The 53,006-nt window shown below is 51.0% G+C and carries 45 protein-coding genes and 1 tRNA gene (1 of these 46 only partly in view); 33 read left to right on the top strand and 13 right to left on the bottom strand.

The features are described 5' to 3' along the window. The 17 genes from AC07OI_RS28905 to AC07OI_RS28825 form a co-directional block, all read left to right on the top strand. Nucleotides 1–75, top strand: a 75-nt coding sequence (locus tag AC07OI_RS28905) for an EF-Tu C-terminal domain-related protein (protein ID WP_201785588.1), incomplete at its 5' end; no start/stop codon positions are given. Nucleotides 76–143: 68 nt separating this feature from the next. Further along, a tRNA-Trp gene (locus AC07OI_RS28900) sits at nucleotides 144–219 on the top strand. Between the two features lie 36 nt (nucleotides 220–255). Next, nucleotides 256–639: a preprotein translocase subunit SecE gene (gene secE, locus AC07OI_RS28895; RefSeq protein WP_423011571.1), complete on the top strand. Its 384-nt coding sequence runs from the start codon at nucleotides 256–258 to the stop codon at nucleotides 637–639. Beyond that, nucleotides 639–1,232 carry a transcription termination/antitermination protein NusG gene (nusG, locus tag AC07OI_RS28890; RefSeq protein ID WP_492705146.1) on the top strand — a complete coding sequence of 198 codons (594 nt, stop codon included), beginning with the start codon at nucleotides 639–641 and terminating at the stop codon, nucleotides 1,230–1,232. Before secE ends, nusG begins: the two co-directional genes overlap by 1 nt. 156 nt (nucleotides 1,233–1,388) lie before the next feature. Further along, nucleotides 1,389–1,820, top strand: coding sequence for a 50S ribosomal protein L11 (gene rplK, locus AC07OI_RS28885; RefSeq protein WP_186956792.1), 432 nt, complete (start codon nucleotides 1,389–1,391; stop codon nucleotides 1,818–1,820). Next, nucleotides 1,820–2,515 carry a 50S ribosomal protein L1 gene (gene rplA, locus AC07OI_RS28880; protein WP_110258377.1) on the top strand — a complete coding sequence of 232 codons (696 nt, stop codon included), beginning with the start codon at nucleotides 1,820–1,822 and terminating at the stop codon, nucleotides 2,513–2,515. Before rplK ends, rplA begins: the two co-directional genes overlap by 1 nt. A gap of 296 nt (nucleotides 2,516–2,811) precedes the next feature. Next, nucleotides 2,812–3,348 (top strand): 50S ribosomal protein L10, encoded by a 537-nt coding sequence (gene rplJ / locus AC07OI_RS28875; protein ID WP_162039459.1) that lies wholly within the window; start codon nucleotides 2,812–2,814, stop codon nucleotides 3,346–3,348. A 52-nt stretch (nucleotides 3,349–3,400) separates the two neighbouring features. Further along, complete coding sequence (gene rplL / locus AC07OI_RS28870) at nucleotides 3,401–3,769, top strand: 50S ribosomal protein L7/L12 (RefSeq protein ID WP_423050760.1); 369 nt, start codon at nucleotides 3,401–3,403, stop codon at nucleotides 3,767–3,769. A 222-nt stretch (nucleotides 3,770–3,991) separates the two neighbouring features. Beyond that, nucleotides 3,992–8,098 carry a DNA-directed RNA polymerase subunit beta gene (gene rpoB / locus AC07OI_RS28865; protein ID WP_492705149.1) on the top strand — a complete coding sequence of 1,369 codons (4,107 nt, stop codon included), beginning with the start codon at nucleotides 3,992–3,994 and terminating at the stop codon, nucleotides 8,096–8,098. Between the two features lie 271 nt (nucleotides 8,099–8,369). Then, nucleotides 8,370–12,602 (top strand): DNA-directed RNA polymerase subunit beta', encoded by a 4,233-nt coding sequence (gene rpoC / locus AC07OI_RS28860; protein WP_492705151.1) that lies wholly within the window; start codon nucleotides 8,370–8,372, stop codon nucleotides 12,600–12,602. A gap of 146 nt (nucleotides 12,603–12,748) precedes the next feature. Beyond that, nucleotides 12,749–13,558 carry a biotin--[acetyl-CoA-carboxylase] ligase gene (locus AC07OI_RS28855; RefSeq protein WP_495259547.1) on the top strand — a complete coding sequence of 270 codons (810 nt, stop codon included), beginning with the start codon at nucleotides 12,749–12,751 and terminating at the stop codon, nucleotides 13,556–13,558. Nucleotides 13,559–13,576: 18 nt separating this feature from the next. Beyond that, nucleotides 13,577–14,365 (top strand): type III pantothenate kinase, encoded by a 789-nt coding sequence (locus AC07OI_RS28850; RefSeq protein WP_495259546.1) that lies wholly within the window; start codon nucleotides 13,577–13,579, stop codon nucleotides 14,363–14,365. Nucleotides 14,366–14,382: 17 nt separating this feature from the next. Continuing rightward, nucleotides 14,383–15,063: an SPOR domain-containing protein gene (locus AC07OI_RS28845; RefSeq protein ID WP_492705157.1), complete on the top strand. Its 681-nt coding sequence runs from the start codon at nucleotides 14,383–14,385 to the stop codon at nucleotides 15,061–15,063. Nucleotides 15,064–15,503: 440 nt separating this feature from the next. After that, nucleotides 15,504–16,268 carry an IclR family transcriptional regulator gene (locus tag AC07OI_RS28840; protein WP_495259545.1) on the top strand — a complete coding sequence of 255 codons (765 nt, stop codon included), beginning with the start codon at nucleotides 15,504–15,506 and terminating at the stop codon, nucleotides 16,266–16,268. Between the two features lie 14 nt (nucleotides 16,269–16,282). Next, a complete protein-coding gene (hutG, locus tag AC07OI_RS28835; RefSeq protein WP_495259544.1) occupies nucleotides 16,283–17,098 on the top strand; it encodes an N-formylglutamate deformylase in 816 nt (271 codons plus the stop codon). Further along, nucleotides 17,095–18,456: a formimidoylglutamate deiminase gene (locus tag AC07OI_RS28830; RefSeq protein ID WP_495259543.1), complete on the top strand. Its 1,362-nt coding sequence runs from the start codon at nucleotides 17,095–17,097 to the stop codon at nucleotides 18,454–18,456. Before hutG ends, AC07OI_RS28830 begins: the two co-directional genes overlap by 4 nt. A gap of 46 nt (nucleotides 18,457–18,502) precedes the next feature. Then, nucleotides 18,503–19,003 carry a DUF2059 domain-containing protein gene (locus AC07OI_RS28825; RefSeq protein WP_495259542.1) on the top strand — a complete coding sequence of 167 codons (501 nt, stop codon included), beginning with the start codon at nucleotides 18,503–18,505 and terminating at the stop codon, nucleotides 19,001–19,003. Between the two features lie 54 nt (nucleotides 19,004–19,057). Here AC07OI_RS28825 and AC07OI_RS28820 read toward each other — a convergent pair whose 3' ends face one another. After that, nucleotides 19,058–20,110, bottom strand: a complete 1,053-nt coding sequence (locus tag AC07OI_RS28820) for a 3-deoxy-7-phosphoheptulonate synthase (protein ID WP_495259541.1) — start codon at nucleotides 20,108–20,110, stop codon at nucleotides 19,058–19,060. Between the two features lie 373 nt (nucleotides 20,111–20,483). Between AC07OI_RS28820 and AC07OI_RS28815 the strand changes: the two genes are divergently transcribed. The 3 genes from AC07OI_RS28815 to AC07OI_RS28805 all read left to right on the top strand — a co-directional run bounded on the left by AC07OI_RS28815 (nucleotide 20,484) and on the right by AC07OI_RS28805 (nucleotide 22,852). Further along, nucleotides 20,484–21,245: a phytanoyl-CoA dioxygenase family protein gene (locus AC07OI_RS28815; RefSeq protein WP_492705167.1), complete on the top strand. Its 762-nt coding sequence runs from the start codon at nucleotides 20,484–20,486 to the stop codon at nucleotides 21,243–21,245. A gap of 68 nt (nucleotides 21,246–21,313) precedes the next feature. Beyond that, nucleotides 21,314–21,853: a TlpA family protein disulfide reductase gene (locus tag AC07OI_RS28810; protein ID WP_495259540.1), complete on the top strand. Its 540-nt coding sequence runs from the start codon at nucleotides 21,314–21,316 to the stop codon at nucleotides 21,851–21,853. A 222-nt stretch (nucleotides 21,854–22,075) separates the two neighbouring features. Continuing rightward, on the top strand, nucleotides 22,076–22,852 hold the full coding sequence (locus AC07OI_RS28805) for a substrate-binding periplasmic protein (protein WP_492705171.1): 777 nt from the start codon (nucleotides 22,076–22,078) through the stop codon (nucleotides 22,850–22,852). Between the two features lie 19 nt (nucleotides 22,853–22,871). Here AC07OI_RS28805 and lysA read toward each other — a convergent pair whose 3' ends face one another. Continuing rightward, complete coding sequence (lysA, locus tag AC07OI_RS28800) at nucleotides 22,872–24,116, bottom strand: diaminopimelate decarboxylase (RefSeq protein WP_492705173.1); 1,245 nt, start codon at nucleotides 24,114–24,116, stop codon at nucleotides 22,872–22,874. Nucleotides 24,117–24,250: 134 nt separating this feature from the next. Here lysA and AC07OI_RS28795 point away from each other — a divergent pair, with 134 nt between their 5' ends. The 3 genes from AC07OI_RS28795 (at nucleotide 24,251) to AC07OI_RS28785 (ending at nucleotide 26,134) form a co-directional block, all read left to right on the top strand. Next, nucleotides 24,251–24,709, top strand: a complete 459-nt coding sequence (locus AC07OI_RS28795; RefSeq protein ID WP_492705175.1) for an Lrp/AsnC family transcriptional regulator — start codon at nucleotides 24,251–24,253, stop codon at nucleotides 24,707–24,709. A 10-nt stretch (nucleotides 24,710–24,719) separates the two neighbouring features. Then, a complete protein-coding gene (locus tag AC07OI_RS28790; RefSeq protein ID WP_495259539.1) occupies nucleotides 24,720–25,511 on the top strand; it encodes a transporter family protein in 792 nt (263 codons plus the stop codon). A gap of 101 nt (nucleotides 25,512–25,612) precedes the next feature. Beyond that, nucleotides 25,613–26,134 carry a TlpA family protein disulfide reductase gene (locus AC07OI_RS28785; RefSeq protein WP_492705179.1) on the top strand — a complete coding sequence of 174 codons (522 nt, stop codon included), beginning with the start codon at nucleotides 25,613–25,615 and terminating at the stop codon, nucleotides 26,132–26,134. On the opposite strand, the gene AC07OI_RS28780 is transcribed toward AC07OI_RS28785, so the two are convergent. Further along, entirely contained in the window at nucleotides 26,135–26,665 is a 531-nt protein-coding gene (locus AC07OI_RS28780; protein ID WP_495259538.1) for an NADPH-dependent FMN reductase, read from the bottom strand. It abuts the gene before it with no gap. Between the two features lie 184 nt (nucleotides 26,666–26,849). Here AC07OI_RS28780 and AC07OI_RS28775 point away from each other — a divergent pair, with 184 nt between their 5' ends. The 7 genes from AC07OI_RS28775 to ampC all read left to right on the top strand — a co-directional run bounded on the left by AC07OI_RS28775 (nucleotide 26,850) and on the right by ampC (nucleotide 35,638). After that, nucleotides 26,850–27,581 (top strand): flagellar brake protein, encoded by a 732-nt coding sequence (locus AC07OI_RS28775; protein ID WP_492705183.1) that lies wholly within the window; start codon nucleotides 26,850–26,852, stop codon nucleotides 27,579–27,581. 122 nt (nucleotides 27,582–27,703) lie between these two features. Next, on the top strand, nucleotides 27,704–28,558 hold the full coding sequence (locus tag AC07OI_RS28770; RefSeq protein ID WP_495259537.1) for a helix-turn-helix transcriptional regulator: 855 nt from the start codon (nucleotides 27,704–27,706) through the stop codon (nucleotides 28,556–28,558). A gap of 72 nt (nucleotides 28,559–28,630) precedes the next feature. Then, a complete protein-coding gene (locus AC07OI_RS28765) occupies nucleotides 28,631–29,809 on the top strand; it encodes an ABC transporter permease subunit (protein WP_495259536.1) in 1,179 nt (392 codons plus the stop codon). 90 nt (nucleotides 29,810–29,899) lie between these two features. After that, a complete protein-coding gene (locus AC07OI_RS28760; protein ID WP_495259535.1) occupies nucleotides 29,900–30,295 on the top strand; it encodes a BlaI/MecI/CopY family transcriptional regulator in 396 nt (131 codons plus the stop codon). Further along, the gene (locus tag AC07OI_RS28755; RefSeq protein ID WP_495259534.1) at nucleotides 30,292–32,121 is read left to right on the top strand and encodes a M56 family metallopeptidase; all 1,830 of its coding nucleotides are present in this window, start codon (nucleotides 30,292–30,294) and stop codon (nucleotides 32,119–32,121) included. The genes AC07OI_RS28760 and AC07OI_RS28755 overlap by 4 nt, the downstream gene beginning before the upstream one ends. 102 nt (nucleotides 32,122–32,223) lie before the next feature. Further along, nucleotides 32,224–34,407 (top strand): TonB-dependent receptor plug domain-containing protein, encoded by a 2,184-nt coding sequence (locus AC07OI_RS28750; RefSeq protein WP_495259533.1) that lies wholly within the window; start codon nucleotides 32,224–32,226, stop codon nucleotides 34,405–34,407. A 70-nt stretch (nucleotides 34,408–34,477) separates the two neighbouring features. After that, on the top strand, nucleotides 34,478–35,638 hold the full coding sequence (gene ampC / locus AC07OI_RS28745) for a class C beta-lactamase (protein WP_495259532.1): 1,161 nt from the start codon (nucleotides 34,478–34,480) through the stop codon (nucleotides 35,636–35,638). A gap of 745 nt (nucleotides 35,639–36,383) precedes the next feature. Here ampC and AC07OI_RS28740 read toward each other — a convergent pair. Further along, on the bottom strand, nucleotides 36,384–36,530 hold the full coding sequence (locus AC07OI_RS28740) for a hypothetical protein (protein ID WP_495259531.1): 147 nt from the start codon (nucleotides 36,528–36,530) through the stop codon (nucleotides 36,384–36,386). A gap of 22 nt (nucleotides 36,531–36,552) precedes the next feature. On the opposite strand from AC07OI_RS28740, the gene AC07OI_RS28735 reads away from it, so the two are divergent. Next, on the top strand, nucleotides 36,553–37,248 hold the full coding sequence (locus AC07OI_RS28735) for a DUF3334 family protein (protein ID WP_495259530.1): 696 nt from the start codon (nucleotides 36,553–36,555) through the stop codon (nucleotides 37,246–37,248). Between the two features lie 93 nt (nucleotides 37,249–37,341). Here AC07OI_RS28735 and AC07OI_RS28730 read toward each other — a convergent pair whose 3' ends face one another. The 6 genes from AC07OI_RS28730 to AC07OI_RS28705 form a co-directional block, all read right to left on the bottom strand. Next, nucleotides 37,342–38,466 (bottom strand): beta-ketoacyl-ACP synthase III, encoded by a 1,125-nt coding sequence (locus AC07OI_RS28730; RefSeq protein ID WP_495259529.1) that lies wholly within the window; start codon nucleotides 38,464–38,466, stop codon nucleotides 37,342–37,344. A 170-nt stretch (nucleotides 38,467–38,636) separates the two neighbouring features. Next, the gene (gene fghA, locus AC07OI_RS28725; protein WP_495259528.1) at nucleotides 38,637–39,533 is read right to left on the bottom strand and encodes an S-formylglutathione hydrolase; all 897 of its coding nucleotides are present in this window, start codon (nucleotides 39,531–39,533) and stop codon (nucleotides 38,637–38,639) included. Then, nucleotides 39,533–40,639, bottom strand: a complete 1,107-nt coding sequence (locus AC07OI_RS28720) for an S-(hydroxymethyl)glutathione dehydrogenase/class III alcohol dehydrogenase (protein WP_495259527.1) — start codon at nucleotides 40,637–40,639, stop codon at nucleotides 39,533–39,535. Before AC07OI_RS28720 ends, fghA begins: the two co-directional genes overlap by 1 nt. A gap of 72 nt (nucleotides 40,640–40,711) precedes the next feature. Beyond that, nucleotides 40,712–41,341, bottom strand: coding sequence for a YitT family protein (locus AC07OI_RS28715; protein ID WP_495259526.1), 630 nt, complete (start codon nucleotides 41,339–41,341; stop codon nucleotides 40,712–40,714). 218 nt (nucleotides 41,342–41,559) lie between these two features. After that, a complete protein-coding gene (locus AC07OI_RS28710; RefSeq protein ID WP_495259525.1) occupies nucleotides 41,560–42,540 on the bottom strand; it encodes a tetratricopeptide repeat protein in 981 nt (326 codons plus the stop codon). Nucleotides 42,541–42,651: 111 nt separating this feature from the next. Beyond that, a complete protein-coding gene (locus tag AC07OI_RS28705; protein ID WP_492705209.1) occupies nucleotides 42,652–44,679 on the bottom strand; it encodes a site-specific recombinase in 2,028 nt (675 codons plus the stop codon). Nucleotides 44,680–44,904: 225 nt separating this feature from the next. On the opposite strand from AC07OI_RS28705, the gene AC07OI_RS28700 reads away from it, so the two are divergent. Further along, complete coding sequence (locus tag AC07OI_RS28700; RefSeq protein ID WP_495259524.1) at nucleotides 44,905–46,206, top strand: hemolysin family protein; 1,302 nt, start codon at nucleotides 44,905–44,907, stop codon at nucleotides 46,204–46,206. A gap of 132 nt (nucleotides 46,207–46,338) precedes the next feature. Next, entirely contained in the window at nucleotides 46,339–49,974 is a 3,636-nt protein-coding gene (locus AC07OI_RS28695; RefSeq protein WP_495259523.1) for a sensor domain-containing phosphodiesterase, read from the top strand. 226 nt (nucleotides 49,975–50,200) lie between these two features. On the opposite strand, the gene AC07OI_RS28690 is transcribed toward AC07OI_RS28695, so the two are convergent. From AC07OI_RS28690 to AC07OI_RS28680, 3 genes are all read right to left on the bottom strand, one after another. After that, complete coding sequence (locus tag AC07OI_RS28690; protein ID WP_495259522.1) at nucleotides 50,201–51,310, bottom strand: 6-phosphofructokinase; 1,110 nt, start codon at nucleotides 51,308–51,310, stop codon at nucleotides 50,201–50,203. A gap of 36 nt (nucleotides 51,311–51,346) precedes the next feature. Further along, a complete protein-coding gene (locus tag AC07OI_RS28685; protein WP_495259521.1) occupies nucleotides 51,347–52,288 on the bottom strand; it encodes a DUF4214 domain-containing protein in 942 nt (313 codons plus the stop codon). Between the two features lie 152 nt (nucleotides 52,289–52,440). Further along, nucleotides 52,441–53,006, bottom strand: the 3' portion of a protein-coding gene (locus tag AC07OI_RS28680; RefSeq protein ID WP_495259520.1) for an MBL fold metallo-hydrolase. The gene runs 307 nt beyond the window's last position; 566 of the gene's 873 nt are visible here — the last part of the coding sequence; its start codon lies beyond the right edge, outside the window; the stop codon is at nucleotides 52,441–52,443.

Raw genomic sequence — 53,006 nt, 5'->3', positions numbered from 1 at the left:
GAAGGCTTGCGCTTCGCTATCCGTGAAGGTGGTCGTACAGTCGGTGCTGGCGTTGTTGCTAAAATCATCGAGTAATAAATAAGTAGTAAAATGCATGCATTACCTGACCTGTGCAGGTAATGCATGTATTAATGTCAAGATGTAGGGGTGTAGCTCAATTGGCAGAGCGTCGGTCTCCAAAACCGAAGGTCGCGGGTTCGATTCCCTCCGCCCCTGCCACCATCAAGGCCACAGGCCACCGAAAGTAAATAAAGTATGTCTAATCATCCCGTTCAAACAGTTAGTACATCCAATGACAAGTACAAAGTCATTCTGGCGGTAGTGGCTGCAATTGCCGGTGTTGCTGCTTTTTATATTCTCGCTGGACAGGCAACGTGGATACGTGCCATCGCTTTGGTAGTTGGTTTGTTAGTTGCTGTTGGATTTGTTGCAACTTCTGAAATGGGTCGCGACTTTGTCAGCTTTGCAAAAGAAGCTGTGCGCGAAACTAAGAAAGTTGTATGGCCAACCCGCAAAGAAGCGGGTCAGATCACTGCCGTCGTATTCGGTTTTGTTCTGGTGATGGCGATTTTCCTGTGGGGCACCGATCAGTTGATCGGATTTGTGTTGTATGACGTAATCCTTGGATGGAAAAAATAATGAGCGAGAACATTCAGGAAAACGAAGAAGGTACAGCGCCAACGGTGTCTGTACCTAAAAGTGCTAAAAGATGGTACGCCGTGCATGCTTATTCCGGTATGGAAAAGAGCGTGCAACGTGCGTTGGTGGAGCGTATAGAACGCGCAGAGATGCAAGATAAATTCGGTCAGATTCTGGTTCCGACTGAAGAAGTGATAGAGCCAAAGAATGGCAAGAAAGTCGTCACTGAGCGTCGTTTGTTCCCCAGCTATGTATTCGTAGAAATGGAAATGACTGACGATACCTGGCATCTGGTAAAAAACACCAGCAAGGTAACCGGTTTTATCGGTGGTAAATCAAACAAGCCTTCTCCGATACCACAACACGAAGTCGACAAGATCTTGCAGCAGATGCAAGAAGGCGTTGAAAAGCCAAGGCCAAAAGTCTTGTACGAAGTAGGCGAAGTAGTCCGCATCAAGGATGGTCCTTTCACTGACTTTAACGGCAATGTTGAAGAAGTCAATTATGAAAAATCCAAAGTGCGCGTGACAGTCACTATTTTTGGCCGTGCTACACCAGTAGAGCTGGAATTCTCTCAGGTCGAAAAGGTTTAACAGGATTCACGTTTGATCAGTACGTAACAAAGCAATTTGTTGAAACTGATCAGAGCGTTGCTTGCTTAATGCAGGTAATTCTCAGCAGGCGGAGGAGCCTGCTGGTGTGAAAAGATACCGGCAGGCGCTACTACTCATTTTTTGAAGGAGCCAAACATGGCAAAGAAAATCATTGGTTTTATCAAGCTGCAAGTGCCAGCTGGTAAAGCAAACCCATCCCCACCTATCGGTCCAGCTCTGGGTCAACGTGGTCTGAATATCATGGAATTCTGCAAAGCGTTCAACGCACAGACCCAAGGTATGGAACCAGGTATGCCTATTCCTGTTGTGATCACCGCATTTGCTGACAAGTCTTTCACATTCGTGATGAAGACGCCTCCAGCAACTTACATGATCAAAAAAGCAGCTGGTATCACTAAAGGTTCTGCAAAACCACATACAGACAAAGTTGGCAAAATTACTCGCCAGCAAGCTGAAGAAATCGCGACAGTTAAACGCGCTGATTTGACAGCAGCCGATATGGACGCAGCAGTGCGTACTATCGCTGGTTCTGCTCGTTCCATGGGCATCACGGTGGAGGGTCTGTAATGGCTAAGTTATCTAAAAAAGCAAAATTGCTGGCAACGAAAGTTGATCGTTTGAAAGTGTATCCATTTGACAATGCTATCGCCTTGATCAAAGAATGCGCAACAGCAAAATTCAACGAATCCATCGACGTATCCGTACAGCTGGGCGTTGATCCTAAGAAATCTGACCAGGTTGTTCGTGGCGCGGTGGTATTGCCAGCTGGTACAGGCAAGACAGTACGCGTAGCCGTATTTGCACAAGGTGCAAAAGCGGAAGAAGCGAAAGCTGCCGGTGCTGATATCGTTGGTATGGAAGATTTGGCTGAACGCGTTAAAGCTGGCGATATGCCATTTGACGTCGTTATCGCTTCTCCAGACACTATGCGTATCGTTGGTACTCTGGGTCAGATCCTGGGTCCACGCGGTTTGATGCCTAATCCTAAAGTCGGCACAGTAACTCCTGACGTAGCTAATGCAGTTAAAAATGCAAAAGCTGGTCAAGTTCAATACCGTACAGACAAAGCAGGTATTATCCACACAACAATCGGCCGTAAGTCGTTTGCTGATGGTGACCTGAAGTCCAACCTGGTTGCACTGATCGATGCTTTGAACAAAGCAAAGCCAGCATCCAGCAAAGGTGTGTATCTGCGTAAAGTATCCATCTCATCCACTATGGGTGCAGGTGTACGTGTAGATCACGCTAATCTGGCAGGCTAAGAATTAAGTCCCTGCATCCTTTGATGTGGGGCGCATCTTTGGGCTGGATGTTTTGAACAAACATCCAGAGTGTCAAAGACCGTTGGGCCGAGTGTGCGAGAGTAGTTTTTCAAGCATGAGGTTAATATCTGAACAGCAATCGACAGATCCCAACGCAGATGGTGTACCCGAACAAGTTTTGTAGTGATTACTGGTCCCCCAGTGAAACTCCTAACTTCGGACGCCGTGTTCGAAACGATATGAGGGAAGTACATCATTCCGGTGTATGGACTGAATATCATTAATGGAGGTTGACCGTGAGTCTCAATCTGAATGACAAAAAAGCCGTCGTCGCTGAAGTCTCTGCAAAAGTAGCAACTGCACAGACTATCGTCGTGGCCGAATATCGTGGCATCCAGGTCGGTCATTTGACGCAATTGCGTGCTAGCGCACGCGCTCAAGGCGTATACATGCGTGTGTTGAAAAACACATTGGCACGTCGCGCTGTTGAGGGAACTGCATTTGCAAGTCTCGCTTCTGAAATGACTGGTCCGTTGATTTATGCAATCTCGGAAGATGCTGTTGCTGCTGCTAAAGTCGTTCAAGACTTTGCAAAAAGCAATGACAAACTGGTTGTTAAAGCTGGTAACTATGCAGGCAAATCGCTGGATAAAGCTGGCGTTGTCGCATTGGCAAGCATTCCTAGCCGTGAAGTATTGTTGGCGCAAGTGGTTGGTATGATGCAGGCTCCTGTATCTGCTTTCGCACGTGCTCTGGCAGCCGTCGCAGCACAGAAAGAATCCGGTTCTCCTGCAGCACCAGTAGCTGAAGCTGCTGAAGCTGTCGCAGAATAAGATTGTTTCCGTCAAATACCGTATCAATGTAATTAATTAATTGGAGTTTCAAATGGCACTTAGCAAAGACGATATCCTGGAAGCCGTAGGCGCGATGTCCGTAATGGACCTGAACGACCTGGTAAAAGCTTTCGAAGAAAAATTTGGTGTATCCGCAGCAGCAGTTGCAGGCCCAGCAGCAGCCGGTCCAGCAGCAGCAGTTGAAGAGCAAACAGAATTCAACGTAATTCTGGCTGAAGTTGGCGCAAACAAAGTTGGCGTTATTAAAGCAGTTCGCGAAATCACTGGCCTGGGCTTGAAAGAAGCTAAAGACCTGGTTGATGGCGCACCTAAAGCAGTTAAAGAAGGCGTTTCTAAAGCTGATGCTGAAGCCGCTAAGAAAAAACTGGAAGAAGCAGGCGCGAAAGCAGACCTCAAGTAATTCAGGTATTATGGCAAATCTCCGGATTTGCCCAAGTCAAAGACAGGAATCCTCTTGGAAGAGAGGGTTCCTCTTTGGCTTCTTTGTCGTTCAGGGTTGTTTAGCTGTTTATTAAGACCGAGGGTTGAGACTTGAGGTTTTTTTGTCACAGAGTTGCTATGCATTGTTTTTGTGACAAAAATCCTGAATTCTCTATCCTTCCTTGCCACTCACGGAGTGTCCATGCACTACTCATTTACTGAGAAGAAGCGTATTCGTAAATCTTTTGCGAAGCGCGCCAACGTCCACAACGTTCCGTTCTTGCTGGCGACTCAAATCGAGTCGTACCAGAGTTTTTTACAAGAAGACAGAACACCGCCAACTCGTAAGAACGAGGGTTTGCAGTCTGCCTTCACCTCGATTTTCCCGATTGTTTCGCACAACGGCTTTGCACGTCTTGAATTCCTGTCCTACGTTTTAGGCGATCCTGCGTTCGACGTCAAGGAATGTCAATTGCGTGGCCTGACTTATGCATCACCTTTGCGTGCAAAAGTCCGCCTGGTCATTCTGGACAAGGAATCACCAACCAAGCCAGTTGTCAAAGAAATGAAAGAACAGGAAGTCTACATGGGCGAATTGCCTCTGATGACTACCACTGGTTCTTTTGTTATCAACGGTACTGAGCGCGTTATCGTGTCCCAGTTGCACCGTTCCCCTGGCGTGTTCTTTGAGCATGACCGTGGCAAGACACATTCTTCCGGTAAATTGCTGTTCTCGGCAAGGATCATTCCTTACCGTGGTTCCTGGCTCGACTTCGAATTCGATCCTAAAGATATCCTGTTCTTCCGTATTGACCGCCGTCGCAAGATGCCAGTCACTATCCTGCTGCGCGCCATAGGCATGAGCAATGAACAGATTCTGGCTAATTTCTTTGTCTTCGATAACTTCAATCTGCACAGTGATGGCGCAGAAATGGAATTCGTTGCAGAACGTCTGCGTGGCGAAGTTGCACGTTTTGACATCAGCGACAAGTCCGGCAAGGTTATCGTTGCCAAGGACAAACGTATCAATGCCAAGCATGTACGTGAAATCGAAGCCGGTGGTATCAAGCACATTTCCGTGCCTGAAGATTACCTGCTGGGTCGCGTCCTGGCCAAGAACATCGTTGATGCAGACACTGGTGAAGTTATCGCCAATGCCAATGATGAGCTGACAGAAGAATTGCTGGGTCGTTTGCGCGATGCCAAAGTGACTGACATCCAGACTCTGTACACCAATGACCTGGATCAGGGTGCTTACATTTCCCAGACTCTGCGTGCTGATGATACTGCTGATCAGATGGCTGCCCGCGTTGCCATCTATCGCATGATGCGTCCTGGCGAACCACCGACAGAAGATTCTGTTGAAGCCCTGTTCAATGGCCTGTTCTACAGTGAAGACCGTTACGATCTGTCCGCAGTCGGCCGCATGAAGTTCAACCGCCGTATTGGCCGTGATGAACTGACTGGCGCCATGACTTTGTCGAATGAAGACGTACTGGCTGTGATCAAGATCCTGGTTGAGCTGCGCAATGGCCGCGGTGAAGTCGATGATATCGATCACTTGGGTAACCGCCGTGTACGTTGCGTTGGTGAATTGGCTGAGAACCAGTTCCGTGCTGGTCTGGTACGTGTTGAGCGTGCTGTCAAAGAGCGTCTGGGTCAGGCTGAAGCCGACAACCTGATGCCGCATGACCTGATCAACTCCAAGCCTATCTCTGCTGCGATCCGTGAGTTCTTCGGTTCATCACAATTATCCCAGTTTATGGATCAGACCAACCCATTGTCAGAGATCACGCATAAGCGTCGTATTTCCGCTCTGGGACCTGGTGGTTTGACACGTGAGCGCGCCGGTTTTGAAGTCCGCGACGTTCATCCAACCCACTATGGCCGCGTTTGCCCGATTGAGACACCAGAGGGACCAAACATTGGTCTGATCAACTCGCTGGCTCTGTATGCGCGTCTGAACGAATACGGTTTCCTGGAAACACCATACCGTAAAGTGGTCGATAGCAAAATCACGACACAGATCGATTATCTGTCCGCGATTGAAGAAGGTCGTTACATCATCGCTCAGGCGAATGCGACGATCGATGGCGAAGGCAAACTCATCGATGAACTGGTCTCTGCCCGTGAAGCTGGCGAAACGATCCTGGTATCCCCAGAGCGTATCCAGTACATGGACGTTGCTACTGGTCAGGTGGTTTCTGTTGCGGCATCCCTGATCCCGTTCCTTGAACACGATGATGCGAACCGTGCGTTGATGGGTGCCAACATGCAACGTCAAGCTGTTCCTTGCTTGCGTCCAGAAAAAGCATTCGTTGGTACAGGTATCGAACGTACTGTGGCAGTTGACTCCGGTACCACAGTACAGGCACTGCGTGGCGGTAAAGTTGATTACATCGATGCGGGCCGTATCGTTATTCGTGTAAATGATGCTGAAGCACAGGCTGGTGAAGTCGGTGTGGATATTTACAACCTCATCAAGTACACCCGTTCCAACCAGAACACCAATATCAACCAGCGTCCTATCGTCAAAGTTGGTGATCTGGTCGCAAAAGGTGACGTATTGGCCGACGGCGCATCGACAGATCTGGGCGAATTGGCCCTGGGTCAGAACATGCTGGTCGCGTTCATGCCCTGGAATGGTTATAACTTCGAAGATTCGATCCTGATCTCTGAAAAAGTTGTGGCTGATGACCGCTATACCTCGATTCATATCGAAGAGTTGTCGGTTGTTGCCCGTGACACCAAGCTGGGTGCGGAAGAAATCACACGTGATATCTCCAACCTGGCAGAAAACCAGCTGGCACGTCTGGATGAGTCCGGTATCGTCTACATCGGCGCTGAAGTAACCGCCGGTGATACCCTGGTTGGTAAAGTGACACCAAAAGGTGAAACTCAACTGACACCAGAAGAAAAACTGCTGCGCGCCATCTTCGGTGAAAAAGCTTCTGACGTTAAAGATACTTCCCTGCGCGTGCCTTCCGGCATGGTAGGTACAGTTATCGACGTACAAGTGTTTACCCGCGAAGGCATACAACGCGACAAACGTGCACAACAGATTATCGATGATGAATTGAAGCGTTATCGCCTCGATCTGAACGATCAGTTGCGTATTGTTGAAGGCGATGCATTTGAGCGTCTGGAACGTATGCTGGATGGCAAGATCGCTGACGGCGGCCCGGCCAAACTGGCTAAAGGCAGCAAGATCACCAAGGAATACCTGGCCAGCGTGGATAAATACCACTGGTTCGATATTCGCCTGGCATCTGATGAAGCAGCCAATGCATTGGTCGCGATGAAAGATTCCATCGCTGAAAAACGTCATCAGTTCGATCTGGCCTTTGAAGAAAAACGTACCAAGCTGACGCAAGGCGATGAATTGCCGCCAGGCGTACAAAAAATGGTCAAGGTTTACCTGGCTGTTAAACGTCGCCTGCAACCTGGTGACAAAATGGCGGGTCGTCACGGTAACAAGGGTGTGGTTTCCCGTATCGTGCCTATCGAAGACATGCCTTACATGGCTGACGGTACACCAGCAGACATCGTATTGAACCCATTGGGTGTTCCATCACGGATGAACGTGGGTCAGGTTTTGGAAGTGCATCTGGGCTGGGCAGCTAAAGGCCTGGGCTTGCGTATAGGCGAAATGCTGAAAGCCAAAGCCAAGGTAGAAGAACTGCGTGAATTCCTGAAGAAGATTTATAACGAATCTGGCAAGAAGGAAGACATCGACGGCTTCTCCGATGCCGAGATTCTGGAATTGACGAACAACCTGAAGCATGGCGTGCCATTTGCTACACCAGTGTTTGACGGTGCGCATGAAAGCGAAATCCGCCGCATGCTGGATCTGGCCTTCCCTGACCATATCGCAGCGCAACTGGGTATGACACCATCGAAAAACCAGGTCACCCTGTTTGATGGCCGTACCGGTGAAGCGTTTGAGCGTAAAGTCACGCTGGGTTACATGCACGTTCTGAAATTGCACCATCTGGTTGATGACAAGATGCATGCACGTTCGACCGGTCCTTACTCTCTGGTCACGCAACAACCTCTGGGCGGTAAAGCTCAGTTCGGTGGTCAGCGTTTTGGTGAGATGGAAGTCTGGGCACTGGAAGCTTACGGCGCGTCTTATGTCTTGCAAGAGATGTTGACCGTCAAGTCCGATGACGTGAATGGCCGTACCAAAGTGTACGAAAACCTGGTCAAGGGTGACCATGTGATCGACGCCGGCATGCCTGAGTCCTTCAACGTTCTGGTAAAAGAAATCCGCTCTCTGGGTATCGATATCGATCTCGAACGTAGTTAATGTATTAAGGAACATCTGAGTAAGCGTAGCGCAGTAGCTTAATCAGATGTTCCGATTTGTAATTGCAGTAAAATCATCGCCCGGATAGCATTCGGGCGATGGCCGTTAAACCTGGCAAGCAGTTTGGAAGTAATGTCGTTCCCGGTATCAGCGGAACCTGTGTCGAAAAGACCTGGCTCTCCCGCTCATGCGAACAGGGTAAAGCGGCGAAGCTTCTGTTGCAGCACCATTCAGCCACCAAGCGTTTGCGCGCTTAACTGGAGTGATACACATGAAAGCTCTGCTCGATCTATTCAAGCAAGTCCAACCCAACGAACAATTCGACGCGATCAAGATTGGTCTGGCGTCTCCGGAAAAAATTCGTTCCTGGTCCTACGGCGAAGTTAAAAAGCCGGAAACCATCAACTATCGTACTTTCAAGCCTGAGCGCGACGGTCTGTTCTGCGCCAAGATTTTTGGTCCTATCAAGGATTACGAATGCCTGTGCGGCAAGTACAAACGTCTGAAACACCGCGGCGTTATCTGCGAAAAATGTGGCGTTGAAGTGACTCTGGCCAAAGTGCGTCGTGAACGCATGGGCCATATCGAGCTGGCTTCCCCAACTGCACATATCTGGTTCCTGAAATCCCTGCCATCCCGTCTGGGTATGGTATTGGACATGACCTTGCGTGATATCGAACGCGTTCTGTATTTTGAAGCATACGTCGTCACCGATCCAGGCATGACTCCGCTGAAAAAATGCCAGATCATGTCTGAAGATGATTACGCTGCCAAGTACGAAGAATTCGGCGACGAATTCACGGCATTCATGGGTGCTGAAGGTATCCGCGAATTGCTGCGTTCCATCGACATCGACCGTGATGCAGAAACCCTGCGCACAGAGTTGAAAGAATCCAAATCTGAAGCCAAGATCAAGAAATACGCAAAACGTCTGAAAGTACTGGAAGCATTCCAGCGCTCAGGCATCAAGCCAGACTGGATGATCATGGAAGTTCTGCCGGTCCTGCCGCCAGAACTGCGTCCATTGGTCCCGCTGGATGGTGGCCGTTTCGCGACTTCCGATCTGAATGATCTGTATCGCCGCGTCATCAACCGTAACAACCGTCTGAAGCGTTTGATGGAATTGCGCGCTCCTGAAATCATCACACGCAATGAAAAGCGTATGTTGCAGGAAGCTGTCGATTCCCTGCTGGATAACGGCCGTCGCGGTAAGGCAATGACAGGTGCCAACAAGCGTCCCCTGAAATCCCTGGCAGAAATGATCAAGGGTAAGGGCGGTCGTTTCCGTCAAAACTTGCTGGGTAAACGCGTCGATTACTCTGGCCGTTCCGTTATCGTGGTTGGTCCACAACTGAAATTGCATCAGTGTGGTCTGCCAAAACTGATGGCGCTGGAACTGTTCAAACCTTTCATTTTCAATAAACTGGAATTGATGGGTCTGGCTACAACGATCAAGGCAGCGAAAAAACTGGTAGAGATACAAGAACCAGTCGTATGGGATATCCTGGAAGAAGTCATCCGTGAACATCCTATCATGCTGAACCGTGCGCCTACGCTGCATCGTCTGGGTATCCAGGCTTTTGAGCCGGTCCTGATTGAAGGTAAAGCGATCCAGTTGCACCCACTCGTCTGCGCGGCTTTCAATGCCGACTTTGACGGTGACCAAATGGCGGTTCACGTTCCTCTGTCTATCGAAGCACAGATGGAAGCACGCACTTTGATGCTGGCATCCAACAATATTTTGTTCCCATCCAATGGTGAGCCGTCTATCGTTCCTTCCCAGGATATCGTCTTGGGTCTGTACTACGCTTCCCGTGAAAAAATCAACGGCAAGGGCGAAGGCATGATGTTCCCTGACGTTTCAGAAGCGATCCGCGCCTGGGACAACAAGGAAGTCGAACTGAGCACACGTATCACAGTACGTATTACTGAATATCCTAAGAATGTAGAAACTGGCGAATTCGTTAAAACCATCAAGCGTTATGAAACGACTGTTGGCCGTGCGATTCTGTCCGAGATTCTGCCTAAGGGCTTGCCATTCACCGTACTGAACCGTGCGTTGAAGAAAAAAGAAATTTCCAAACTCATCGATACTTCATTCCGCAAGTGCGGTCTGCGTGCCACGGTAGTGTTTGCTGATCAATTGATGCAAATGGGTTTCCGCCTGGCGACACGCGCCGGTATCTCCATCTGTATCGATGACATGCTGGTTCCACCACAAAAAGTGACTTTGCTGGCAGCAGCAGAACACGAAGTCAAACAGATCGAACAGCAATATGCGTCCGGTCTGGTGACTGCGGGTGAACGTTATAACAAAGTGGTCGATATCTGGGGCAAAACCGGTGATGAAGTCGGCAAGGCCATGATGGAACAACTCAAAGTTGAACCAGTCACACGCCGCGACGGTACTGTCGGTACACAAGAATCTTTCAACGCCATTTACATGATGGCCGACTCTGGTGCGCGTGGTTCTGCAGCCCAGATTCGTCAGTTGGCAGGTATGCGTGGTCTGATGGCGAAACCGGATGGCTCGATTATCGAAACGCCGATCACCGCGAACTTCCGCGAAGGTCTGAACGTTTTGCAGTACTTTATTTCCACTCACGGTGCGCGTAAAGGTCTGGCCGATACGGCGTTGAAAACAGCTAACTCCGGTTACCTGACACGTCGTCTGGTCGACGTGACGCAAGATCTGGTCGTGGTTGAAGATGACTGCGGTACAGCCAATGGTTCGTCCATGAAGGCCATCGTTGAAGGCGGTGAAGTTAACGTGCCTTTGCGTGACCTGATCCTGGGCCGCGTTTGCGCCAACGACATCGTCAATCCTGAAACTCAGGAAACGCTGTACGAAGCCGGCTCCCTGCTCGACGAAACAATGGTAGAGCGCATCGAAGCCCTGGGCATCGATGAAGTCAAGGTACGTACACCACTGACATGTGACACACGTTATGGTCTGTGCGCCATGTGCTATGGCCGTGATCTGGGCCGTGGTTCCCTGGTGAATGCTGGTGAGGCAGTTGGTGTTATCGCTGCGCAGTCCATCGGTGAACCAGGTACACAGTTGACGATGCGTACCTTCCACATCGGTGGTGCGGCATCCCGTGCAGCGATTGCATCTTCTGTTGAAGCCAAGTCCAACGGTACTATCCGCTTTACAGCGACCATGCGTTATGTCACCAACGGTAAAGGCGACCAGATCGTTATTTCCCGTTCTGGCGAAGTGCTGATCACTGATGACCACGGTCGCGAACGTGAACGTCATAAAGTACCTTACGGTGCAACCCTGATCGTTAAAGACGGTCTGGTTATCAAGGCTGGTACAGCATTGGCAACGTGGGATCCATTGACTCGTCCTATCATTACCGAATACACCGGTACGGTGAAATTCGAAAACGTCGAAGAAGGCGTGACTGTTGCCAAGCAGGTTGATGAAGTAACAGGTTTGTCCACTCTGGTGGCCATCGATGCGAAACGCCGTGGTAGCGCTGCTGGTAAAACACTGCGTCCACAAGTCAAGCTGTTGAACGAACAAGGCGAAGAAGTCAAGATCGCTGGCACAGAACACGCAGTAACGATCGGCTTCCAGGTGGGCGCGCTGATTACCGTGAAAGACGGTCAGCAAGTACACGTGGGTGAAGTTCTGGCGCGTATCCCGACAGAATCACAAAAAACCCGTGATATTACCGGTGGTCTGCCACGCGTTGCCGAGTTGTTCGAAGCCCGTTCACCAAAAGATGCCGGTATGCTGGCAGAGGTAACAGGTACGGTTGCGTTTGGTAAAGAAACCAAAGGTAAGCAACGTCTGGAAATCACAGACATGGACGGCGAGAAACACGAGTTCCTGATCACCAAAGACAAACAAGTCCTGGTGCATGACGGCCAGGTCGTGAACAAGGGTGAGATGATTGTTGACGGCCCAGCCGATCCACAAGACATCCTGCGTTTGCTGGGTATCGAAGCGCTGGCACGTTACATCGTTGATGAAGTTCAGGACGTGTACCGTTTGCAAGGCGTTAAGATCAATGACAAGCACATTGAAGTTATTGTGCGTCAGATGTTGCGTCGCGTTGTCGTGGTTAATCCAGGCGACGCCAACTACATCGTTGGTGAACAGGTAGAACGCTCTGAATTGCTGGATGAAAATGATCGCGTAACAGCAGCTAATGGTATCCCTGCGACATATGAAAATATCTTGCTGGGTATTACCAAGGCTTCCCTGTCTACAGATTCTTTCATCTCTGCGGCGTCCTTCCAGGAAACCACACGTGTTCTGACCGAAGCTGCGATCATGGGCAAAAAAGACGGTCTGCGTGGTTTGAAAGAAAACGTCATCGTTGGTCGCCTGATCCCTGCTGGTACAGGTCTGGCATTCCATCGCGCCCGCAAGTTGAAAGAAACTTGGGAAGCAGATGAACGCGTAGCCTTGCTGGAAGCGGAAAAAGCAGCATTTGCTCCGATACCAGAAGTAACAACAACTGATGTGGTGGATGGCGGCGAAGCATAAGCAGCCAATGCGCTAACACAGCGTAAATACCGCAGCATCAAGATGTTGATGTAATAAAGAACGGCACCTGCATAAGGTGCCGTTTTTTTTGGCCTGAATATTTGTTCAGGCAGCAGTACAATACGGCTGCTAACTATATACAGATTATGCAAGAGAATAAAAACCTGGAACTGAATGCGGCTGCCATAGAAAAACTCTGTGACGGTGCAGCCCGCGAAGTTGATATTGAAGTCGTCGCAGAAACTGGCTCCACCAATGCCGACCTGATGGCACGCCTGACTGCCAGCTCGTTAACACCGGTGCGGCCAGTGCTGCGGGTGGCTGTGCATCAGACTGCAGGGCGTGGCAGGGCAGGTCGCCCATGGCTGACCGTGCCTGGTGGCATGCTGACTTTTTCCCTCGCCTGGCATTTGCCGCAAGCACCGCACAATTTGCTGGGCTTGCCGTTGGCAATAGGTGTTGCCCTGGCTGAATGCCTGAATACCCTGAACCAGAACGTGCAGCTCAAATGGCCAAATGACCTCTTGCGCGATGGTAAAAAACTCGCCGGTATCTTGCTCGAATCAGCCGCCGCCAGTGAAGGTGGTACCTGGATAGTTGCTGGAATAGGCCTCAACCTGCAAGTGTCGGATGAGCTGGAAGCACAAGTTGGCCGTGCCCTGGCAGATGCACCATGGCTGGCACAAATGGACAGGAACCTGTTGCTGGCGCAGTTATTGAACGCACTGGCAACAACATTGCAGCAATTCGGTCAGCAAGGTTTTTCAGTCTTTTTGCCGCGCTGGAATGCCTTGCATGCCTACGCCAACCAAACCGTGCATATACTTGATCATGGTCAGGTCTTGCACACAGGCAAAGCGCTCGGTGTGGATCTGCATGGCTGCCTGGTATTACAGACTGAACAGGGCCAGGTCAATGTACTGGCCGGTGATGTGTCCTTACGACCTGTCGCATAAAATAAGGAAAACCAGGGCATGATGCAGTTGTTAATAGATGCTGGTAATACGCGCATAAAATGGGCTACAGTTAATCTGGATGCTGCACTGACGAAGTCAGTAGCGGTCAAGTCTGCTGCAGTCTGGCAGCAGATCGCCTCCGTCAGCCATGCCGAACTGGATAGCTTGAAAGCCAGTTGGCAAGGGATGCACTTTGTACGTGTCCTGATTTCCAATGTAGCCGGTGCCAGCATCAAAGATAAACTCACGGCTTTACTGCAAGAAGTACAGCCAGACTTACACATAGACTGGTTTGCTTCGCAAGAAGATATCGCAGGTCTGCACAATGGCTACCGCAATCCGGCCCAACTGGGCTGTGACCGCCTCGCCTCCATGATAGGTGCGCATTACCTGTTCCCGCAACAAAGCCTGATTGTCGCTACTTGTGGAACTGCCACCACAGTCGATGCAGTGACAGCGCAAGGCATATTCAAGGGGGGAATGATCTTGCCCGGCCTTAAACTCATGGCAGAGTCGCTGGCACGCAATACCGCGCAATTGCCGCAGGTGGCAGAATCAACTGATATAGCCAAAGTCTTCGCCGATAATACTGATCAAGCCATCGTCAGCGGCTGCATCAGCGCTCAGGTAGGTGCGATTGTACGTGCCGTCAATACCCTTGAGCAGCTGGAAAACCAGACCATCAATTGCGTGATTTCTGGTGGTGCTGCCCCGTATTTACTGAGCCATCTGGGCATTCCTTATCAATATGTAGATAATCTGGTCTTGACGGGGCTGTTTGTCGTGGCACAATCAAGCCCGGACTGATAACACTGACACTTACCATGCTGAGATTCTTTTTCTGGAGCCTGCTCATACTGAATGCCTTCTTGTTGGCATTTAATCTCGGCTATCTGGGACACTGGTCCCTCGATACCCATGAGCCCGAGCGCTTGAAAAAACAGCATCATGCCGATCAACTAAAGCTCCTGACTGCGACCGAAGCAGCTTCGCCAAGTGAGCCGGCAAACGAAAAGAAAGCCGAAGTCATCGCCTGCCTGGAAGTGGGTAACTTCCAGCAAAGTGATATTCCCAAGATAGAAGAAAAATTAAAAACCCTGGCCCTGGGTGACCGCCAGTCGCGCATCAACGTCGTCGATGTCGCCACCCACATGGTGTTCATTCCTTCACAAGGCAGCAAAGAAGGCGCTGACAAAAAAGCCGGTGAGCTGCGCCGCCTTGGCATCAATGATTTCTATATCGTGCAAGACCAGAGCAATCTGCGCTGGGGTATTTCGCTGGGTGTGTTCAAGACCGAAGAAGCAGCAAAACTGCATCTGAATAATCTCAGCAATAAAGGCGTGCGCTCAGCCCGCATAGGCCCACGCACAGTCAGCACGAACAAGTTTGCCTACCAGTTCAGGGCGCTGAATGCAGAAGAAAAGAGCAAGTACGATGTTATCAAGGCTGACTTCCCGGCGCAGGAAAACCGTAATTGTCAGATGACGCCGTACAGCAGGAGCTAAGCGCTTTCGCGGCCGACCTTTTATTCTCGGAATATGGATACTCTTTCAGTTGTGACAATATGTATAGTCGGTCTTGTACTGGCCTTGAACCTGTACATTAGCTTTTTGGCTGTGAAGAGCGATTTCTAGAACCAGGCCAAAAATACGCGCAATATGCGCTGATCTGGCTGCTTCCAGTGTTAGGAGCGATAGCTTGTTATCTGTTTGTGCAACCCACATTAGGAACGGGAATTAGTAAGTCAGCTCATAATGAAGATGATGTATTTGCCACTGGAGATCTTGGAGACGTTATCCCGCAGCATCATGACTGATGCGCAATAAAGATATCTTCAAGGTGTGAAAATTACTCATTGATTCTCGCTACGTGGGAATTGATGGTTGATGTTTCCCATTCTGATGCTAGCATGGATGTATTCAGTTTTACGTGCTAGCTTCCTGTCATGGCTGTCCCTCATAAAATAGAAATTCCTCAAAGCGAACGCGTTTTACAGGTCTTGGCCTGTGTCGCCCGCCATGGACAGGCGTTATCTGCGCGTGAACTGGTAGAACAAACTGGCTTGCCACTCAGCACGCTGTACCGACAACTCGCACCATTAAAGAAATGGGGCCTGGTGCAGGAACATGCGCAAACTGGCCTGTATGAACCTGGCCCATTGGCAGTGCAATTGGCGCGTGGTTTTGACCAGCATTCATGGCTCATGAGTGCTGCGCGCGATGAGCTCGCAGATCTGGTGCAAAAGTCGGGTGAAAGCGTGGGCTTGCTGGCCTATGTGAACGGGCAAGTGGTTTGTCTGGATATGCAGGAAAGCCAGCAAGCCTTGCGCTGTTCATTTGCTAAAGGGCGTGCCAGTTCCAGCGTGCGCGGTGCGTCGGCCAAGGCCTTGCTGGCCTACTTGCCGCCAGCTTTGCAAGACGATTTGCTGGCACAGAATTTTTTGGAAAATGCACCATTACCAAATCAGCCCCTGCAAGATTTGCAAACCCAGTTGCACAGTATACGAGAACAAAGATATGCCACCAGTGAGAATGAAGTTGACCTTGGCATCTGGGGCGTCAGCGCACCTGTGTTTTCTGGTCGTGACAAGCTGGAAGCGACCTTGTCCCTGATGGCACCGGCGCAACGCATACAGCAGCGCAAGCAAGAACTCATCAACATGACCCTGGCAGCAGCCGACAGGCTGAGCCGCAAACTACAACATTCATAAATTTGGGAGACATCATGACTGCTTATCACTTTCAACAGGGCAGCCAGCCCCTGCTGATTTCCATGCCGCATGTGGGCACCAGCATACCGGATGATATCGCCGCCCAGATGCTGCCAGTCGCACAAGAAAAAACCGATACCGACTGGCATTTGCGCAGCCTTTACAATATGGCTGCAGAGTTGGGGGCCTCCACCATCGCGGCTGAATATTCACGTTATGTGATAGACCTGAACCGCTCTTCTGACAATGCCAATTTGTATCCGGGGCAAGATACCACCGGCCTGTGTCCGGTTGATACCTTTGCCAAGCAGCCGTTGTATGCGACTGAGAGTCTGCCGACGGAAGCAGAAGTGCAGCGCCGTATCGCCACTTACTGGCAACCCTATCATCAGAAATTGCAGCAAGAGCTGGAACGCCTGTTGAACCTGCATGGCAGCGTCGTCTTGTGGGATGCGCATTCCATCGCGTCTGAAGTGCCCCGTTTTTTTGAAGGCAAATTGCCAGACCTGAACTTTGGTACGGCTGATCAAAAATCCTGTGATGCAGGCATGCAAGCCGCCGTTGCCAATTGCCTGCGAGATTCAGTTCACGCACAAGCCTATACCCATATTTTCAATGGCCGTTTCAAGGGTGGTTTTATCACCCGCAATTACGGCCAGCCATCACGTAACATCCACGCAATACAACTGGAAATGAGTCAGTGCATTTATATGAACGAAGCTGCTCCCTACGAATACCGGCCTGATCTGGCAGCGCAGGTACAGCCTTTGCTGAAGCACTTGCTGCAAGCCTGTCTGGACTGGAACAAGACGCAAGGGAGTGCAGCATGAGTAGCCTGTTCGCTCACCAGGCTTTACTGCCACAAGGCTGGACCAGCAATGTACGCCTGCACTGGAATGACAACGGTGACCTCTGCCAGATAGAACTGGGCACTAGCGCGCAGACCCATGAAAACCAGGCTCAATTTGTCGTGCCTGGCATGACTAATCTGCATTCACACGCCTTCCAGCGCGCCATGGCTGGTATGACAGAAATGGCAGGCGAGGGCAAGGACAGTTTCTGGACCTGGCGTGATCTCATGTACCGCTATGCCCTGCATATCACGCCTGAACAAATCCAGGCTATTGCTGCGCAACTGTATGCTGAATGCCTGCGCCATGGCTATACTGCAGTCTGTGAATTCCATTACCTGCACCGTGACCAGGATGGCAGTTTTTATGCCCGTCCAGCCGAGATGGCCGAACGCGTGATTGCAGCAGCAGAACAAACCGGCATGGGTATCAGCATGCTGCCCGTGCTGTACAGTTACGCCGATTTTGGCGAGCAGGCCTTGCGCCGTGACCAGCGCCGCTTCTCTACCAATGTGGCAGAGATCATGCAATTGATAGTAGCACTGGAAGGCAAGCGTAATGACCAGGTCGAAATCGGTGTTGCTCCGCATTCACTGCGCGCTGCCAGCATCAGCCAGATACGTGAACTGGTGGCGGTACTTCCTGTCGCACGCCCCATCCATATCCATATCGCCGAGCAACAAAAAGAAGTTGATGCCTGTATCGCTTACTCAGGCAAACGCCCGGTAGAACTCTTGCTCGACAGTGGTTTGGTGAACGAACGCTGGTGCCTGGTGCATGCCACGCATTTGAACAAGGCCGAAGTGCAGGGCATCGCCGCCAGTGGCGCAGTAGCAGGTATCTGCACGACGACTGAAGGCAATCTCGGCGATGGTTTCTTTGATCTGCCGGATTACATCGCGGCCGGTGGCCGCTTTGGCGTAGGCAGTGACAGCCATGTATCACAAAGCCCGGTAGAAGAATTACGCTGGCTGGAATATGGCCAGCGTTTGCGTTTGCAAGGCCGCAATATCGCCAGTATTCCAGGGCAACGCAAAGTTGGTGATTTCTTATATCAGGCCGCTTTGCAAGGTGGCGCGCAAGCCAGTGGTCGCAAGCTGGGGCAACTGGCTACAGGCTATCGTGCAGACATCGTGGTACTTGATGATCAGCATCCCAACCTGGCAGGTATCAGCAGTGCTGACGTACTCAATACCTGGATCTTTGCAGGCAATGATAATCTGGTGCGCGATGTGTATGTGGGTGGAAAGAAAATAGTGCAGGCAGGCCAGCACAAAAATCAGGCAGAAATACAGCTTTCCTACGCTAATTGCATGCGACAACTGAGGCAATTGTGATGCCCTGCAAGTACAATTGCAGGCTTATTGAATAGCAAAGGTATACGTGTATAAAAACAGCCAGATAGTCCTTGCCCTGTACCTGCTCTGTGGCGCTGCTGGTCTAGCCCATGCAGCAGGCAATGCCAGCGTTGAAGCAACACGCGTCATCAATTCCAGTGGCATCATCAGAATGTTGAAAGCGACTAGCCAAACTGTGCAGTATCCCTGTATAGACAAAAACTGGAAAAAGTCAGTGCCAGAAGTACGGCGCCTGTTTGTCAGCAATTTTACGATTGACGAATTGCACTCACTTGCCAATTTCTTTGAATCGCCACTGGGTAGCAAATACATTACTGCATTTGAAACCCAGTACTATAACAGCCGTCATCCAGAGCAAACCAGACCGCTTGCCTCACTCAGCGAAGCAGAACAGAATGAGGTTAAACAATTTTATGAAACTCCGGCGGGTAAAAAATATCTGAATAGTCCAGCGGCGCAAGCTATTACCGACGCGACGATAATGATAGGCGTAAAGATAGGCGTGGCATGCCCCAGGCCCAAATAAGTTAAATAAATCGTGGTAAAAAAATGAGTGCATTATCTGCACTCATTTTTTTTACTATCCGCGCAATCTCGCCGCAGCATCCCGCAACATCTTCTCCGTCGTTTCCCAATCCACGCAGGCATCGGTCACTGAGCAGCCGTATTTGAGCTGCGACAAATCTTCAGGGATGGGCTGGTTACCGGCAATGATGTTGGATTCGATCATGACACCAACGATGTCCTTGTTGCCATTGGCAATCTGGTTGACCACATCTGCCATGACCAGCGGTTGCAGTTCTGGTTTTTTATAGCTGTTGGCGTGTGAGCAATCGACTACGATATTCGGTGGCAGCTTGGCCTTGACCAGGGCTTGCTGAGCCATGGCGATAGACACGGTATCGTAGTTCGGACGGTCACCACCACCACGCAAAACCACGTGGCCATATTGATTGCCGCTGGTGCGAACGATGGAGACGCGGCCCTGACCATTCAAACCCAGGAAAGAATGTGGATGTGAAGCAGACAGGATCGCATTGATGGCGATGCTGATATCACCATCCGTACCATTCTTGAAGCCGACAGGGGTAGACAAGCCAGACGACATTTCGCGGTGAGTCTGTGATTCCGTCGTGCGCGCACCAATGGCCGTCCAGGCAATCAGGTCCCCCAGGTATTGTGGTGAAATCGGGTCCAGCGCTTCGGTTCCGGTCGGCAGACCGAGTTCACAGACATCCAGCAAAAACTGGCGGGCTTTTTCCATGCCCTCATCAACACGGAAAGAATCATCCATATACGGGTCATTGATATAACCCTTCCATCCTGTGGTCGTGCGTGGTTTTTCAAAATAGACACGCATGACCAGCAACATCACATCCTTGACTTCTTCCTGCAGGGCTTTCAGTCGGCGTGCATAATCCAGCCCGGCAACCGGGTCGTGGATGGAGCAGGGGCCAACGACGACGAACAGGCGTTTGTCCTTGCGTTCAAGTATGCTGCGCAGGCTTTCGCGGCTTTGCTCAACGACATCGCCCGCCAGATCGCTCAAAGGCAGGCGCGCATGCAATTCTTCAGGGGTGGGCATGTTCTCGAAAGAACTGACGTTGATGTTTTCCAGTATGGTATGTGTCATGTTGAGTAAGATGCTTTTGCGTTAGTTTATTGCGTTAAATTTGGCCTACATTATCACCTATTACGGGATTTTAATTGTGACGTCCTAATCACAATCGCGCTTAAATTGCCCTGATCTGTTCTGATCACCAGAAGATAATTCACCTAAAATCAAGAGTGCGCCATTTTAGTGGACTGTAACAGTGAAAGGCGAAGTGCCTGCCATGCGCGCGCCGACCATGACGGCGTTGCAAATACTCGCGAAAGCCCCGCTATCGCTGTGTTTTGCGCTTTGTCCTGGTTCGTCGGGCACATGTCCTTCACTTACGCTTTCACTGCTACAGTCCACTATGCATCACAAACGATGCACAGCGATGGCATTTTGCTCACTGAAAATGATGACCATGTTAAGTACTGCGCAACAAGAAGAATTTGCCAGCCAGGGGTTTCTGGTATTGCGGCAACAGGCCAGCGCGGCCTATTGCGAAGAAGTAATCGCCTATTGCGAGCAACAATTGGCCGGCCAGGTACAGCCCATAGAATATGAGGCGGATACCCGTTACCCCGGTGCTCCCGCATCACGTGACGCCGAGGGTGGTTTGACTGCCAGACGGCTATTGCAGGCCTACGCCCGTGACCCGCGCCTGGCGCAATGGGCAACAGGCCAGGCCCTGGCAGAACCTTTGTTGCAATTACTGGGGGCAGGTGCCTTGCTGTCGCAGTCGCATCATAATTGCATCATGAGCAAGCAGCCGCAGTATTCAACCGCCACAGGCTGGCACAGGGATAGCCGTTACTGGAATTTCCAGCGGGCAGAACTGGTGTCTTCCTGGCTGGCACTGCGCAATGAAACGCTGGAAAATGGTTGCCTGCTGGTGATACCTGGTTCCCATAAAATCGATATTGATGTGGCTCAACTGGACGAAGCGCAGTTCTTGCGTACCGATCTGGAACAAAACCAGGCCTTGCTGGCGCAAGCCCGGCCCGTACCTTTGCAACAGGGTGATGTCTTGCTGTTCCATAGCAATCTCTTTCATGCTGCGGGCAAGAACCAGACTGCCGCGACCAAGTTTTCCATGGTGTTTACGTACAGGGCGGCGGACAATCCACCGCGGCCAGGTACGCGTTCTGCAGCTTATGCTGAAATTGCCTTATAAGCGCAGGCAGGCAGCTTCAATCTGCACTATGCTGTAAGGCATCTCGCAGACAGAAGTGGAGTACTACCATGCTCAGTATGTCAAAGGCCCTGGTTGCGGCTATTATTGTCGCCTCCTGCATCAGTACCCAATTTGCCCTGGCTGCCAGCAAGGATGGCTTCCCTGCCCAACCCGCCCTGACAGGGACCATGCTGAATGGCAAACCCTATAAGCTCGATACCAGCAAAGGTGAGGTCATACTGGTGACCTTCTGGGCGACCTGGTGTCCAACCTGCCAGGCTGAGATGCCCATGTTTCGCAAGTTTTATGAAGCCAATAAAAAATCAGGATTTGAACTGGTCACCGTCAGTATCGACGATGCCATGAGCGATATTGATGACTATGCCAAACAGTCAAAGTGGTTGAGCAAGGACAATCAAGGCTTTCCTTCACTGTGGCGCAATGCCTCGGATTATCAGGATAATTTCGGCAAAGTGTTTGTCACCCCGACTGTTTTTCTCATAGGCCGTGATGGCAAGGTCATGGAGTCATACAAAGGCGGCATCAAGCCTGCGCAATGGGCGCACATCAAAGCAGTCATTCAAAGGCCCGGCACGAAGAAAAGCTGACACGTGCTTTCTTGCTGTTTAAATACTTTATTGTCAAACTTGCTGCATTGTCAGATTGACGTTACTATTTGATAAAAATCGTTCACAAGAAATTCAGTGACGATGCTTGTTTGCTTGTCTGTTTTACTCTCCCGAATGATGCTTGATCCTTGCCAGCCGCAGGGATGTTTTTGTCTGCCGGTTTTTTTTGAGAGTCTGGATGAAAGGTGATGGTGAAGTCAAATGCATCTGTGCAACCCTATTCCGCTTATGCGGCTGAGCTTGCTGACTTTGTTATTCACCTTGAGCCAGCAGGCAGCGCAAGCCAAGGAAGTGGTGATACTGACACCTGATCCCATAGACCAGCGCGGCCAGCCTTTTCCCTTGAAACTGGCAGATAAACTATTTGAGTTTATTGAACGGGATGGGAATTTGCAGATACAACAGCAGCGCAGTCCCTGGCCACGCGCATTGCAGGCCGCAGAAAATGGTGAAGGCGTTTTATACGGGGTCAGCAAGACCAAAGAGCGGGAAAAAATCTTCCACTTTTCCTTGCCCATACAATCAAAGTACATGTTCCTGGTCACCAGAAGCGATGCACAGTTCCGCTTCAATACCATGGCCGACCTCAAAGACAAGACTATAGGTATACCGCGCGGCTTCAGCTATGGTGATCGCTTCGATGCCATGAAAGACAATCTCTTCAAGGTTGAAGTCGATAATTATGCACCCTTGTCGCGCATCTATAAACTCTTGTTCCGGCGCATGGATGCCGGCTTGTTTGGTGCGGTGAATAAAGACCCGCGTATACTTGAAAACCGCTTGCAGGCTTTGCGCGATGAAAACGAGGGCAGCAGTTCGCCATTTGCCGATGTGCGCCTGACAGTCTTACCCAAGCCGCTGCTGATAGATACGATTCATTTCGCGGTAAGGGCAGACAAGGATGACGGCATTATCGACAAACTCAATGTCGCCATCCTCAAAGCCAGGAAGGCTGGCCTTCTCGAAGAACTACGCTAAAAATAGCTTGGATAACAGCTTAGATATTTTCGAGCGCAATCAGTTCCTGCACAGTCTGGCGACGGCGGATTTGTTTGATCTGCTCACCATCCACCAAAACCTCCGGTATCAAGGGGCGGGAATTATAGTTTGATGACATGCTGGCACCATAAGCACCGGCATCATGGAAGACGAACAGGTCGCCAATTTCGCAAGCTGGCAAATCCTGGGTTGTGACCACGCCACCATCTTCTTGCGTGAACACATCGCCTGATTCACATAAAGGCCCGGCCACCACAGTAGGACGCAAGGCCGTGGTGCGCGCTGTGCCATCTGCCGCATGGCAGCTAATGCGATGGAAACTGCCATACATGGAAGGGCGCACCAGGTCATTAAAGCCTGCATCGACCAGCGCAAAGAAATTGCTACCCACCTGTTTTTGCGCACGCAATTCAGAAATCAACATACCGGATTGCGCCACCAGGAAACGGCCAGGTTCTATCTCCATGCTGATCTTGTGGCCCAGCAGGGTTTCAATTTCTTTCCTGGCTTTGTCCCAGATTTCAAAATAGTGGGCAGTATCGACCGCAGGCTCATCGCCACGGTAAGGGATGGACAAACCACCACCGATGGAAATTGCCTGCAAGTCACGCTTGCAGATTTTGACCTGTTCTATCATTGCATCGCAGACGCTTTGCAAATGATCATAATCAACACCAGAACCTATATGCATGTGCAGACCTACCAGCGTCAAACCATATTGATCGATGATGGCCAATGCGTTTTGCAATTCTTCATGCCAGATACCATGCTTGCTTTGCTCGCCCCCGGTATTGGTCTTGCGGCTGTGGCCGTGACCAAAGCCAGGGTTGATGCGCAACCATACAGCATGACCAGGATGAGCCTGCCCCAGTTGCTCCAGCATTTGTGGTGAGCCGCAATTCACCGGAATATTCAATTCCACTACGCGCTTCAAGGTCGCACGGTCCAGCAAGTCTGCAGTGAACACGATAGGCGCATGGCCACCGTGCTCCGCCTGGCTGGTATAACCAGCAGCTAAGGCACGTTCAACTTCACCGAGGGAGACAGAATCCACCATCACGCCTTCTTCACGCATCAGGCGCAGCAAATGGATATTGCTGGAGGCCTTCTGGGCAAAGCGGATCACATCAAATTGTCGCAGGCGGGCAATTTGCGCTCTTATAATGGAAGCGTCATAGGCCCAGCAGGGTGTTTCAAACTCGTTGGCAATATGGGCAAGCTGGTGTGCAGTTATAGTTGTCATGGCAATTTTTCCAGGGCATCCTGATGTTTGGTGTAAGCTCTACTTTAACAAGTGCAATCCTTGGTTTGAATGGGATTCCATAGGGAATTACCTGATCGGCCAAGGTTTTGATTGGAAATCTACGCAAAATGCTTATGAATCATAAACTCGACCAGTTTGACCAGAAAATCCTGCAATTATTGCAACAGGATGCCCGCATGTCGCATGCCGAGATAGGTCGCCAGGTACATCTGAGCCAGCCCGCTGTGTCCGAGCGCATCAAGCGTCTTGAAGCTGCCCAGGTGATACGTGCCTATCGTGCCGATATTAATCCCAAGGCACTCGGTTATCAAATTACTGCCATGATCAGGCTGTCTACACAGCAGGGGCGGCCCTACGCCCAGTATGTCGCTAACTGCCCCGAAATTATTGATTGCTATACGGTTACTGGCGAAGATGGCGCCGTCATGCGCGTGCTGGCAACCGATGTAGAACATTTACAGCGTATCATTAATGAATTGAATGCCTTTGGCTCAACTTCGACAGCGATAGTCTTGACCACCCATGTTGCTGGTAAAGCCATCAGTGCGCCCAGTGTGCTGATCACAGAATGAAAGGAAAGCCATGCCCAGCATATTCCGCATATCCCACATATTTCGCCTGAGCTTTGTCGTCCTGACTTGTCTGGCTTGCCAGTTTGCACAGGCGGCTGATGAAGAGGTCGACGCCATCACCCCTTACCGTCCTTCGGTATCCAACTCTGCGCAATTGCCAGTAGCAGGGCAGGTGGAACTGGAAATGGGTATTAATTCCAGCAAAACCGGACCAGCCCTGCGTGAGAGCCTGCCGTATCTATTCAAGCTGGCTTTTTCCAAAGAATGGGGCATTCTGCTTGGTGGTGAAGCACATATTATTAACAATGATGGTGCAGGTCAGCGCGACCGTGGCTTTGGCGATACTTCACTGACGATCAAACGGGCATTTGTGATCGATGACGATACTGCTCTTGGTGTGGAATTTGGCAATAAATTCCCTACTGCCAAAGACTCGTTAGGATCGGGCAAATCAGACTGGACAGTGAATGGCATCGTCAGCCAGGACATGGGCAAGTTCCATGCTGATCTGAACCTGAATCTGACGCATCTGGGGTTTGCTGAAGATGCCACATCTCATTGGCAAACCGGGCTATCGACTTCACTGTCTACTGAGGTGACTGACAAAGTGGGCCTGACTGCCGAGTGGGCTGGCTGGCGTCGGGCTGGTACCAAAAACCAGGGACAAGCTCTGATCGCTTTCACTTATAGCCCAAACAAGCGCCTTACCCTTGATGCCGGTATGACCAGGGGCTTGACGACAGCTTCCCTTGGCCGCGCCTGGTTTGCCGGTGTTGTCGTTCCTGTTGCCCGGCTCTGGTAGAGTACGCACATCCATGATAGGGCGCAAAACCTGATTGTGACTTAGGCCGTATAATGCGCTCTTGTTTTATTTATTGATTTGTTTCTTGCTTTGGGAAAACCATGCTGGCGCCTTCTTCACCGCGTAAATTCGCCATTTTTTCAGTCATCGCTGCGACGGCGCTGATTGCCCTGGCGGTCACCTTTTTTGTGACTTACAAAGCTAAAACCCCTATGCCGGATGTCAGCTTCACCAATCTCAAAGGTGAAAAAATCTCTACGCAAAGCTTGCGCGGCAAAGTGGTCATGGTGAACTTCTGGGCAACATCTTGCACGACGTGCGTCGCAGAGATGCCAAAGATGATAGAAACCTATAATAAATACAATAAGCAGGGTCTGGAATTTGTGGCAGTTGCCATGAGCTATGATCCGCCGAACTACGTACTCAATTACGCAGAAACCCGCAAACTGCCTTTCCATGTCTCCCTGGATCCTCAAGGCAAGCTGGCGCAATCATTCGGCGATGTCAAACTGACGCCAACCACTTACGTCATCGACAAACAGGGCAATATCCTTAAACGCTATGTCGGTGAACCATCGTTCAGCGAATTGCATACACTGCTGGAACAAGCTTTAGCGGCTTAGTCAGTCTTGCAAGCTTAGCCATTCAGCTTTGGCAGCCACCAGCGCTGCCTTTAAAATTCCCGCTATTTCAGGGTGGCTGACCATGCCATCCTCGTCCAGTTTTGCACCTATGATGGGCACCTTTACCGATGCTGCTTCCAGTATCCTGGCCGACATCACGCTTAATATTTCGCGTAATGCTGCGTCCGCATGCATGGCTCTGGGCGAGGCGTTCAATACCACCACAGGCTTGTAGACAAACACGTCGCTGCTGACTGTCCAGTCCAGCGCATTTTTGATGACGCCTGTTATGCCATGCGCATATTCCGGGCTGGCAATCAGTATGATGTCAGCTGCGGCTATTTGTTCTTTCAAGTTCACCACGCTAACTGGTGGTGTCAAATCCAGGTCGGGATTGAACAGAGGCAGCGCTGCCATGCCATCGTAGGCCAGGATGTTGATATCAGATGGTGCCAGGCGTATCAGGGCACGGATCAGCATGGCGTTCAGCGAGGCAGCGCGCAGGCTGCCGCAGATGGCAAGTATTTTCATTGATTATTTTGAATATTGAAGGCATTGCAGGCATTATGCGACAAACAAGCCTCCCCCTGTTGCCGGGCCCGCCGGGCCAAAAAAGCAACTGATGTTTCAAATCGCGGCATTTGGTTATATTATTTATTGACCAGTAGTAATAAGCAGTCTATTTTTCAAGAAAAATAAGTAAAAAGGTAAATGGATGTCTGCATCATTGAGCAACGACGAAATTGAGGATAAATTTTTCCTGCTGGGGCAGAGAGAAATTCTGGGCATTTTGAATGAGCTGTCTCACAGGCGCGAGCCAGTCACGGTTTACTTTAATGAAGGACGCGAATTTATCGTCACCCTGATACTCTCAGCCAGGGACGATGGCCTGGTATTTGATATAGGTGGCGATGCGCGTGCCAACAAGTTGCTGGAAAAAGCCAGTTCCTGTGTTTTCCTCGCCAGACCGGATGGCATACGCGTGCAATTCACCGGACTCAACCCCCAGCGTTTCACCTGGGGTGACCAGGACGCTTTTTGGGTACCCATACCTCCGCGCGTGGTGCGTATGCAGCGCCGCGAGTATTTCCGCAATGAATTGCCTATTGTCGACCCGCTCAAAGTCAGGCTGTATGATGAAAAAGGCGAGACCCTCGCTTATTGGCCCATCTTTGATTTATGCGTGGGTGGCCTGAGTGTGCAAGTGTCTGGCCCACCAGAAATCAAGGTGCAGGATCGCATTGCCAAATTACATATCGTGCTTGGCATACGCAATGTAGTACGTTGCGAAGGCGTGGTGCGCCATGTTACCCAGATAGAAAAAAGCAGGCAGGGCAAATACCGCATAGGTATCAGTTTTCACAAACTGCCGCATGAAATGGATGTCGCCATACAGCGGCATATCAACCAGCTTGAATATGAACGGCGCAAGTTGCTGCCTAAGTAAGGGATATTGCGTAGCCGTACTGAATATCTAATCTCCCAGAATGCCGTATTATCAAATTAAAATTTGTGAAGAATCGGCTTATCGTATCAGTGTCGATTAATCTGGGCTTCAAAGATACTATTATGGCACTGGTACTGCGTACCCTTTTCCAAAGCGAACTCTTGTCTATCCGGCACGGTGTGGCACGGCCTGCGCCTGACGACACAAAAGAGCTGGAGTGTGAAACTGCCGACCTGGTATTGCTCCCCATCGCTGGTGTGCTGGCCAAGCATGATGGCCCCAGGCAGCATGTCATTGCAAACGCCAATCATGCGATTTTTCTGGGTACTGGTCAGCCTTACCGCATCACTTTTCCCGGTAACATAGGCGATGAAGCTTTGGTACTGGATTTCTCAAAGGAAGCACTCATGCAAATGTTGGTCGATGCGGCCGGTGTGCAGCAGCTATATGCACCGGTGCTGAGGTCGCACAGCCTGCTACCGCCTGCCAGCGTACTTAATCGCGAACTTTTATGGCGACATCTGCATGAGCCCGTCGTCGATCAACTGGCAGTGCAGGAAATCAGTGTCTCTGTGCTGACGACATCGGTGCAGGCTGCCTGCGTAGACGGCCAGCAACTGGAACGTGCCAGACATAGCTTGACGCAAAGTCGCAGACGCCAGCAAGTCGAGGCAGTCAAAGAACTGATTTCACTTTATCCTCATCAGGAGTGGGCGCTGGATGACCTGGCCCGCCATGTGCATACATCCCCCTTTCATCTCGCCAGGGTATTCAAGGAAGAAGTCGGCCTGCCAGTCCACCGCTACCTGATACGCACCCGACTGGTCAGAGCTTTGCGGGCCATGCAGGCGACATGCAATGACCTGACCCAGATCGCTCATGCATGCGGTTTTGCCAGCCATAGCCACTTTACGTCCAGCTTCAAGTCTGTATTCGGTGTGACGCCTACACAGTCCCAGCAACGCGGCATGATGTGAGCAAGATCATGATAGCGGTTTGAATGGCGGGTGTTTAAGATGGCCGGAAGTGTAAACTTCCAGGCAAGACACATGTCCCACTACTTTGATACCAGAGCCAACCCGCGTCAGGCATATCCCATACTGGCATTGCTGATCACGATGATGCTGGTTTTCCCCTTCATTGCGATGCAATATGGCAATGCCTGGGTGCGTATCATGGATTTTGCCCTGCTCTACATCATGCTGGCGCTGGGCCTGAATATTGTTGTGGGTTTTGCTGGCTTGCTCGATCTTGGTTACATCGCTTTTTATGCTTTGGGCGCGTATATGACGGCTTTGCTGGCTTCGCCGCAGTTTGCCGTGTTGCTGGAGTCTGTGGTCAACAATTTTCCCATGCTTGGTCATGCGTTGGTATGGTTGTGTGGGCCGGAGATAGCCGAGCATGGCATACATCTGTCGGTATGGATCATCGTCCCTCTTGGGGCGATGCTGGCAGCAGCATTGGGGGCATTGCTCGGTGCGCCAACCTTGAAATTGCGTGGTGATTACCTGGCCGTCGTTACTCTGGGCTTTGGTGAAATTGTGCGTATCTTCATCATCAACCTGAATGCACCGATCAACATCACTGATGGCCCCAAGGGCATCAATATGATAGACCACATCCGCATTTTCGGTGTTTCACTGGGTGGGGAAGCGGGTTCGCAGGCGACGGTACATTTCGCTGGTTTTTCCATGCCATCCGTGAATGCCTATTACTTTCTTTTTTTAAGTCTGTGCGCAGGCATCATTTTCGTGACTGTGCGTTTGCATGATTCACGTCTGGGCCGTGCCTTTGTCGCCATCCGTGAAGATGAAACCGCAGCCATTGCCATGGGCATCAATACCCGCAATATCAAACTGCTGGCTTTTGCCATGGGCGCTTCTTTCGGTGGTGTGGCCGGAGCAATGTTTGCCGCCTTCCAGGGCTTTGTCTCGCCAGAGTCATTTTCCCTGAATGAATCGATCACTGTCCTGTCCATGGTGATATTAGGTGGCATAGGCCATATACCTGGTGTGATTCTTGGCGCAGTGCTATTGGCGATCTTGCCCGAAGTATTGCGCTATATGGTGCAACCATTGCAGCAGCAGTTGTTCGGCCACATGCTGATAGAACCTGAAGTCTTGCGTCAGTTGCTTCTGGGCCTGACCATGGTCATCGTCATGTTGAAACGCCCGGCAGGTCTGTGGCCTGCACCGAAGCATGAAGACCGCGTGCTTTCTCAAGGCTAAACGAGTATTTATGCAAACTAGAAAAAAAGTTCTAGACAAAAGTTTCTAGAACATTTATTCTGCATTCATTGTTTAATCTGGATGCTGAATATGTCTTCTGCTGTTGCAAAATCATCTATCCCCAAGCCCACGGCTTCTGAGCTTAATTTGCTCAAAGTGCTGTGGCAACATGGTCCCATGAGTGCCAAGCAATTGCATGAAACCATACAGGACGAACGTCCGGACCTGGCCTATGCCACAGTCTTGCGCCATCTGCAAATCATGCATGGCAAGGGCATACTGACGCGGGATGAAAGCCAGCGCTCACATGTATATGCACCTTCGCAAGAGCAGGATTCCCTGCAAACCAATTTGCTCAAGGACATGATACAAAAAGTCTTTGCCGGTTCTGGCAAGGCTCTGGTGCTGGCTGCTTTGCGCGGCCATGTTACCGACAAAGAACGTGATGAAATCGAACAGATCCTGCAGGATGAGAAAAAATCATGATGCCAGCTTCCGCATACACAGAATATACGCTCACTGAATTGCTGGGCTGGCCCCTGCTGCACTTTGTCTGGCAGGGGGCCCTGATCGCCAGCGTCTGCGCCATCTTGCTGGCAGTGACCCGCAATGCCCGCCCGCAATTACGTTATGTGCTGGCCTGCACCGCGATGCTGGCTTGCCTGTTGTGGCCCGCGCTAGGCATATTCCAGCAATGGCAAGACCCGCAAACCATCAACCTGGAAACAGCCATACAACTGGCCAGCAAGGCCAGCATTTCGCTGGACCTGGTCTGGGTCAGGCAAAGCCTGCTGGCAGCACAGATAGAGGCCTGGTTGCCACTGGTGGTCAGCCTGTGGAGCATGGGCGTGCTACTGATGCTGATGCGTCTGGCACTAGGCTTGATGTGGGTCTATCACCTCGGCCAGCATGGCAATGATATTGCTGTCCTGGCACAGCAATGGCAGGCACGCACCAATCAACTGGCCTATCAATTTTCCATACGCCGCCAGGTGCAGGTCAAGTTCCAGAAAGACTTGTTAAGCCCGGTTACTTATGGCTGCATCAAGCCTGTCGTGGTCATGCCAGCATCCTTATTGACTGGCATGGCACCCGACATGATAGAGGCCTTGCTGGCACATGAACTGGCCCACATCAAGCGCTGGGATTATGTTGTCAATCTCTTGCAAAACCTGGTCTTGTCGCTGCTGTTTTATCACCCTGCAGTGTGGTGGATTTCCAAACGCATCGATGCCGAAAGGGAATTGATTGCCGACGACATGGCAGCCGCCATGCTGGGCCAGGCCCGCCCACTGGCGCGTGCCCTGCAAGTGCTGGATAAATTGCAGATCGCCGCAATGCCGCAAGCTGCGATGGCAGCGAATGGCGGCGATTTGCTGTCACGCATTAAACGCCTGGTACGCCCTGATTCACAACCATGGCACTGGAAGATGGCCGCACCCGTACTGGGTATTGCAGCAGCCTTGCTGCTGGTATTGCAAACCCAGGTGAATGCCGCACCAGAACCTTCAGTGCCATCAGCCCCAGTTGCTGCCACAAAAGCAGAACCAGTTACCCATATCAGCGCCTACGTCAAAACCAGTTCAGAACATGTACTGGTGGTGGATGAGCAAAGCGGCAAAGTTTTGCTGGAAAAAAATGCCGACACCGTCGTACCTATCGCATCTATCAGCAAACTGATGACAGCCATGGTGACGCTGGATGCAAAGCTGGATAAAGATGAGGCCATCACCATCACCAAAGAGGATGTCGCGGGCTGGCATACCAACCAGGTCAAGCTGCAGCCTGGTACGGTACTGTCGCGCCAGACCCTGCTGGAGTTGGCGCTGATTCCTTCCAGCAATGCGGCTGCCAAGGCATTGGCCAGGACTTACCCCGGCGGTAAGCCTGCCTTTGTGGCCGCCTTGCAAAGCAAGACGGCCAGCCTGGATTTGCAGGCTACCCACCTGGAAGAAGCGGCAGGTATTTCACCCAATAACCGCTCGAATGCCAGAGATATTGCCCGCCTGGTCAAAGCTGCAGCCAGTTATCCAGAATTGCGCAACCTGGCCAGCCGCAGCGAAGGCCAGTATACGGTAGCCGGACAAACCTATGATTACCAAAGCACCAACAGCCTGACCGCCAGCAAGGACTGGGACATCAGCCTGTCAAAAACCGGCTACTCAAAAATTGCTGGCCGCTGCCTGACCATGCGCACCACCATCGCTGGCAAGCCCGTCATCATGGTCTTGCTGAATGCAAAAAACAGCGATGTGCGTACTGACGATGTCATGCACATACGTACCGCACTGGAAGCTGCCAAGCCTGGCTAAAACAGGCTAAACCTCTTCCCCTATTCAACGCATGACTATCTTGCGCCCAGTGAGGCGCAAGGACCAGTCACGCCCTTAAACCTGTAGATGAAAGAAAACACCATGCTTTTTAAGCAGACCTCAACACGTCTGTCCACCATTGCCCTGAGCGTTCTGGCCCTGTTCGCCAGTAGAGCAGTATTGGCACAACAAGCGCCACAGCAAGTAGAAATCAACGCTAAGTCACAACCTGTCCGCGACCGGCAGGACGATGTCGGCATGCGCAGTGTGTACGGCCGTGAAGACATAGAAAAATACGGCGACACCAATCTCAGCGAGATATTAAAACGCCTGCCCGGCATCAGCGTCACCGAGAGCAAAGGCAAGGGCGCAGAGATACGCATGCGCGGCCTGGGCAATGGCTATACCCAGATATTGCTGAACGGTCAGACCACACCGGTAGGTTTCACCATAGACAGCATTGCTCCCGACTTGATAGAAAAAATAGAAGTCATGCGCGTCGCCAGTGCAGATGTCAGCGCCCAGAGCATCGCCGGTACCATCAATGTCATCCTCAAGAAAAAAAGCAGCAACCAGACTACAGAAATCAAAGCCAATGCAGGCCTGCAAGCCGGGCGCTTGTCGGGTAACCTGTCGTGGAGCATGGGGGACCAGTTTGATGACAAGCCTGAGATTGTCTACGTGCTGGCAGGCACATTAGAGAGCAATGTCAACCAGCTCAATACCTTGGCGACAGAAAGTCAGGCCACTCGTAAAAACATGAGTGATACATGGCAAACACTGGCCGACAGGCTGTTGCAGCAAAGCCAGCAAAACCGTCGTGATGCTGCCAGCTTGTCGCCACGCCTGAACTGGAAAATCAATGCGCAAGACAGTCTGAGCTGGCAGGGCAATCTGACTCTCGCCAGGCAAGAGCAGACCAAGCAGGAAAAAGAAAATACCTATGTGGGTGACAGTACGGACTTCCCTGATAATCATTCCATCTGGACAGCTCATGTATTCACTTCGCGTAATGATCTCAGTTGGGAACGTCGCCTTGCCGACAGTGCCAGACTGAGCTTGAATTTTGGCTGGAACAGCCTGGACAGGTCTACCAAATTCCACTTCTGGGGCAAGGACAAGAGCGGGGCATTGGGCATACATCGCTATGTTACCGGTGATGCCGATGAAAATGAATACCGCTTCAATGGCAAATACCTGGCACCGTATTCAGAATCACATGTACTGAGTCTGGGCTGGGAAGTCAGCCGTGCCTTGCGGCGTGAGAACCGCGATGAACAGGAATTTGCCCTGCTCACTGGCAGTGCTGATGGCAGCGCCCATACTTACCAAGCCAGCCTGCAAAAGCTGGCAGCCTATATACAGGATGAGTGGACCATCAACAACGCTTGGTCTGCCTATCTGGGTTTGCGCATGGAGCGCATCAGCAGCAATAGCAGAGAAGCAGGAAATTTTGATTTTCAAAACAATACCACCATGGTCAGCCCCATATTGCAAAGCGTCTGGAAGCTCGATGCACAAAGACAATGGCGCATGGCAATCAACCGCAGTTTCAAATTGCCTACCGTTGGCAACCTGGTGCCGCGCCTGTTCCGCATCGACAACAATAATACCCCTCTCAATTCAGATTTTCAGGGCAACGCCAACTTGCGGCCAGAACGTGCCTGGGGCATGGAACTCGCTTATGAACACTATCTGACAGAGAGCAGTGTCATCAGCGCCAACACCTATTGGCGACGCATAGATGATGTCATGCTTGAGCAGACTACACAGGTTGGCAGCACCTGGGTCAGCAGCCTCGCCAACAGTGGCCGCGCCCGTATCCTTGGCCTGGAAATTGAAGCAAAACTGAACTTGCAGCAACTGGCGGCCAGCATGCCAGCGCTGGAGCTGCGCGCCAATGTCAACCGTAACTGGTCAAGGGTAGAACAAGTGCCCGGCCCTGACAACCATCTGGCACAACAGGCGGGTTTGCTGGCCAGTGCCGGTGCCGACTACCAGATTGATCCCGCCTTGCGTGTGGGGGCAGATTACAGCTATCAGGCCGCGAATGAGATACGCGAATCAGCTTACCTGACAGGGCGCAATAATCCCAGACGTCACCTTGATATTTACCTGGCCTGGAAGCAAAGCAAGCAAAGTCAGTTGCGCTTTTCAGTCAGCAATGTGTTGCGGCAAGACAAGCTCGACAGTGGCAGCTATGCCAATGCCGTATCACGCTGGATAGATATCAATCAGCAGCAAACAGCAAGAACCTGGAGGCTGGTTTGGGAATTGAAGTTGTGATTTCCCTGTCAGAATCCACTCATTAAAAACAATGTAGACGCAACATCTTGACGAACTTTAGGAGCATTAAATGAAATCACCAGTCCTGCAATATTTACGAATCAGCATTCTGTCCATAGCTGCCACATTCAGCCTGACAGCCATGAGCGCCGAAGCGGATACTGTCAAACATATCGCTGATGAAGCCATACTCCCGGTCATGAAAACGCATGCCATCCCCGGCATGGCCATCGGTATTTTTGCCAATGGCAAGCAATATGTATTCAACTATGGGCTCGCCTCCAAGGCAGAAAATACAGCCGTCACCGATACTACTTTGTTTGAGATAGGCTCAATCAGCAAGACCTTTATCGCCACCATGACGACCCTGGCACAGGGCAGAGGAAAACTGGCGCTGACTGACAAGGTCGCAGATCATCTGGCGAGTTTGAAAGGCTCGAAGTTTGGAGAAACTACTCTGCTGAGCCTGGCCACGCACACCACAGGTGGCTTGCCTCAACAGGTTCCAGATGAAGTGACAAATGAGAAGCAACTGACCACCTATTTAAAAAAATGGAAGCCCGACCATCCAGAGGGGCAATACCGGACATACAGCAATATCAGCATAGGTCTGCTTGGCGTTATCACCGCTCGGAGCCTGCAGCAGCCTTTTGCCACCATCATGCAAGAACAGATCTTCCCCACCCTTGGCATGAAAAATAGTTATATCGCGGTACCAGACAGCAAACGGGCAGACTATGCACAAGGCTATAAAAAAGATGACACCCCGGTACGCCTGCGTGAAGATATCTTGTCTACAGAAGCCTACGGTGTCAAAACCACCGCCAGCGACCTCGTGCAGTTTATCAAAGCAAACATAGGCGAGATGAAGCTCTCACCAGAGTATGCCCTCGCCCTGAAGAATACCCACACCGGCTATTTCAAAGCTGGCGGCATGACCCAAAGCCTGGTCTGGGAGTTATACCCCTATCCGACAGACATCGCCGCAGTCATCGAGGGCTCTTCAACTCGCATGGCCTTTGATGCCACACCCGTAGAAAAAATCACGCCACCAATGATACCTGGCACAAATGTATTCATCCACAAAACCGGTGCCACCAACGGCTTTGGCGCCTACATCGCCTTTGTGCCTGAAAAGAAAATGGGGATAGTTATCCTAGCCAATAAAAACTATCCAAGCCAGGTAAGGATTGAGGCTGCGCAGCAAATTTTGAGGCAGTTAGGGATGTGAGTTATTTGAGAAAATCGATGGTGGCGCATCATGTTTTCAATTTGCAGAATGCAGGAAATATTATGCTCACCTGAAGATCAAAGTGCAGGTGAGCGTAGATGGTAATGGCAACCTGTTTGCGAAAATTAATTAAGGGTACTCGTCGTGAGGCTCGCGCTATGCACAAAAGACATGATCGCTTGTTAAAACGCAAGGCTCGCATGATACGTTCACTCACCGAACATCGCTTTTTCCCGGTCGACGAAGATGCTCGGAAAGCTTTGGAAACACTAAACCCTTATTTAGACTAAAGTGGTTGAACCCAAATCCAATGCCAAGCGGTACCTCGTTTTTCCCAGCATACCTTGCCTCTACGTGTATTTTTGTTAATACATTGACTTTACATTAAGTCCATACTATTATTCAAGCATTATCAGATTGGGATATGTGCTCTGAACGCTAACAAGCTGAAAGATGCACCAAATGAAAAGGCCGCTATATGCGGTCTTTTGCTTTTGCAAATGAAGATACCCATTGTTGATGGCTCAATTGGGGCTGCAATCGTTGATGCTTGCAAATTAGCAACACCCATCAAGCACGCTCACAGCAGAACGCCTCCAAATCACCCCCATCGCATGAAACATGTAGACGGGGCGCTATCGCTTCAGTATTCTTTCATTATTCCAACAGACTTTGCGCCTGTTCAATAGAGGATGTGCCTGGCTGGTTTTGGGTATGTCTTGTAATCCATAGTGGGAGTATGCTGTTAATTGCTATTCCAGATAAGTTTCGTATTGCCGTTACCGATAACGTCGGGGCGGGAATGCTGTGTCTCTACCTGGCCAGGATGTTGAGTGTGACCGCAGGCTTGCGGCGCTTGGTGTTCATTGGGCGGGGTGGATTGATTTTTCATGTAATAAATTCGGGAGTTGGTCATGGCCACAGAAGAAACTAGCGTTGTCTACGGTACAGAGGACTTGCTGACCAGTTTGTGTAACTCGGTGATACGGGTATTGAATGTCGCCACGAACAGCAAGGTGCATTATTCTGCCATGGTGCAGCGCATCACAAAGATAGGTTTAAAGCCGGATATCGGTTGCTTCGTACTGTTTGATGGCGGCTTTTCTGGTTTGGTAGTGCTGAATTTTGATGGTGATACGGCGCTGGAAATCTATGAGAAGTACATGCTCAACATGGGCATGCCCAAGTCTGAGCTGGCGACTTCGTTTACATCAGATGAAGTGGCGAATATCCTGGGTGAGTTGATGAACCAGATCGTTGGTGACTTTACCGGCAAGGTACGCCGTGAGCTGCAGACCAATATCACCCAGAACCAGCCCAAGATGCTGGTGCTGACCAAGCAAGTCATGCTGAGTGTGGATACGCCGCTGGACAGGCCGGAATTGCGCCGCGTGTCTTTCTTCACCGAGAAAAACAATATCTTCTATCTAGAACTAGCGATAGACAGGACAGAATTCATCAAATTGCATGATTTTGAGACGCACGAGGTGCCTGATCCTGATGCACTGCTCCATATGCAGCAAGCTGCGGATCAGAATGCCGCAGGGGCAACAGCAGTCGCTATTGATGATGACGAAAATTCTGAATTGCTGAAGTCTTTGGGTATGTAAGACATCAGTATCCGTCGTATGTGCTGATCACTAAAACAAAAGGCCGCATTGCGGCCTTTTGTTATTGTCTTTGTTTCAGTGCGAAATTGAAATTTAGCCTAGTTTTTTCACCACCACGCAACCTATCGAATAACCCGCTCCAAATGAGCAGATCACGCCTATATTGCCAGTTTCCAGGTCATCCTGGTATTTGTGGAATGCAATGATGGAGCCAGCCGATGAAGTATTGGCGTAAGTGTCCAGAATGGTCGGAGATTCTTCCGGCGTAGCATCACGGCCCAGTATCATGCGGGCAATCAGCAAGTTCATATTCAGGTTAGCCTGGTGCAGCCAGTAGCGCTTGACATCAGGGATGGCGATGTCGGCAGCCTGTACTGTCGAAGTAATGACAGATGCGGCCATGGGGCAGACATCCTTGAACACTTTGCGGCCTTGCTGGCGGAACAGTTTGTCTGGCTTGCCTATGCCGCTTTCATCAGCGCGGTTCAAGAAACCGAAGTTATTGCGGATGTTGTTGGAGAATTGCGTCTTGAGTTTCAGGCCGACGATTTCAAACTGATGCCTGGATGTGGCCAGGTCAGCACGTTCTATGATGATAGCGGTGCAGGCATCACCAAAAATGAAGTGGCTGTCACGGTCGCGCCAGTTCAGGTGGCCGCTGGTGATTTCAGGGTTGACCACCAGTACTGCGCGCGCCTGGCCGCTTTGTATGGCGGTGACGGCAGCCTGTATGCCAAAGGTGGCAGACGAGCAGGCGACATTGATGTCATAGCCATAGCCGTCTATGCCGAGTGCGTTCTGGATTTCTACTGCCATGGCAGGGTAGCCACGTTGCATATTGCTGGCGGCGCAAATGACAGCATCGATATCGGCAGTGGTACGGCCTGCGCGTTCCAGCGCCTGATTGGCGGCAGCGACTGCCATTTCACACATGATGGACGGTTCTTCATCGCTGCGTTCTGGCAGGCGCGGCACCATACGGTTGATGTCAAGCACACCTTCTTTGTTCATGACAAAGCGGGATTTGATGCCGGAGGCTTTTTCTATGAAAGCGACGCTGGACTCTTCCAGTGCAACCACTTCACCACTGGCGATGGCCGCGGCATTCTGTGCATTGTGTTGCTGGACATAAGCATTGAAACTGGCGATCAGTTCTTCATTGGAAATGGACTGGGAAGGCGTGTACAGGCCGGTGCCGCTGATGACTACTTTACTCATCTCTTGCTTTCTGGTTATGTCGTTCTGAAGTATGCGCAAAAATGCGCGACGAAGTCGCTCGATTTTACACAATAAAGATGACAGTTAAACGAGAAACGCACAGAAATAGAGTGCTTGTTCCAGTTTGGTGCGTCTGGAACAAGCTATCTTTTACCTGGTAATGCGAGGTATCAGGCAGTCAATTGCTGTTTGTGGTGCAGCAAATGATCTTCAATGAAAGTGTTGATGAAGTAGTAACCGTGATCATAGCCTTCATGGTAGCGCAGGGTCAGCGGCTGTTGCACGCTGGTGCAAGCAGTCTTGAAAGCTTCCGGGTATAGCTGCTCTGCCAAAAATTTGTCGGCAAATCCCTGGTCGATCAGTATGCCTTTGGGGAAGGGCGGCTGGCTCTGCTTTTGCATGAGTGCTGTGGCGTCATAATCGGCCCAGGCACTTTCGTCAGTTCCCAGGTAGCCAGAGAAGGCTTTTTGTCCCCAGGGGCACTGGCTGGGGGCGGCTATCGGGGCGAAGGCAGATACACTATTGAACAGATCCGGATGGCGCAAGGCTAGTACCAGTGCACCGTGGCCACCCATGGAATGCCCCATGATGCCGATGCGTGACTTGTCCATAGGCAGGCTGGCCAGCAGCATGGGCAGCAGTTCATCTACGATATAGCTGTGCATGCGGTAGTGCTTGCTCCAGGGCGCTTGCGTAGCATCCAGGTAAAAACCGGCAGCCACACCAAAATCCCAGTTATCGCTGTCGCCGGGGATATTGGCATTGCGCGGGCTGGTATCTGGCGTGATGAGGATAATGCCTTCGCGTGCAGCAATGGCTTGCGCCCCCGCCTTGATCATGAAGGTTTCTTCCGTGCAGGTCAGGCCAGCCAGGTAAATAATGGACGGGCAGGTTTCACCCGCCATGGCCTGTGGTGGTAGGTAGACTGAAAACCGCATGGGCAAGCCTATCTCGGCAGATTCATGCTGATAAAAGCGTTGCACGCCGCCATGGCAGGCGTGCTGGCTTAGCAGTGTCACTTCTTCTGCGTCGTCTGCTGCATCGTTGCTGGATTTACGCTGCGTCATCAGAACAACACCACTGAACGTATCGATTCACCGCTCTTCATGAGGTCGAAACCTTCATTGATGCGTTCCAGCGGCAACCTGTGGGTGATCAGGTCATCGATATTGAGTTTGCCTTCCATATACCAGTCAACGATCTTTGGCACATCGGTACGGCCACGTGCTCCACCAAAGGCCGAGCCTTTCCATTCACGGCCCGTGACGAGTTGGAAGGGGCGGGTAGAGATTTCTGCACCGGCTTCAGCTACACCAATGATGATGGATTTGCCCCAGCCCTTGTGGCAGCATTCCAGCGCCTGGCGCATGACTTTGGTATTGCCTATGCACTCGAAAGAATAATCAGCGCCACCATCAGTCAACTGGATAATGTGGTCGACCACGTTTTCTACTTGGGTGGGGTTGATGAAATGGGTCATGCCGAATTTGCGTGCCATGCTTTCACGCGCAGGGTTCAGGTCTACACCGATGATCTTGTCAGCACCCACCATCTTGGCAGCTTGTATCACGTTGAGGCCAATGCCACCCAGACCAAACACCACGACATTTGCACCAGCTTCAACCTTGGCGGTAAAAACCACGGCACCAACGCCGGTAGTGACGCCGCAACCGATGTAGCAAATCTTGTCGAAGGGGGCATCTTCACGCACCTTGGCGACGGCGATTTCTGGCACCACGATGTAATTGGAAAAAGTCGATGTCCCCATGTAGTGGAACAGCGGCTTGCCATCCAGCGAAAAGCGCGACGTCGCATCCGGCATCAGCCCCCGGCCCTGGGTGGCGCGTATTGCCTGGCAAAGATTGGTTTTGCGTGACAGGCAGAATTTGCACTGGCGGCATTCAGGCGTATAGAGTGGGATGACATGATCACCCTTGCGCACACTGGTCACGCCAGGGCCGGTATCGACGATGACGCCCGCACCTTCGTGGCCGAGGATGGCCGGGAACAGGCCTTCGGGATCAGCGCCAGAGAGTGTGTAATAGTCGGTATGGCAAATGCCGGTGGCCTTGACTTCGATCAGCACTTCACCAGCTTGCGGGCCTTGCAGCTCAACTTCTTCTATTGTCAGTGGTGCTCCGGCTTTCCAGGCGATGGCGGCTTTGGTTTTCATGGCTGTCCTTTACGAAGTGAATGCAAGCATTGTAAAGGAAGACAGGCATTTTTGGCTTGACCTCACATCGCCTTACATTGCCATGTAGCGGCCCGGCCTGTGGTTCAGGCTGATTGCCAGGTTCAGGGCAAAGGCGCCGATGACAGAAGCCAGCAGGGCCATCGGGGTGACGACAGTCAGCGAAGCCAGCACGATGATGAAATCGACACCCATTTGCAATTTGCCTGCACGTATGCCGCGTTTTTCTTGCAGGTACAAAGCTAGGATATTGATGCCACCGAGGCTGGCCTGATGGCGGAACAAGACGATAAAACCCACACCCATCATCAGGCCACCAGTCAGGGCAACATAAAAGGGAGCCATGACAGTTGTGGCGGTCAGATGCAAGAGCTTGGGATGCAGGCTGGAAAATACCGAGACCAGGGCCACTGCACAAAAAGTCTTGAGGGTAAAGCGCCAGCCCATGCGTCGCCAGGCCAGCCAGTAAAACGGCAGGTTGATCAGAAAGAACACCATGCCAAACGACCAGCCTGTTGTGTAATGTAGCAAGAAGGCCAGGCCAGCTGTACCGCCCGTCAACAAGCCCGCCTGATTGAATAGGGCAACCCCGAGCGAAACCAGCAAAGTGCCGGTGATAATCGCCAGCACATCTTCCAGCAGGCTATGCGGGATAAAGCGTTTTGATGCAGTGGCGGTTTTCATGAAAGCGCAAAGAATGGGAATGAAAGGCAATTGTACGCCGCAGTTTCCAGCCCATAATCATGCTTCAGTGTGCATTCCCGCTTTCATTGACCTGTGTCAAACCGGCTGCTTCAGTTTAGCAACAGACAGATGCCAGTGGTGAATAAAAAAGCATGACTTACCGCGGTGGATAAGTCATGCCTGTTTTTTTAACTCAATGTGCTCTGGTATTTTTGTAATCAGGCTTTCAAAGCCTTTAACTGTTCTTCTGCATCTGCACGCAGTTTTTTGCTCAAGGCTGGTTTGAAGCTCAGTGCTTTTTCAAAATACGAAATTGCCTTGGGTTTTTCATTCACAGCTTGCAGGCATTGTGCAAGGCGGTAATAGATGCCTGCGTTGGTATCAAGTGTCTGGGCTTTTTCAAACCAGCTCAGGGCTTCCTTGTGCTTGCCCTGTTCCTGTAATGAGCGGCCCATGCCAAATGCACCGTGATATTTGGAAGGGTAGCGTTGTTGCAGGTCCGCAAAGATGCGCTCGGCATCGCTGTATTTCTTTTGCTGTACATAATTCGCACCTACGCTGTACAGGATGTTGCGCTGCATGGTGATGAGTGACTCAGTATTGCCGGGGATTGCACTCAGGGCTGCCGTTTCGGCACTGGCAAATTTATCGTCTGCCAGATCCATGTTTGCCTGCAATAAATTACCAGCAGCGCTATTTACTTTCGCAGTCTCTATGACGAGGTTTTGTGCCTTGCTTTTGCCGCCACCGGCAATCGCCGGTGCCTGCAAATAAAATTGCAGCAATGAGCTACGGGCGCTGTAATTTTTGGGGTCCAGTTCTACGGCCTTGATAAAGGCATCGCGGATTTTGCCAGCATACGACATGGCGGCAAACATGCTGCCGGACGTGGCCTTGGTACCTAAAACATTGCCCAGCATTTCATGGCATTCAGACAGTTGAGGATGGGCACTGACACATAGTTCTGCGTATTTCGCCGCTTCATCGAGTTTATCGAGTTTGCCTTCGGCCAGTATCAATTCTGCTTTCACCAGCAAGGCGTCAGCATTATTGGCATCTGTGCTTAATTTGGCGTTCGCTGCTTTTTCTGCTTCAGCGTATTTCTTGGCCTTCATCAAGGCATCATATTCATGGGCACTGGCGGCTTGCGTTGTAAGCAAGGCGATAGCGCTGGCAAGCAGTGCAGGTATGAGTTTCATGGATTACCCCGGAAAAGAGTTGATCCGACGTAAACGCTGCGCCAGACATTTGGTTGACTGGCGCAGCAATGAATGAAGGTGACAGTGCCGTTGACCAAAGACAGTTCAATCTCACTCTTTCTTTTCCGTTTCTATTTCGCTTTCACTTTCTTTTTTGACTTCCCTGGCCGGGAAGAAATAGTCGCGTGGATTTTCTTTGAAGCGCGCCCATAGCAATACCGTCAGCAAACCACCCTGACCGAAACTGACACGGCGTGAGCGCAAGGCCACCAGCATCGCCAGGCTGAAGCTGACGCCCAGGTTGACCATGCCTATGCACATGATGCCAAACAATGAGTAGGCCGCCACTTGCCAGCTCATGACATTGTCAAGGCCGACTAGGGCAAAGGCAAAGTTGGCACTGGCAAAAGTGATGTGGCGTATGTCTATCGGCAGACCAAAGAAACTGCCCAGTTGCCCTATCGTGCCCAGCATGATGCCAAAGAAAAAATTACCTGCCAGCGCGCCCAGATTATTACCTATGTAAGTAGTGACACGTAGCAAGCGCGTTTCACCCAGCAGACTCTTCAGCCAACCCAGCTGGCGCAGGCGCTCAGGAATATTTCCATAGCTGGCCTTGTTATCGTAATAGCCTGAGATCAGGCCAGACAAAAACAGGCAGACACCTGCGATGGCCGCATGTGGCAGTGCCAGGCTGCCAAATGGGTCAATGTCGTGCAGCAGATGCGCAGCTTTTTCTGGTGACACCAGATGCTTGCCAGTGATGGCGACCCAGGCCCAGGCAATGCCATACGCAGTGGGCATGGCCAGGCCAATATTGCCTATGATGGCAATGAATTGTGAGCGCAATACCTTTACGATGAGTTCAGCCAGTTCATCGAGTTTCTGTTTGCCGCCATCAATGGCGCGTGCCAGCAAGGCTGCAGTCATCGCCGGTTGTTTGGTGGCGATAGTGAAGTGCAGTACATGCACCAGCATGAAGCCGCCAGAATAATTCAGGCTGTACAGCACTGCATAACCAAACGGTGCCATTGCCAGGGTGCCAAACAATATCTTGATGAGCGCCATGAAGCCGACGATGAAACCAGCCCCCAGGGCTGAGCGCAACATCTCCAGCCATTCTGCCCGGTTATTTGTCACATAGTGTTCACCACTTTTTCCGGCTCTTTCTGTCACTTGCAGTGACAAGAGTTCAGTATTGCTTTGCATCAGATTGCGCAGACTGTGGCGCTGGTTTTCAGCAATGGACAATTCCTTGAACAGGGCAGTGCCTATGGCTGTGGCATGGTCAGTGCTGCGGCTGTCGAGCATGTCGAGCAGCTGGCGCAAGCGCGCTATGCTTTGCATTAACTGTAGTAACAAACGCGTCAGGCTGATTGATACACCCTGCAGAGCTGCGGTACGGCGTATGCGGTTGGCGATGTCTTCGCATTGCGTCAGCAAGACTTCAATATGTTTGCTGTCTTCGCGTTCGCATGACTTGTCTGCCAGCCACTTGTTATAGCAAATCACATAGTCATTGATGGCATCATTCTGGCGTAAAAAGGGCGACTCGAATTTTTCTATGTCTGGATAATTGCGTACCAGTTCGGCTTCCAGTCCGATGTTCGTGATGCGGTAGGACAGCACCTGTACTGCACTCAGGATTTCACATGTCAGCGCAGCATAGGTGGTGCGTGGGGAGCGTGAGCGAAATCCTATGGCCTTGAGCAAATCCATCCAGGACTGATCTGCGACTGCATTGATCCAGACATGATCTGTTTTTTTATGGAACAACTGGCCAAACACATCCTTGATGTAGGCATCGTTGACCAGCGGTGGTAAAAATTTATTGAAAAATCTTTGCCTGGCTGCCGACCAGAAACCAATATTCTGGGTAATACCCACGTCGGTGAACAAATGCACCAGCTTGCGCGTAGTCAGCACCTGCACCAGATAGCAGCGCAAGGCCTTGCGCCACGCGGGGTTATTTTGCAACACAAAGCACAGGGCACGCAGATTGTCGGTGGCCCGTGCGGTATCTTGTGGGCGGGGCGGGCGTATTTCTGCAATCAGGTCACGCAAATGCTGGATATCATTGAGTGCAGGATATTCGCCAAGGCGGACTTCGATTTCCGCTAAAACACTGTCTAAGCTCAAACCTTTCTCCTCAAAATGCCATGAACATAAGCTTTTAACGCAATTCATGGGTTTTGTCATGCAGCTAATGAAAGTGGAGAGCCTTCCATTAGCATACGTAAGGCTTTAAGAGGTGTGGCAAATTGCTGATTTTTCAAGAGCTGCCTGAGGCTGGTGATTGCATTTGCATGCAAAAAGAGGCAATTTAGTCTAAAGTGTCGGGGTGTTCATTAAAAAGGTTAAGCGTTGGATAATTTATTGTTGGTGCTGGCTGCCCTGTTACTGGTCTTGTTAAATGGCTTTTTCGTGGCGGCAGAATTCGGTCTGGTGAAGTTGCGTCAGACCAGGGTGCGCAGTATTGCGAAGACTTCAGGTTTGCGAGGCCGCCTCTTATTCACGGTGCATCAACACCTGGATACCTATTTATCCGCCTGTCAGTTGGGTATTACCCTGGCATCGCTTGGTCTGGGCTGGATAGGTGAGCCCGCCTTTGCCCGTTTGTTGCATCCCCTGTTTTCACTGGTCGGTGTCGATTCTGCTGAGTTGATACACGGCATCTCTTTCTTTTTCGCTTTCTTTGTTATTTCCTTCCTGCACATCGTGGTTGGTGAGCTTGCTCCCAAATCTATGGCGATACGCATGCCAGAGCGAGTCTCTTTGTGGACAGCGCCAGCCCTTTATGCGTTTTACTGGGCCATGTACCCTGCTATCTGGACGCTGAACTTCAGTTCCAACAAGGTCTTGAAATGGATAGGCCTGAGTGCTGAACATGGTGGCGACGCCCATTATTCGCCCGAAGAACTCAAGCTCATCCTGCGCGGCAGCCATGGCGGTAAAAAAGAAACCCGCGATGAATGGAGCATCATGGCCCAGGTGCTGGACTTTGGTGGTCTGGAGATATCCGACCTGATGCGCCCCATCAATGAAGTCGTGGCCATGTACAAGGGTTCCAGTATTGAAGAAAACATGCAGACTGCAGCGCGCAACCGCTTCAGCCGTTATCCCTATTTCGATGAAGATGAAGAAACCGTGCTCGGCATGCTGCATTTGAAAGACCTGTTCCTGGCGCAGCAGGCAGGCAAGCCTCTGGATGACCTGAGCAAGCATTTGCGTCAGGTTGAATTTGTGCCGCCTACCATGCCGGCGCTGGAGTTGTTCCGCCGTTTCCGCAAAGGTGCACCACATTTCGCCATCGTTGGCGTGCGTGGCAGCAAGCCAGTCGGCTTTTTGACGCTGGATAATTTGCTGAGTGCCCTGGTAGGCCAGATACGCGACGAGTTCCGTCAAAATGAAAATGACTGGACCTCGCTGGATGACGGGACACTGATAGGCAAGGGTAGCCTGCCCCTGTTCACGCTGGGCAGCGCCCTGGGCTTTGACGTGGACAGTGATGAGGTCGAATCCATAGGCGGCCTGATCATGCATAAACTCGGTGACTTGCCGGTTGAAGGGCAAAAAGTTGAATTCGAACGCTTTGATGCGGTCGTCAAGAAAATGAATGGTCCACGTATTATCCTGGTCAGGATACATCCCAAAGCTGAGGCATAAGGAACACATCAGCAAAGCTGTGCACAGAAATAATGCAATTGGTGATTGCATGACAGGAAACTTGTTTTAGAATGGCTACTTAACCCTACTAGCAGTAATGTTTTATTGCCTGGTATAGAAAGTGCTGATCCCATGACTTCTCAGAACAGCTTGTCCAAATATGCACGGAGCTTCTGGCTTACGCTTGTGGTATTCGCTGTCTTTACCCTGGTCTTTGGCTGGTATGTCTATGCCGAGAAAGCTGTAGATCAACTCAATGAGTTGCGTTACGAGTCGCATATCCTGTCCATGGAATTACAGGAGAGTTCAGAGGACCTGACGCGCCTGGTACGCGCCTATGTCGTCACTGGCGATCCGGACTACAAGCGCTATTATCAACAAGTACTTGATGTACGTAATGGCAAGCTGCCACGACCTGCACTGGGCAAGAATTTGTTCTGGGATCTGGTTCCGGCAAGTCAAACGCAGACCAAGGATGATGTCAGCAAGCGGAATGACTTTGCCGGTCTGCGTATCCCGTTATTGGACCTGATAAAAAAGATGGGTATCAGCAAGGAAGAATTCACACTCCTTGAGCAGGCAAAGGCAAATTCCGACGCCCTTACTGCAATCGAATTCAAGGCAATGGATTTGATAGAAAACCCTGTTCAGGATATTAAGCTAGTCAGAGCCCAGGCCAGTCATCTTCTGTATGATGAACAATATCGCGCAGCCAAACTGGCGATCTTGCAACCTATCGCGCAAGCACGTCATTTGATGGAAGAGCGCGGACTGGTTCTGGTAGAAGAGGCTGCCCAGTTTGCCATGCGTGTGCGCATGCTGTTCATCTTTGTTGGTATTCTGCTAGTTGGCATGCTGTGGCGCGCCTATCGTTCCCTGAACATGAGCCTTGGCGGTTCCGTTCATGAAGTGTCCGCCACCCTGATAAATCTTGGCAAGGGAAATTTCACCACACCAGTAAACGTCAGACCCGGCATGGAAGTAAGCATCATGGGCTGGTTGGCAGTGACCCAGGCAAAACTGGCGGAGATAGATGCAGAACGCAATCAGGCGGCGCAAAAGAGCGAACGTCTGAGCAGGCTGTACAATGCGCTGAGCCAGTGTAATCAATCAATTTTGCGCTCGGAAAACAGGGGTGATTTGCTGCCACGTATCTGTGAAGATGCGGTGACCATAGGTGGCTTAAGAATGGCCTGGATAGGTCTGGTGGATGAGGGCACAGAGGTGCTAAGGCCGGTCGCTTCATTTGGCGCTGGTTCCAGCTATCTGGATGGTTTGCATATATCTGTGCACCCCGGCGATGTCACCGCTCAGGGCCCCAGTGCCCATGCATATCTGCACAAGCAGCCTTATTGGTGCCAGGATTTTTTACATGACGAGCGTACTGTGCTCTGGCATGAGCGCGGAGCAGCCCAAGGCTGGCGCGCTTCTGCTGCCCTGCCTTTGCTTAAAAATGGCAACGTAGTCGGGACGTTCAATTTGTATTCTGGACATGAAAACGCATTTGACGATGCAGTGCAGGATTTGCTGATGGAATTTGCCATTGATGTCAGCCATGTCCTGAACCGTTTCGAACTTGAAGATGCGCGCCAGCATGCCTTGCAGATGGAAGAATTACGCAGCTATATGCTGGAGAGAATTACTGCCAGCACCACGCAAAAAGAATTATTCCTTGATGTCGTTCTGAAGGTTGAATCCTTATTACCCGATTGCCTGTGCACCATCATGTTGCTTGATAAGGATGGCATGCATCTGCGCACAGGTGCAGCCCCCAGCCTGCCTGAGGCGTTTACCAGAGCCATAGAGGGTGAATCTATAGGCCCGGGAGTGGGTTCATGTGGCAATACCCTTTCCACTGGTGAGCGTACGGTAGTTACTGATATCTCTACCCATGTCTATTGGCGCGATTACCGCGAGTTGGCAGAACAGTTTGATTTGCGTTCCTGCTGGTCTGAGCCGATACGTTCTGCCGAACGCAGGGTGATAGGCGCATTCGCCATTTACCACCATCAGCCATCGGTGCCAGATACCTTCTCCCTTAACTTGCTGGAGATGGCCGCCAACCTGATCGCCATAGGCATGGAACGCAAACAATCTGAAGAAAGTTTGTACAAGCTCTCCCAGGCCGTTGAGCAAAGCTCGAATGCCATTGTGATTACTGATATGGCAGTCAATATTGAATATGCCAATGCGGCTTACCTGAAAAATGCCGGCAAGGAGCTCAAAGAAGTCGTAGGCCACAAGCCCAGCATCATGCGCTCAGGTAGAACACCACCAGAAGTATATGCCGACATGTGGCAGCAACTGGGACGTGGTGAAAACTGGAAGGGCGAGCTGATCAATCGCTATGCCGATGGCCTGGATCATACTGATCTGGCACATATCTCACCTATCAGGAATAGCGAAGGTGTGGTCACGCATTTCCTGTCGATACAGGAAGATATCAGCGATAAAAAACGTACCGAAGAGCGCATCAAATATCTGGCGCATTATGACGCGCTGACTGGCTTGCCCAACCGCACGCTGTTGGATGAACTGGCGCGTTATGCATTGAGCCTGGCTGAACGCAGCCAGGATGCACTGGCCGTGATCTTTTTTGATCTTGACCATTTCAAGGACATTAACGACACCCTCGGTCATAGTCTCGGTGACATCCTGCTGGTAGAGTTGGCTAAGCGACTGGTGGCTGCCATGCGCGAGAATGATACGATTTCGCGCCTGGGTGGTGATGAATTTATCTTGCTGTTAACCGGTGTCGATGAGCACAGGGTGGAGCAAGTCGTGCAAAAACTCATGCAGGTTGTGAATACACCATTTCACCTCGGTGAATATGATCTGAACGTGACAGCATCCATGGGTATCGCGATTTATCCGAATGATGGCAAAGACCTCGAAACCTTGTCGCGCAATGCTGATGCTGCCATGTACAGGGCCAAGCGTGAGGGCCGTAATTCCTACCGCTTCTTTACCCAGGAAATGCAGGAGCGCTCCACCCGTCACCTGGAACTGGTGAATGCCTTGCGGCAAGCACTGGAGAAGCAGCAATTCCAGTTGCATTTTCAGCCGCAGCTCTCCATGCAAACCGGCCATGTGCAGGGGGCAGAAGCATTGCTGCGCTGGCACCATCCTATGCTGGGCCATGTATCACCAGCAGAATTTATTCCCGTGGCAGAAGACAGCGGTTTGATTTTGCCCATAGGTGAATGGGTTTTGCGAACAGCGGTAAAACAATGGAAGCAATGGCAGGCCAGTGGCTTGCCAGACTTGCTGATTGCGGTAAACCTGTCAGCAGTCCAGTTCCGCCATCATGATTTGCCTGCACTGGTGACACGCATATTGCAAGAGGCTGACATGCCCCCGGCATGCCTGGAACTGGAATTGACAGAAGGCGTAGCCATGCATGACCCGCAAGGGGCCATAGCCGTCATGAACAATCTGCATGAGCGCGGCGTACGCATGTCTATTGATGATTTTGGTACTGGTTATTCTTCACTCAGTTACCTCAAGAAATTCAAGGTCTACAAATTAAAAATAGACCAGAGTTTTGTGCGCGATATCACCAGCGACCCGGAAGACCGCGCCATTGTCAGCGCCGTCATCAGCATGGCCAAGAGCCTGGGTTTGCTGACAATAGCCGAAGGTGTGGAAACTGCAGAACAACTGGAATTTTTGCGGCAACAGAAATGTGATGAAGTGCAGGGCTATTATTATTCACGGCCTTTGCCTGCAGAGGAGTTTGCAGATTTTTTCAGGAATAGTCTGAAATAGGACTTACGCAAAACCGCCCAAAGCATTGAAACTCCTCTCCTGGGAGCCGTGTACTCAAGACTGTCTTCGTCGCTGCGGTGTAGTCGGTGTTCAGGCAGCATGTTGACTGCCGATGTAAGGAACTTCCCTTGCAAGGGAAGTTTCCTTCAGCGATTGTCTTGTCGGGACAATTTTGCCTAAGTCCCATGAAATAATTTTGAGTCGGTTTTGAGTTGAATTCACCGCGTCAATCACCAAAACAAATTCCTATATCCCTGCCTGTTTGCAGCGTATCGCTATCCATGGGCACGGCTTTCATGCGGCCTGCCACTTCTTCCAACGCAACATAATTCACATTCGGAAAAGCCAGCGCCACCATGATGCCGGAATGACCTTCGTCAAGCGCACGTACGGCAGCCGCGCCAAAGCGCATGGCAGATAAACGGTCAAAAGCTGTTGGGCTGCCGCCACGCAATAAGTGACCAAGTACAACGGCACGCGCTTCCTTGCCTGTCAGTGCCTGTAAATCATGTGCCAGTTGCTCTCCTACACCACCCAGTCTTTCTACATAACCACTACCAGCTGTCGCTTGTACCAGATGCTGCCCACCGACAGGCAGGGCCCCCTCGGCTGCCAGCACAATGGAATAGTTGCGGCCATTGGCGTCACGATTACGTATCATGGCTGCAATTTTCTCTATGTCATACGGTATCTCTGGTATGACTATCGCATGCGCATTGGCTGCTATGCCAGAATGCAGGGCGATCCAGCCTGCATAGCGTCCCATGACTTCCACCACCATGATGCGCTGATGGCTTTCTGCCGTGCTATGCAAGCGATCCACGCATTCAGTGGCAAACGAGACGGCAGTGTCGAAACCAAAGGTGGTAAAGGTTTTGTCGAGGTCATTGTCGATGGTCTTGGGTACACCCACCACACGCAAGCCTTGCAGGTGCAGGGCATTGGCTATGGTCAGCGTGCCGTCGCCGCCTATGCAGACTAGGGCATCGATACCCATTTGCTTCAGGTGACGGTGTATGTCGGCGCTACGATCTAATTCCTGCACGCTGCCATCAGGCATGGTCGTGGCAAAGCGCAGCGGATTACCATGATTGGTGGTGCCCAGTATGGTGCCACCCAGATGGCCTATGCCGCGTACCTGGTCCACCGTCAGCCGTGCTACCCCGTTGTGCGGATAACGTTCAGGCAGCAGGATGCCATTGAAGCCTTCGCGTATGCCATAGCATTCCCAGCTGCGCAGTTCGGCGGCCAGTACCACGGAACGTATGACCGCATTCAGCCCCGGGGCGTCGCCGCCGCCGGTGCTGATGGCAATGCGCTTGATACTTGCAGACATGCTCAGCCTGTCTAAATGAGTTAACGACGGATGTGGTTAATTGTAGGGGATGTATTCAATACCGTGTGAAATTTGTCCTATGACCTGGGCGATGTTTTCTGTACTCTCACTGAAACTGGCCAGTATGTCCGGACGTGTCATGCCTGCACTGATGCGGCCATTCCAGTAATCAAAACCTGCCTGGTCCGGGTTGCGGTGCAAGACATTGTTATACATTGCCGTCAGGAAGGCATTATCTGAAATATTGGCACCATACATTTGCTTGAATTCAGCCGAATTGACAAAGCCGGCAGCAACATGGTTGAGGTTTTCTGCACCTTTGTCGAGCTGGCCTATCCAGTAGCCAAGACCTGCCTTGTCCGGTGTACGGTTAAATGCAGCCTGGTACAGGCGATAAGCCTGGCCTGCATTGCCATCCAGGTCGAGTGCGACCATCTTGTCTGAAAACTGTATTCTCTCGATATTGCTGAGGTTGCTGACCTGGCCGGAAATATTCGTGCCTGTCTTGGTCACGGTCATGCTAAAGCCACTGGCTGTCTTGTTGATGGAAAAAGCGCCGCCTTCGACTGCAGTATAGAGCGTATCAAAACCTGCACCGCCATCAAAATTGTCATTGCCAAAACCATAGACGAAAGTTTCATTGCCTGCCGTACCTGACCAGTTATCGTTACCCTGCAATAATTTGCCCAGGCGCTGATCCAGTGGAAGGCTGAGGTCGGAAGCCTGGATCTGGTAGTTCAGGTTGCTCAGGGTCAGCTGGTCTACTCCATTTGCCCCTGTCGTCGTGAATGAAGTCAGCGTGCCACCGGTCGGCATGACAGTATTTGGGTCTTGATACACCAGGTTGATACCTGTCCATTCTATGGTGGTGGTCAGGCCTTTGTAGTAACCGCCATTGGGGCCGGTAGAAATATTGCTGGAAGGTTCTGTCGTGTAAGTGATGAGCATGCCACGTTGCGTAACTTTGATATTCGCCATGGGTATCCTGTCAGGTTTTGTCGGTAGAAAGTCGGTGCAAAGTCTTTGCATATTGCACAACAATAATTATTCTACTTGAAAATAATTGACATTCATGCATTGCAACAATTTGATACAGAATCAAATTGCGATGATCTTTAAATACGTTCTCTTCAAAGACCATTCACTGGAATTTTCAGGTAGTGAATACCATTCGTTTCAGCTGCAGGCAGGGATCCTGCGCGTATGTTGACTTGTATGGCCGGTATCAGCAGGTAGGGCATTTCCAGCCCGGCATCACGCTTGCTTCTCATGGCTACAAAATCGGCTTCTGCGACGCCATCGCGTACATGGATATTTTCATTTTTCTGATTGGCGACCGTGGTGTGCGTACAGACTTCTCGTCCGGCAGGTGGGTAATCATGACAAAGGAATAGCCGCGTTTCTGGTGGGTAGGACAGGAGTTTTTGTATGGAGTGATATAACTGCGTGGCATTACCGCCGGGGAAGTCGCAGCGTGCCGTACCGACGTCTGGCATGAACAGGGTGTCACCAACAAAAATGCTGTCACCTATCAGGTAAGCCATGTCAGCGGATGTATGACCTGGTACATACAAAGCCACTGCCTTTAATTCACCAATGAAAAATTCCGCATCTGCAGCAAACAGCACGTCAAACTGTGAACCATTCACGGGAAATTCTGCTTCGAGATTGAAAAGGGTTTTGAATACTTTTTGCA

This window comes from Undibacterium sp. GW821-FHT07F11 (assembly GCF_059418665.1).
The sequence above is the reverse complement of the archived record's forward strand: the minus strand, read 5'-3'. Positions and strand labels throughout refer to the sequence as shown.

Coding starts and splice junctions, on each gene's coding strand:
- AC07OI_RS28770 (WP_495259537.1), top strand. CDS start 27,704: ATGGCACTGGTACTGCGTACCCTTTTCCAAAGCGAACTCTTGTCTATC.
- AC07OI_RS28685 (WP_495259521.1), bottom strand. CDS start 52,288: ATGGCGAATATCAAAGTTACGCAACGTGGCATGCTCATCACTTACACG.
- AC07OI_RS28760 (WP_495259535.1), top strand. CDS start 29,900: ATGTCTTCTGCTGTTGCAAAATCATCTATCCCCAAGCCCACGGCTTCT.
- AC07OI_RS28750 (WP_495259533.1), top strand. CDS start 32,224: ATGCTTTTTAAGCAGACCTCAACACGTCTGTCCACCATTGCCCTGAGC.
- lysA (WP_492705173.1), bottom strand. CDS start 24,116: ATGACAACTATAACTGCACACCAGCTTGCCCATATTGCCAACGAGTTT.
- AC07OI_RS28845 (WP_492705157.1), top strand. CDS start 14,383: ATGCTGAGATTCTTTTTCTGGAGCCTGCTCATACTGAATGCCTTCTTG.
- AC07OI_RS28735 (WP_495259530.1), top strand. CDS start 36,553: ATGGCCACAGAAGAAACTAGCGTTGTCTACGGTACAGAGGACTTGCTG.
- AC07OI_RS28840 (WP_495259545.1), top strand. CDS start 15,504: ATGGCTGTCCCTCATAAAATAGAAATTCCTCAAAGCGAACGCGTTTTA.
- AC07OI_RS28830 (WP_495259543.1), top strand. CDS start 17,095: ATGAGTAGCCTGTTCGCTCACCAGGCTTTACTGCCACAAGGCTGGACC.
- AC07OI_RS28765 (WP_495259536.1), top strand. CDS start 28,631: ATGTCCCACTACTTTGATACCAGAGCCAACCCGCGTCAGGCATATCCC.
- AC07OI_RS28715 (WP_495259526.1), bottom strand. CDS start 41,341: ATGAAAACCGCCACTGCATCAAAACGCTTTATCCCGCATAGCCTGCTG.
- AC07OI_RS28785 (WP_492705179.1), top strand. CDS start 25,613: ATGCTGGCGCCTTCTTCACCGCGTAAATTCGCCATTTTTTCAGTCATC.
- AC07OI_RS28790 (WP_495259539.1), top strand. CDS start 24,720: ATGCCCAGCATATTCCGCATATCCCACATATTTCGCCTGAGCTTTGTC.
- secE (WP_423011571.1), top strand. CDS start 256: ATGTCTAATCATCCCGTTCAAACAGTTAGTACATCCAATGACAAGTAC.
- hutG (WP_495259544.1), top strand. CDS start 16,283: ATGACTGCTTATCACTTTCAACAGGGCAGCCAGCCCCTGCTGATTTCC.
- AC07OI_RS28820 (WP_495259541.1), bottom strand. CDS start 20,110: ATGACACATACCATACTGGAAAACATCAACGTCAGTTCTTTCGAGAAC.
- AC07OI_RS28850 (WP_495259546.1), top strand. CDS start 13,577: ATGATGCAGTTGTTAATAGATGCTGGTAATACGCGCATAAAATGGGCT.
- AC07OI_RS28740 (WP_495259531.1), bottom strand. CDS start 36,530: ATGAAAAATCAATCCACCCCGCCCAATGAACACCAAGCGCCGCAAGCC.
- rplK (WP_186956792.1), top strand. CDS start 1,389: ATGGCAAAGAAAATCATTGGTTTTATCAAGCTGCAAGTGCCAGCTGGT.
- rpoB (WP_492705149.1), top strand. CDS start 3,992: ATGCACTACTCATTTACTGAGAAGAAGCGTATTCGTAAATCTTTTGCG.
- AC07OI_RS28780 (WP_495259538.1), bottom strand. CDS start 26,665: ATGAAAATACTTGCCATCTGCGGCAGCCTGCGCGCTGCCTCGCTGAAC.
- AC07OI_RS28795 (WP_492705175.1), top strand. CDS start 24,251: ATGAATCATAAACTCGACCAGTTTGACCAGAAAATCCTGCAATTATTG.
- AC07OI_RS28690 (WP_495259522.1), bottom strand. CDS start 51,310: ATGTCTGCAAGTATCAAGCGCATTGCCATCAGCACCGGCGGCGGCGAC.
- AC07OI_RS28810 (WP_495259540.1), top strand. CDS start 21,314: ATGCTCAGTATGTCAAAGGCCCTGGTTGCGGCTATTATTGTCGCCTCC.
- AC07OI_RS28755 (WP_495259534.1), top strand. CDS start 30,292: ATGATGCCAGCTTCCGCATACACAGAATATACGCTCACTGAATTGCTG.
- AC07OI_RS28695 (WP_495259523.1), top strand. CDS start 46,339: ATGACTTCTCAGAACAGCTTGTCCAAATATGCACGGAGCTTCTGGCTT.
- ampC (WP_495259532.1), top strand. CDS start 34,478: ATGAAATCACCAGTCCTGCAATATTTACGAATCAGCATTCTGTCCATA.
- AC07OI_RS28855 (WP_495259547.1), top strand. CDS start 12,749: ATGCAAGAGAATAAAAACCTGGAACTGAATGCGGCTGCCATAGAAAAA.
- nusG (WP_492705146.1), top strand. CDS start 639: ATGAGCGAGAACATTCAGGAAAACGAAGAAGGTACAGCGCCAACGGTG.
- rpoC (WP_492705151.1), top strand. CDS start 8,370: ATGAAAGCTCTGCTCGATCTATTCAAGCAAGTCCAACCCAACGAACAA.
- AC07OI_RS28775 (WP_492705183.1), top strand. CDS start 26,850: ATGTCTGCATCATTGAGCAACGACGAAATTGAGGATAAATTTTTCCTG.
- AC07OI_RS28720 (WP_495259527.1), bottom strand. CDS start 40,639: ATGAAAACCAAAGCCGCCATCGCCTGGAAAGCCGGAGCACCACTGACA.
- AC07OI_RS28805 (WP_492705171.1), top strand. CDS start 22,076: ATGCATCTGTGCAACCCTATTCCGCTTATGCGGCTGAGCTTGCTGACT.
- rplA (WP_110258377.1), top strand. CDS start 1,820: ATGGCTAAGTTATCTAAAAAAGCAAAATTGCTGGCAACGAAAGTTGAT.
- AC07OI_RS28815 (WP_492705167.1), top strand. CDS start 20,484: ATGATGACCATGTTAAGTACTGCGCAACAAGAAGAATTTGCCAGCCAG.
- rplL (WP_423050760.1), top strand. CDS start 3,401: ATGGCACTTAGCAAAGACGATATCCTGGAAGCCGTAGGCGCGATGTCC.
- AC07OI_RS28710 (WP_495259525.1), bottom strand. CDS start 42,540: ATGAAACTCATACCTGCACTGCTTGCCAGCGCTATCGCCTTGCTTACA.
- AC07OI_RS28730 (WP_495259529.1), bottom strand. CDS start 38,466: ATGAGTAAAGTAGTCATCAGCGGCACCGGCCTGTACACGCCTTCCCAG.
- fghA (WP_495259528.1), bottom strand. CDS start 39,533: ATGACGCAGCGTAAATCCAGCAACGATGCAGCAGACGACGCAGAAGAA.